This window comes from Roseburia sp. AF22-2LB (assembly GCF_003461125.1).
GTDB lineage: Bacteria > Bacillota > Clostridia > Lachnospirales > Lachnospiraceae > Roseburia_C > Roseburia_C amylophila.
The window spans coordinates 399,974-457,644 of record NZ_QTWM01000002.1; the positions used below are offsets into that span (position 1 = coordinate 399,974).

General features: G+C 40.9%; 55 protein-coding genes and 1 other RNA gene (2 of these 56 running past the window's edge). 3 read left to right on the top strand and 53 right to left on the bottom strand.

Annotated features, from left to right (window positions below):
- From lepB (DWX96_RS04675) to nifJ, 23 genes are all read right to left on the bottom strand, one after another.
- Positions 1-153, bottom strand: the 5' portion of a protein-coding gene (lepB, locus tag DWX96_RS04675) for a signal peptidase I (RefSeq protein ID WP_117840820.1). 411 nt of this gene lie to the left of the window's left edge; 153 of the gene's 564 nt are visible here — the first part of the coding sequence; it begins with the start codon at positions 151-153; its stop codon lies beyond the left edge, outside the window.
- Between the two features lie 48 nt (positions 154-201).
- Positions 202-1,053: a ribosome biogenesis GTPase YlqF gene (gene ylqF / locus DWX96_RS04680; RefSeq protein WP_117840819.1), complete on the bottom strand. Its 852-nt coding sequence runs from the start codon at positions 1,051-1,053 to the stop codon at positions 202-204.
- A 30-nt stretch (positions 1,054-1,083) separates the two neighbouring features.
- Positions 1,084-1,671 carry a signal peptidase I gene (lepB, locus tag DWX96_RS04685; protein WP_199534925.1) on the bottom strand — a complete coding sequence of 196 codons (588 nt, stop codon included), beginning with the start codon at positions 1,669-1,671 and terminating at the stop codon, positions 1,084-1,086.
- A 225-nt stretch (positions 1,672-1,896) separates the two neighbouring features.
- A complete protein-coding gene (rplS, locus tag DWX96_RS04690; RefSeq protein WP_022242453.1) occupies positions 1,897-2,250 on the bottom strand; it encodes a 50S ribosomal protein L19 in 354 nt (117 codons plus the stop codon).
- A 115-nt stretch (positions 2,251-2,365) separates the two neighbouring features.
- A complete protein-coding gene (locus DWX96_RS04695) occupies positions 2,366-3,421 on the bottom strand; it encodes a type IV pilus twitching motility protein PilT (protein ID WP_118056880.1) in 1,056 nt (351 codons plus the stop codon).
- Between the two features lie 19 nt (positions 3,422-3,440).
- Entirely contained in the window at positions 3,441-3,932 is a 492-nt protein-coding gene (locus tag DWX96_RS04700) for a hypothetical protein (RefSeq protein ID WP_117840816.1), read from the bottom strand.
- On the bottom strand, positions 3,925-4,380 hold the full coding sequence (locus tag DWX96_RS04705) for a hypothetical protein (RefSeq protein WP_117698197.1): 456 nt from the start codon (positions 4,378-4,380) through the stop codon (positions 3,925-3,927). Before DWX96_RS04705 ends, DWX96_RS04700 begins: the two co-directional genes overlap by 8 nt.
- 10 nt (positions 4,381-4,390) lie before the next feature.
- Positions 4,391-4,879 carry a DUF4860 domain-containing protein gene (locus DWX96_RS04710; protein ID WP_158552059.1) on the bottom strand — a complete coding sequence of 163 codons (489 nt, stop codon included), beginning with the start codon at positions 4,877-4,879 and terminating at the stop codon, positions 4,391-4,393.
- 17 nt (positions 4,880-4,896) lie between these two features.
- Complete coding sequence (locus tag DWX96_RS04715; RefSeq protein WP_117840813.1) at positions 4,897-5,244, bottom strand: hypothetical protein; 348 nt, start codon at positions 5,242-5,244, stop codon at positions 4,897-4,899.
- A 13-nt stretch (positions 5,245-5,257) separates the two neighbouring features.
- Entirely contained in the window at positions 5,258-6,310 is a 1,053-nt protein-coding gene (locus tag DWX96_RS04720; RefSeq protein ID WP_117840812.1) for a type II secretion system F family protein, read from the bottom strand.
- Between the two features lie 15 nt (positions 6,311-6,325).
- Positions 6,326-7,297 carry a transglutaminase-like domain-containing protein gene (locus DWX96_RS04725; RefSeq protein WP_242988735.1) on the bottom strand — a complete coding sequence of 324 codons (972 nt, stop codon included), beginning with the start codon at positions 7,295-7,297 and terminating at the stop codon, positions 6,326-6,328.
- A 10-nt stretch (positions 7,298-7,307) separates the two neighbouring features.
- On the bottom strand, positions 7,308-7,784 hold the full coding sequence (locus DWX96_RS04730; RefSeq protein WP_242986144.1) for a signal peptidase I: 477 nt from the start codon (positions 7,782-7,784) through the stop codon (positions 7,308-7,310).
- Position 7,785: 1 nt separating this feature from the next.
- Complete coding sequence (locus DWX96_RS04735) at positions 7,786-8,865, bottom strand: MucBP domain-containing protein (protein WP_199535171.1); 1,080 nt, start codon at positions 8,863-8,865, stop codon at positions 7,786-7,788.
- A gap of 3 nt (positions 8,866-8,868) precedes the next feature.
- Entirely contained in the window at positions 8,869-9,627 is a 759-nt protein-coding gene (locus DWX96_RS04740) for a hypothetical protein (RefSeq protein ID WP_118056881.1), read from the bottom strand.
- Positions 9,628-9,640: 13 nt separating this feature from the next.
- Positions 9,641-10,420, bottom strand: a complete 780-nt coding sequence (locus tag DWX96_RS04745; RefSeq protein WP_118056882.1) for a hypothetical protein — start codon at positions 10,418-10,420, stop codon at positions 9,641-9,643.
- Positions 10,417-10,941, bottom strand: coding sequence for a hypothetical protein (locus DWX96_RS04750; RefSeq protein WP_118056883.1), 525 nt, complete (start codon positions 10,939-10,941; stop codon positions 10,417-10,419). Before DWX96_RS04750 ends, DWX96_RS04745 begins: the two co-directional genes overlap by 4 nt.
- 18 nt (positions 10,942-10,959) lie before the next feature.
- Positions 10,960-11,934, bottom strand: a complete 975-nt coding sequence (locus tag DWX96_RS04755; RefSeq protein ID WP_118056884.1) for a DUF5979 domain-containing protein — start codon at positions 11,932-11,934, stop codon at positions 10,960-10,962.
- The gene (locus DWX96_RS04760; protein WP_118056885.1) at positions 11,931-12,827 is read right to left on the bottom strand and encodes a class C sortase; all 897 of its coding nucleotides are present in this window, start codon (positions 12,825-12,827) and stop codon (positions 11,931-11,933) included. The genes DWX96_RS04755 and DWX96_RS04760 overlap by 4 nt, the downstream gene beginning before the upstream one ends.
- Before the next feature lie 3 nt (positions 12,828-12,830).
- Positions 12,831-13,679 (bottom strand): class C sortase, encoded by an 849-nt coding sequence (locus tag DWX96_RS04765; RefSeq protein WP_118056886.1) that lies wholly within the window; start codon positions 13,677-13,679, stop codon positions 12,831-12,833.
- Between the two features lie 121 nt (positions 13,680-13,800).
- Complete coding sequence (locus tag DWX96_RS04770) at positions 13,801-15,267, bottom strand: isopeptide-forming domain-containing fimbrial protein (RefSeq protein ID WP_118056951.1); 1,467 nt, start codon at positions 15,265-15,267, stop codon at positions 13,801-13,803.
- 67 nt (positions 15,268-15,334) lie between these two features.
- Positions 15,335-20,353, bottom strand: coding sequence for an LPXTG cell wall anchor domain-containing protein (locus DWX96_RS04775; protein WP_118056887.1), 5,019 nt, complete (start codon positions 20,351-20,353; stop codon positions 15,335-15,337).
- 14 nt (positions 20,354-20,367) lie between these two features.
- Positions 20,368-21,042: a signal peptidase I gene (lepB, locus tag DWX96_RS04780; RefSeq protein ID WP_118056888.1), complete on the bottom strand. Its 675-nt coding sequence runs from the start codon at positions 21,040-21,042 to the stop codon at positions 20,368-20,370.
- A gap of 284 nt (positions 21,043-21,326) precedes the next feature.
- Positions 21,327-24,872: a pyruvate:ferredoxin (flavodoxin) oxidoreductase gene (gene nifJ, locus DWX96_RS04785; protein ID WP_118056889.1), complete on the bottom strand. Its 3,546-nt coding sequence runs from the start codon at positions 24,870-24,872 to the stop codon at positions 21,327-21,329.
- Between the two features lie 228 nt (positions 24,873-25,100).
- On the opposite strand from nifJ, the gene DWX96_RS04790 reads away from it, so the two are divergent.
- Complete coding sequence (locus DWX96_RS04790) at positions 25,101-26,741, top strand: ABC-F family ATP-binding cassette domain-containing protein (RefSeq protein ID WP_022242433.1); 1,641 nt, start codon at positions 25,101-25,103, stop codon at positions 26,739-26,741.
- Positions 26,742-26,905: 164 nt separating this feature from the next.
- On the opposite strand, the gene DWX96_RS04795 is transcribed toward DWX96_RS04790, so the two are convergent.
- The 27 genes from DWX96_RS04795 to eno all read right to left on the bottom strand — a co-directional run bounded on the left by DWX96_RS04795 (position 26,906) and on the right by eno (position 54,747).
- Positions 26,906-27,676, bottom strand: a complete 771-nt coding sequence (locus DWX96_RS04795) for a flagellar filament capping protein FliD (RefSeq protein ID WP_117946706.1) — start codon at positions 27,674-27,676, stop codon at positions 26,906-26,908.
- An 823-nt stretch (positions 27,677-28,499) separates the two neighbouring features.
- Positions 28,500-29,177: a uracil-DNA glycosylase gene (locus tag DWX96_RS04800; RefSeq protein WP_022242431.1), complete on the bottom strand. Its 678-nt coding sequence runs from the start codon at positions 29,175-29,177 to the stop codon at positions 28,500-28,502.
- Between the two features lie 4 nt (positions 29,178-29,181).
- A complete protein-coding gene (hisF, locus tag DWX96_RS04805) occupies positions 29,182-29,943 on the bottom strand; it encodes an imidazole glycerol phosphate synthase subunit HisF (protein ID WP_022242430.1) in 762 nt (253 codons plus the stop codon).
- Positions 29,943-30,563: an imidazole glycerol phosphate synthase subunit HisH gene (gene hisH / locus DWX96_RS04810; RefSeq protein WP_118056890.1), complete on the bottom strand. Its 621-nt coding sequence runs from the start codon at positions 30,561-30,563 to the stop codon at positions 29,943-29,945. The genes hisF and hisH overlap by 1 nt, the downstream gene beginning before the upstream one ends.
- Before the next feature lie 9 nt (positions 30,564-30,572).
- Positions 30,573-32,159: a hypothetical protein gene (locus DWX96_RS04815; RefSeq protein ID WP_118056891.1), complete on the bottom strand. Its 1,587-nt coding sequence runs from the start codon at positions 32,157-32,159 to the stop codon at positions 30,573-30,575.
- A gap of 135 nt (positions 32,160-32,294) precedes the next feature.
- A complete protein-coding gene (locus tag DWX96_RS04820; RefSeq protein ID WP_117698212.1) occupies positions 32,295-33,200 on the bottom strand; it encodes a chemotaxis protein in 906 nt (301 codons plus the stop codon).
- Between the two features lie 111 nt (positions 33,201-33,311).
- The gene (locus DWX96_RS04825; protein WP_117946714.1) at positions 33,312-34,025 is read right to left on the bottom strand and encodes a DUF4352 domain-containing protein; all 714 of its coding nucleotides are present in this window, start codon (positions 34,023-34,025) and stop codon (positions 33,312-33,314) included.
- A 51-nt stretch (positions 34,026-34,076) separates the two neighbouring features.
- Positions 34,077-35,615 (bottom strand): sensor histidine kinase, encoded by a 1,539-nt coding sequence (locus DWX96_RS04830; protein WP_118056892.1) that lies wholly within the window; start codon positions 35,613-35,615, stop codon positions 34,077-34,079.
- Positions 35,616-35,637: 22 nt separating this feature from the next.
- Positions 35,638-36,324 (bottom strand): response regulator transcription factor, encoded by a 687-nt coding sequence (locus DWX96_RS04835; protein ID WP_118056893.1) that lies wholly within the window; start codon positions 36,322-36,324, stop codon positions 35,638-35,640.
- 68 nt (positions 36,325-36,392) lie between these two features.
- Positions 36,393-36,980, bottom strand: coding sequence for a hypothetical protein (locus DWX96_RS04840; protein ID WP_022242423.1), 588 nt, complete (start codon positions 36,978-36,980; stop codon positions 36,393-36,395).
- A gap of 15 nt (positions 36,981-36,995) precedes the next feature.
- Complete coding sequence (locus DWX96_RS04845; protein WP_117946718.1) at positions 36,996-38,321, bottom strand: enhanced serine sensitivity protein SseB; 1,326 nt, start codon at positions 38,319-38,321, stop codon at positions 36,996-36,998.
- A 111-nt stretch (positions 38,322-38,432) separates the two neighbouring features.
- The gene (nrdG, locus tag DWX96_RS04850) at positions 38,433-38,951 is read right to left on the bottom strand and encodes an anaerobic ribonucleoside-triphosphate reductase activating protein (protein ID WP_117698216.1); all 519 of its coding nucleotides are present in this window, start codon (positions 38,949-38,951) and stop codon (positions 38,433-38,435) included.
- A gap of 18 nt (positions 38,952-38,969) precedes the next feature.
- On the bottom strand, positions 38,970-41,132 hold the full coding sequence (gene nrdD, locus DWX96_RS04855; RefSeq protein WP_022242420.1) for an anaerobic ribonucleoside-triphosphate reductase: 2,163 nt from the start codon (positions 41,130-41,132) through the stop codon (positions 38,970-38,972).
- A 434-nt stretch (positions 41,133-41,566) separates the two neighbouring features.
- The gene (locus DWX96_RS04860; RefSeq protein ID WP_118056894.1) at positions 41,567-42,784 is read right to left on the bottom strand and encodes an iron-containing alcohol dehydrogenase; all 1,218 of its coding nucleotides are present in this window, start codon (positions 42,782-42,784) and stop codon (positions 41,567-41,569) included.
- A gap of 131 nt (positions 42,785-42,915) precedes the next feature.
- Positions 42,916-44,058, bottom strand: a complete 1,143-nt coding sequence (locus DWX96_RS04865; protein WP_242988736.1) for an LCP family protein — start codon at positions 44,056-44,058, stop codon at positions 42,916-42,918.
- 164 nt (positions 44,059-44,222) lie between these two features.
- Positions 44,223-45,548 carry an RNA polymerase sigma factor gene (locus DWX96_RS04870; RefSeq protein ID WP_118056896.1) on the bottom strand — a complete coding sequence of 442 codons (1,326 nt, stop codon included), beginning with the start codon at positions 45,546-45,548 and terminating at the stop codon, positions 44,223-44,225.
- A 227-nt stretch (positions 45,549-45,775) separates the two neighbouring features.
- Positions 45,776-46,591: a CAP domain-containing protein gene (locus DWX96_RS04875; RefSeq protein WP_118056897.1), complete on the bottom strand. Its 816-nt coding sequence runs from the start codon at positions 46,589-46,591 to the stop codon at positions 45,776-45,778.
- Entirely contained in the window at positions 46,588-46,728 is a 141-nt protein-coding gene (locus DWX96_RS14235; RefSeq protein WP_156454685.1) for a hypothetical protein, read from the bottom strand. The genes DWX96_RS04875 and DWX96_RS14235 overlap by 4 nt, the downstream gene beginning before the upstream one ends.
- A gap of 109 nt (positions 46,729-46,837) precedes the next feature.
- On the bottom strand, positions 46,838-47,248 hold the full coding sequence (locus tag DWX96_RS04880) for an L-2-amino-thiazoline-4-carboxylic acid hydrolase (RefSeq protein WP_118056898.1): 411 nt from the start codon (positions 47,246-47,248) through the stop codon (positions 46,838-46,840).
- Between the two features lie 222 nt (positions 47,249-47,470).
- Positions 47,471-47,995 (bottom strand): flavodoxin family protein, encoded by a 525-nt coding sequence (locus DWX96_RS04885; protein ID WP_117840792.1) that lies wholly within the window; start codon positions 47,993-47,995, stop codon positions 47,471-47,473.
- Positions 47,996-48,135: 140 nt separating this feature from the next.
- Positions 48,136-48,882, bottom strand: coding sequence for an alpha/beta hydrolase (locus tag DWX96_RS04890; protein ID WP_118056899.1), 747 nt, complete (start codon positions 48,880-48,882; stop codon positions 48,136-48,138).
- A gap of 125 nt (positions 48,883-49,007) precedes the next feature.
- Entirely contained in the window at positions 49,008-49,664 is a 657-nt protein-coding gene (locus DWX96_RS04895; RefSeq protein ID WP_118056900.1) for a hypothetical protein, read from the bottom strand.
- 180 nt (positions 49,665-49,844) lie between these two features.
- Positions 49,845-50,188: a transfer-messenger RNA gene (ssrA, locus tag DWX96_RS04900) on the bottom strand.
- A gap of 102 nt (positions 50,189-50,290) precedes the next feature.
- The gene (smpB, locus tag DWX96_RS04905) at positions 50,291-50,758 is read right to left on the bottom strand and encodes an SsrA-binding protein SmpB (protein WP_022242388.1); all 468 of its coding nucleotides are present in this window, start codon (positions 50,756-50,758) and stop codon (positions 50,291-50,293) included.
- Positions 50,739-52,904: a ribonuclease R gene (gene rnr / locus DWX96_RS04910; RefSeq protein WP_118056901.1), complete on the bottom strand. Its 2,166-nt coding sequence runs from the start codon at positions 52,902-52,904 to the stop codon at positions 50,739-50,741. Before rnr ends, smpB begins: the two co-directional genes overlap by 20 nt.
- Positions 52,905-53,115: 211 nt before the next feature.
- Positions 53,116-53,355, bottom strand: coding sequence for a preprotein translocase subunit SecG (secG, locus tag DWX96_RS04915; RefSeq protein WP_117696942.1), 240 nt, complete (start codon positions 53,353-53,355; stop codon positions 53,116-53,118).
- A gap of 126 nt (positions 53,356-53,481) precedes the next feature.
- The gene (gene eno / locus DWX96_RS04920; RefSeq protein WP_118056902.1) at positions 53,482-54,747 is read right to left on the bottom strand and encodes a phosphopyruvate hydratase; all 1,266 of its coding nucleotides are present in this window, start codon (positions 54,745-54,747) and stop codon (positions 53,482-53,484) included.
- Between the two features lie 476 nt (positions 54,748-55,223).
- Between eno and DWX96_RS14730 the strand changes: the two genes are divergently transcribed.
- Together DWX96_RS14730 and DWX96_RS04935 are read left to right on the top strand one after the other, a co-directional pair.
- Positions 55,224-55,349 (top strand): hypothetical protein, encoded by a 126-nt coding sequence (locus DWX96_RS14730; protein WP_278336405.1) that lies wholly within the window; start codon positions 55,224-55,226, stop codon positions 55,347-55,349.
- Between the two features lie 215 nt (positions 55,350-55,564).
- Positions 55,565-56,470 carry an IS3 family transposase gene (locus tag DWX96_RS04935; protein ID WP_118056904.1) on the top strand — a complete coding sequence of 302 codons (906 nt, stop codon included), beginning with the start codon at positions 55,565-55,567 and terminating at the stop codon, positions 56,468-56,470.
- Positions 56,471-56,621: 151 nt separating this feature from the next.
- On the opposite strand, the gene DWX96_RS04940 is transcribed toward DWX96_RS04935, so the two are convergent.
- The 3 genes in view from DWX96_RS04940 to DWX96_RS04945 are tightly spaced (each overlapping or abutting the next) and all read right to left on the bottom strand, a layout consistent with a single transcriptional unit that may run on beyond the window.
- A complete protein-coding gene (locus DWX96_RS04940) occupies positions 56,622-56,975 on the bottom strand; it encodes a hypothetical protein (RefSeq protein ID WP_118056905.1) in 354 nt (117 codons plus the stop codon).
- On the bottom strand, positions 56,968-57,123 hold the full coding sequence (locus tag DWX96_RS14405; protein WP_197420854.1) for a hypothetical protein: 156 nt from the start codon (positions 57,121-57,123) through the stop codon (positions 56,968-56,970). Before DWX96_RS14405 ends, DWX96_RS04940 begins: the two co-directional genes overlap by 8 nt.
- Positions 57,116-57,671: the 3' portion of a DNA-methyltransferase gene (locus DWX96_RS04945; RefSeq protein WP_118056906.1), read on the bottom strand. It continues 347 nt past the right edge of the window; the window shows 556 of its 903 coding nt (coding positions 348-903); its start codon lies off the right edge, out of view; it ends in the stop codon at positions 57,116-57,118. The genes DWX96_RS14405 and DWX96_RS04945 overlap by 8 nt, the downstream gene beginning before the upstream one ends.

A 57,671-nucleotide genomic window follows, 5' to 3' on the forward strand; every position in this document is an offset into this window, starting at 1 on the left:
GGTATTTTCCATGGACGAACCATCCACTCTGGTCCGCTGTCCAACATAACGTATCATCAAAAATGTCAGTACCACAATCACAATGAGATATAGTATGAAACTGACACTTTCCCTTACCGCCTTTCCTCTTTTGCCGTGTTCTTCTTCCTTCATATCTCCGTCTTGCTCCAACTCTTTTTGATTCCTGTTCTTATTTTTATCTTATGCTTCCACTTCCGGTTTTTCAAGTGAAATTTTACCGAGCTTTCCAGTACGGAATTCATCCAGCACCAGTGCAGCGGCTTTAGCATAATCTACTTCATTTCCTTTTTTGATACAGCCACGGTTTAAGGCAATTTTCTCCAACATCTCTGCCGGTGTTCCCTCTTCTTCCATTCCATATCTTTCCTTTAATACACCCGGATACTCTTCCCGCAGAATCTGAATCAGTTCCAGTGAAAGTTCATCAATATTTAAAATATCATCTTTGATAGAACCTATCAGTGCCAGTCTTAACCCAACGCTCTGGTCTTCAAACTTTGGCCATAAAATACCCGGTGTATCCAAAAGTTCTACATTCTTATTCAGGCGAATCCACTGCTTGCCCTTGGTTACACCCGGCTTATTTCCGGTCTTGGCGCAGGCTTTTCCTGCAAAAGTATTGATAAAGGTGGATTTTCCCACATTCGGGATTCCCACTACCATAGCCCGCACCGGACGGTTCTTGATTCCTCTTCGTAAATCACGCTCCGTCTTTTCCTTGCAGGCTTCTGCTATAATTGCAGACACCTGCTTCATGCTTCCTTTATTTCTGGCATCCATGCGTACTACATAATAGCCCTTTTTCTTAAAAAACTCTGTCCAGCCTTCATTTTTTCTTTCATCTGCAAGGTCAGATTTGTTCAACAAAATCAGACGGGCTTTTCCTTTTCCCAGGGTATCTATATCCGGATTTCTGCTGCTCACCGGAATTCTTGCATCCACCAGCTCTATTACTAAATCTACCAGTTTTATATCTTCCTGCATCTGACGTTTTGCTTTCGTCATATGTCCCGGATACCATTGAAACTGCATCTTATTTTCCTCTCTTCCCTTACTGTTCTTCTATTTGATAAAACCGATTTTCCGGAGCGGAGAAATCCGGAACCATGCTTTTCCTACAATATATTCCCGTTTTATATTTCCAATATTGGCATAACGGCTGTCCTCACTACTGTTGCGGTTATCTCCCAATACAAAATACTCATCTTCCCCTACCGTAATCTCTTCGGATGCCAGTCCTGCATCTTCAATGGCAGCTGTATCTACTTTTTCATCAAACAGCTCTCCATTTACATAGACTGCTCCATTCTTTATCTGTATCTTATCTCCCGGCACCCCAATGACACGTTTTACATAATAATGCGACTTTTCATTTCCATTTGGAAGAAATACAATAACATCATTTGCTTTTGGTTTCTTCAGTTTATAAACAAAACGATTAACCAGAATCTCTTCTCCGTTCTCTATCGTAGGGTTCATGGACTGTCCTACCACAGTGGTCCGAAGTCCGATAAAATATACAAATACAAATGAAATCACCAGGACAATTGCAATCTCAATGACCCAGGTGCCGATTTCCTTCAGCAGTGGTACATTTATTTTCTTTCTGCGTCTGCCAAAATTCAGACCACGAACGCTGCCTCTACGCATAATCTTATGTTCTCCTTCTTACCTAAATATCATTCGATCTATCTACAGAAACTGCCACCGGCAGCTTCTTACGAATACGTGGTAACTACGAGAAACACGCTTTGCGAGTTTCTCGAGTTATCGCGGTGCTCGCCAAATCTGCATGCAAGCATGCGATTTCTCTCGCTACTCGCGCAAATACAACAAGAGGGACGATACACATTGGCACGTCCCTCTGACAGATTCTTATTTTACTAACTCTTTTACTTTTGCTTTCTTACCGATACGACCTCTTAAGTAATTCAGCTTAGCTCTTCTTACTTTACCAGCTCTTACTACTTCAACCTTCTCTACGTTAGGAGAATGTAATGGCCAGGTCTTCTCTACGCCAACACCATTAGAGAATTTACGAACGGTAAATGTCTCACGGTTGCTTCCGCCCTGTTTCTTTAATACAACACCTTCGAAAACCTGAATTCTTTCACGGTTTCCCTCTTTGATTTTCGCATAAACCTTAACGGTATCTCCTACACGAAACTCTGGTGCATCTGCCTTTAACTGCTCTGCTTCAATGTTCTTAATAATTTCACTTGCGTTCATTTTGTGACCTCCTGTATATTTTGATGTTCTTAATGCATTCATTTGCAACAGAGGACCATCGCCTATTCACAACTGTTGTATTGTATCATGTTCTCTATGCCTCGTCAAGCTATTTTTATAAGCGTTTCTGTAACATTTCCGGATTGGATGCATAAACCAGTGCTGTCTCTTTTGTAATCTTTCCTTCCTGATACAATTTCAAAAGACTGCTGTCCATGGATATCATATCTTCCCGGTTCGAGGAATATACAACGCCGTCAATCTGTGGCACTTTATTCTCACGAATCATATTGCGGATTGCCGGTGTCACAGTCATAATTTCAAATGCCGGGATCACATTGCCATTCACATCCGGCACAAGCTGCTGGGAAACAATCGCCTGCAGCACCATGGAAAGCTGTACTGCAATCTGCCGCTGCTGATTTGCCGGGAACACATCAATGATACGGTCAATGGTATTAGCCGCTCCTATGGTATGTAAGGTGGATATAATAAGATGACCTGTCTCTGCTGCCGTCATAGCAACACCAATCGTCTCGTAATCACGCATTTCTCCAAGAAGGATCACATCCGGACTCTGCCGCAGGGATGCACGCAATGCCGTTACATAATTTTCAGTATCTACATTTATTTCACGCTGGCTGATAATTCCATGCTGATGGCTGTGCAGATATTCAATCGGATCCTCTAACGTAATAATATGCTTGGCACACCGGCGGTTCAGTGCATCTACCATGCAGGCTAACGTGGTAGACTTACCACTTCCTGCCGGTCCTGTTACTAATACCATTCCCTTTGGCTGCAGACCAAGGTCAATGATATTCTGTGGAATTCCAATGTCCTCCGGCTTCGGCAAATCAAAGGTAATCACACGAACCACTGCTGATAAAGCACCTCTTTGCTTATAAGCACTGACACGGAATCTTGACAGTCCCTGCACCGCAAAAGAGAAATCATCATCCCCATGCTTTAACAACCGGTCAATATCACGATGATCCGCCAGTTCATATATCTGCTCTAAATAATTTTCTGTCTCAGGAGGCATCAACCGCTCTCCCTCTTCTTTTATAATTACATTATTCGAACGATATGATATCGGAAGTCCGGCTACAATAAATATATCCGATGCGTGTTCCTCTACTGCTTTTCGTAATACTTCTTTTACATCCATAATTTTCCCACCAATCTCTTTATTTCTGCTGCTCCATCAACGGAAGCCTTGTTTCCTCCTGTCTTACATCAGTAGCAGTTTCTTTCCATTCTAATATGCTCCATTCCAGCATTTCTCCTGTCTCTCCATCCGTCTCTTCCGTAATAGAAAGCTTTACACGTAACTCCTGTGTGTCTGTCTCCGGCACACAAAAGCTTATGGTATCAGCTGCATCCTTCACCTCCGGCAATCCGGAAATTTCCTGCAACGCCATTTCTTTATTTTCGGATTCTTCCAGAATAGCATCTATCTCTGCTAAGACATCATTTGCCTTGTTACATGCTTCATAATAGGCACTCATCTTATCTGCCGCCCGTTTACTGTATTTATAATCCCGCAGGGACGAAGATAATGACAACACTGCGAATAATAAAAAAGTCAGAATCAATACTACCACTAACAAAAAAGAGTATCCAAAAGGACTGGCTATACGCGGTCTGCGTTTTTCTTCGTATAATGCACTCTTACTCATCTTCTGCCGCCTCTCTCTGACTGATTACTCTCTTTAGTTCCACTTCATAAATAATCTTATCTTTCTCCCCGTCCTTCTGCTTTACTGCAAAATGACCGACCATCCGCTGCTTCGCTTCACCCAGTGTAATCCACAGGGTATATTCCGCATCTTTCGTCTTACAGTTCTCCCAGTCAGCAGCAAAGGATACCAAAAATGTATTATCCTCTTTCTCATAATAAGAATACTCTTCCTTCAGATAATCTTCCATATCTGTTCCGGAGCGGAATACTTCTGCTGCCGCTGCAGCCTTATGTACTGCCATATTCATATTTCCTGCATCTTCACTGATGCAATGGGATTTTACAAATAGCTGCAATCCCACCGCTGCAGCAATACAGAAAAATAAAATCGATATCATAAGTTCCAGTAAAAATACCCCGGAACGTCTTGCCTGCCCTTCTATCATATGCCTTCCTCTATTCCTGCCTTCTGCCGACAACAGCCACCACAGTATCCATTTTTCTCCCATCTTCCGACGTACAGGAAAAATGCAATAATCCATTTTCCAAAGCTTCCATCTTAAAATCTTCAACCGGAATGACTGCCTTTCCATCCGCTGTACTTACAGCAGTTCCGGACCGGACAAAAAGCTCTTTCAACATGCCATCCTCTTCAAAAATATAGGTGCAATATTCTTCTCCATCATAATCCTGACGGATAATAAGACTGTCTGTTCCATCTACCGAACCAATAGTAACTGTCCCATTATCATTCTGATGAATCTTCTCCGTAAGATAAGACAATACTGTTCTGCTTTCATAATTTTCATCTGCCATAGTCGTCGTATCCTGATAAATATCTGCTGCCAGGATAAGCACCAGAAGTCCGCAGATTGCCAGCAGCCCAAACAATGCCCATGGAAATAATATATCAATTGTATGTTTTCTGGCGGTACTCTCTGCCATATTCATCCCTCTTCACTCTAATTCTTGCGCTCAATTACTGTCACATCCGGCATAATGTTTGCTCCAAGCAGCTGGTAGTCCACAAAAAACTGCTCCTTATCATAGGAAAAACCATACTGTTCTTCCAGATACGAAAGACTGTCCGGGTAATGTCCTTCCAGCACATAACACTGCACGATTTCCCTCTGCAGAGCCTCTTCTAAAGAACGTTTTTCCTCCTCTTTACTATCCGCCATCAATCGGTTCAATCCATGGCAGGTCAATAAAATAATACAACAGGAAATGGCCACCGTAAATAATATCTTTGCCCAGACAGAATGCCTTTTTTCATGAAAAAAAAGCCTCTTTCGACGAAATCCTTCCATATGCATCTCCTTCTTACAGTCCTGCCATAATTCCCATCAACGGAAGAATCACGGATAACAGTATCATTCCGACAATAACAGACAAAATAATTACAAGTGTCGGTTCTAATATTGCAATATAAGAAGACATTCTCTGATCAATTTCTCTTTCATACTGTCTTGCTATCGTCTCTAATGTTTCATCGGTCTCTCCGGTTTTCCCGGAAATCACCAGCATCCTCTCATACAAGCCCTCAAATATTCCGGCACCGCCTACTGCTGCTGCAAAATCCTCGCCCTCTTCCATTTTCTGGCTGCATTTCTTAATCTTCTTCGAAAAATTCTTATCTGCAATCAATTCGTCTGCAAATTCCAGTCCCTTTTGCGGATTTTGTCCACTCTTTAAAGTCAGATACAGGCTGTCTGCGAAACGGCATGCTGCGATTTTATCGTATAAGCCATGAAACAAGTGCATTTTTCTGCTAAAACCAGCAAACGCTCTTCGTCCTCTGCTGCTCTTTACAAAATAAACAAATACTCCAACGATTACCGCCGCTATTGCAATGAATACAATTGCATAATTCGAAATTGTTTTTCCCAATGCCAGCATACCACCGGAAAATCCGGTCATCTGTCTGCCTAACTGGTGAAATACCTGTTCAAATACCGGCATTACTTTTGTCAAAAGTATCACAATTACAGCTATCATCATAGCAACCATAATCAAAGGATATGTAAGTGCACTTTTAATACTCTTCTCGATCTCATCCTCACGCTCGTAATGGTGAGTCAGCCCATTCATAACATCATCCAGTGTACCTGTTTCTTCTCCTATCTTAACCATCTGAAGAAGATAATCCGGAAATACACCGGTCTTTTCCAGTGCCGGATATAACAGTCCTGTATTTATCATTTCATCATACATTACCTGAAGTATTGCCTTTTCCTGCACATCCTTTGCATCTTCCAGTAATAATGACACCCCCTCAACTGCCGGAAAGCCTGCATGCAGAACCATTGTCATCTGGCTGCAAAAAGATGCACATTCAAGATTTGACAGCTTTTGCTGTTTTTTACTTTTTCCCATACTTTTCTTCCTCTCTTAATATGTGTACTTTATAATATAACGGCTTCCATCGCCAATATAATCTTTTACGGTATCATCATCATTATTGGCTGCCAGGGTCGGATCCATAAGAGACCAGTCCTTTCCATCAAAAGATATTATATTATCTACCCAGCCTATCTCATCCACATAACAGCTGATCCACGCATGATAAGCCTCACCCGCATATCCTACCTGAAGTTTGGTTGGAATTCTCTGCGAACGAAGCATCGCTGCCATCAATGCTGCATAATCAAAACAGATTCCTTTTCCGGACGAAAGTGTTTCATCTACATCCGGCACATATCCATATGCAACATTCTCTGCTTTTTCTTCATCATATGTAATATTTTCAATTACATAATGATAAATGTTGGTTACTACATCAAGGTCACTGCCGCAGCCTGCTGCCAGTTCTTCCCCTTTCTTTACCGCCTTGGAATTCTCATCAAAATCCACATAGCAGTTAGGTGCCAGAAATGGGACAAATTCATCCGTAATGGTAACATCAATACTCTGGGTAAATGCTGTTGCATACAAATTTTCTTCTACTGATGCAGCTTCATATAAAGTCAACTGGTAAGTACCGCTTCCCTGTGTCAGCGGATATACAATATACGTTCCATTCTTTGTCACCAGATAGGTATATGCTTCCCCTTCCGGTGTCTCTATCTGGAATTTCACTTTTTCATTGGTTCCGGTATAATTAAGCATCACATAACCATCGGATGCATGCGATGCATCAATAGCAATCTGATCTGTCCCATAAGTCACTTCTCCGGAAGCCTCCGGATGTAATACTTTTGCTGTCGCATCGCGATTTCCCTTTGCGATATCATTGCTGCTTTGATCCGGAGAATTCTTCTCTCCGCCACAGCCTCCCAATGCACCGCTCATCAACAATATCCCTGCGGCCATCCATATTATCAGGTAATATTTCTTACTGTGCCGGCTCTTCTGCCTCTGCATGACAACACACCTATTCCTTTTCCTGTATATTCCTGCTATCTGTACCTATATATAATAAAATTGCCGCCAGTAATACAACTGAGACGATTACAATTTTACCGTAAAAGGTTACCATAGCTGCAAATATCCCTCCTAATACCGGAATGGTCAGGGTTACTTTTCCAATTACCTGTGCATAGGAAACCGGGGAAATATCCTCCGCTTCATTTGCATCTCCTTTGGTAATCAGCTGACCGGACACCACCTGATTCTTCACCACACGATGGGTAATGATAATTCCCGCATCTGTATCGCTCCGATATGCCACAACTTCACCTTCCATAAGTTCTGCCGGTGCTTCTTCCCTGACATAAATAAGACTTCCTACCGGAATCGCCGGTTCCATGCTTCCGGTTACAACTGTATAAATATCAAACCCTGTAAGCCTTGGTAATGTCAATGGTATGCAAATCAGAATCACCAATATCAGAAGAGATACTCCTATCATACTACAGATTCTGGCTATTGTCCTCTTTTTTCTTTTTGTTTTTCCCATTCGTTAATGCCTCTGCTCTGACATTCATTTTCTTTCTTCGTAATGCAAAAGCAGTAAGAGCCACAAGTCCTGCAACTGCCACTGATGCTACACCAATCAGCAATGGCATATTTCCTGCCGGTCTTTTGGTCTTCTCAACCTTTTGCTGCATATCTGCTAACGGAGTTTCCTCATCATCAAGATTTACCAGTTCCTGCGGAGTCTCTTCATCCGGAATATTTACATTTCCATCTGCCCCTTGATTATTATCCGCATTGGCATCATCTGCTGCATTCGCATTGTTTGCTGCATTTGCATTGTTTGCTGCATTTGCATTGTTTGCTGCATTTGCATTGTTTGCCGCATTTGCATCATTTCCGGCATTTGCACTGTTTGCCGCACTCTGTGTATCCGCCGTGTATACAAACGTAAAAATGTTTTCCGCTTCATTGCTGTTTAAGGTTTTCGTCAGATTATATGCCTGCGGACGATAATTTTCAAAATATTTAAACGCCACCACCGGCTGGTCACCCACTGCACCATAGAAGGTTTCACTGTCTGAAAGTGCATTTCCATTGGCATCCTGATAATTCACAGTATATGCTACCATATTTCCCGCAATTGCATATGCTGCTACATACTCCTGATCAGATTCTACCACAAAGGCAGATTTTCCAACAGTATTATTATCCCTTCCGCTCTCCCGGATTCCACCAATATAATATTTTCCATCTTCCTTTAGCTGAATACAGGACTGTGCCCGAACCATAACCCGGTCACCATATTTCAGTCCACTGATTTTTATTTTTTCTCCCTGGCTTTCCTTTTCAATCTGATAAGAAGAACCTGTTATATGATTGTCTACTGTAATTCCATTCGTATCTGAAAAATATCCCTGATTTCCAGAGCATAACGTTACTGTATAGGTATATTCTGTTTCATTTCCACCAACTTTTGCCCATGCCTGTACCGGAAATGCCAGTGTAAGTAATGTTGTAAATAAAATACTTCCGCGAAGAATACGTTCCATTCTTTCTTTTATTTTATTCTTCATCCCTTACTCCTCCTTTTCCAACCGATTTTCAGCTGCCTCATCTTCTTTTCGTGTCCTCTTCACTCTCACAACAAAAAAGACGACTAAAACAAGTCCTGCCGCCAGAGCAAGTGCCGAAAAAAGAAGCACCTGATTATTGTCACCCGTTTTAATAACCACATGATTCGACAATGGTGTTGAACCACTGGATAATAATTCTACCGCAAAATTCATCTGCAATTTTGCCAGGGTATCCTGATAGGTATTTCCCTGTGTCTCACCTTCCAGCTTTACGGTTAGTGCAATCTCTGCTTTTTCACCTTTCGCAAGCTCATCCAGATAGAAATAATCTTTCATTGCATTGGTTGCCTGGTGAAGACCTTCACCACTTTCTCCTACCGTATCTCCACCTACATTTTCACTGCTGTATAAAATACGGTTACTTCCATCCGGAGCCGTAAAAGAAAGTATGTACGAATACGCTCCTCCGGAAGCCACACTCTGTGAATCCTCAAGGCTCTGTAATACCTGATTTGTCATATACCACTGCGTATCCCCATCATAGGTATTCTTTAACTCCAGTCTGATATTTACCGTATCTCCCGGCTGAAGCTGATATATCGCATCATCAATATCTGCATTTTTAAATGTGCTGTTTAATTTTTCTCCATCAAACGTTACGTTCCAGTCATCACCGCCGGAGAACTCTTCTGCCTGTACCTGAACAGGGGCTGCTGCAACCAGAGCCAGAGCTGCCATGATACCAATCCATTTTCTCTTCATCTCAGTCTCCTCCTTACTGCAGTAATGTCAGATTTCCATTGGAATCAACAGAAACATCAACTCCCCAGGCACTCTTAATCGCATCCTGCGCATTGTGTGTCTGTACGGCATCCACTTCTGCCTCTACATGAAAGGAAACCCCATTATAATTAAATGTTGTAGTAGTGGTCTTAAGTCCATTTTCCTCCGTTGTATGCTCCGTTACCTTTGACGTAATAGAATTATCAATCTTTAAAGTATCAGAAAATGCCGGTGTACTCTCACCCACCTTCAATACCGATGGCCAGTAAAGAACAGTTCTCTCCTCCGTAGATGCATTTTCATCCACAATCCAGCCATTCTGGGTCAGGTTTAATTCAATCAAACTCGGAGCAAGTGTTGTTTCCTTGCTTCCATCCTCATTCTTCCAGCTCTTATAAATTCTCACACGGACATATTCATCAATATTGCCACTGTTTTTTACGGAAAGTGCTTCCTTATAATTTCTTCCGGCTACCAGCTTTCCATCGGTCTCATCCAGCATATCTGTAAGAAGTGCTCCCTGATTTTGCTTCCAGGCATCATCACTTCCTGCATAATCACGGCTGCTGATATTCTTAGAACCCTTGGCAGATTCTTCCACCAGAGTCACTCCGATATCATACATTTCCATCTGTGCGGTATAATTCTCACTATAGTAAGTAAGTGCTGCTCTCGCACTTCCAACTGCACTTCCTGCCAGAAGAAGTACTGCAGCACCCAATAATAAAAAGGTTCCTTTTCTTCCCTTCATTACTTTTTTCAATCGGCTCATTCTTCACCAGCCTCCCTTGCATCTGCAGTTCCTATATCTGTCCTGGTATCTGCAATCCGGTTCCAGTCTGCATATGGTGTTCCATCCTCTTCATAGAGAACTGGTGTACACTCCTGAACGACCACTACATTAAAACTCTCTTTATATTCCTCCGGTATTGCTATTTTGGCTAAAAGTTCTTCTGTATTGCCACTTACCGGAACAATATCACTATAATACCAATAGCCATCTTCGCCCTGAATCCAGGACGATCCGGACATAGTTAATGTAATCTGACTTCCTGCGAATACTTTTACTCTGACAAAGCAATCACTTTCTCCTGTATTTGTAAGTACGATATGCTTCTCCATATTTTCAACTTTTTCTTCTATTGTAGTTTCATTACCAAGTGTAATCGGATATCCTCCTTCCGCTTCCACATAAGTTGTAAAATACGCCATTGCCGGTGGCACTGCTGCCCCTGCAAGGAATACCAATGCTGCTGCAGTCAGCCAGAACACTTTTGTTTTTTTCTTCATCATCTTATATTCCAGCCTCCTTTATTCTTCCTTTACACTATTATCCGGTAATTGTGTCCACTGCCATCCCTCATCTTCATCATAATCGAAATGATTGGTCACTCCGTAGCCCGGATTCAATCCGTGGTCATATGTATTATCAAACTCCACTGTTACGATTTCATCCGCACTGATTTCTGCTGTCTGCTGTGGCTCACTTACCAGTCTATAACCAGCCCCACTATATACCTCTGTCACAGTAACTTTTGCACCTGCCGGAATATGATCTGCAATTGCCGCTTTCGTTCCTGCCGATGAATGTGTGGTCGATACTACATTACTGTATACCGTATTACCATTTTCATCTACTGCTTCTATCGAAAATACAAAGGTTACCTCTTTCATTGTCTCATTATAGTTATCAAGATTTTTCTGTATAAGAAGACTTCCATACCGTGGAGAACGTTCCGGTTTTAGATTTGCTGTAACCTCATAAATCCATTTGTTTTCTGCGCCTGCAGAATGAAATGCCTGATTATCCGGCAACGCAATCAGACCTGGATTAAAATTATACTCATAAAAACCGGTTGACGCAGTTTCAACCACAACAAGATATATCCCAGAATTCAGTTCTTTCTCTCCTGTTCCATCCGTAATCGTGCATTCTGTATCCGGGGTTTTATCCGAAGCGAGCTCCGCTGCCTTCGCTGTCATCTCTTCCCATGTAACATCTCCATTTACCGCATCTTTTAAAGAGAGGGATTTAAATTCTGATGTTTCGCTGTACTCTCCTGCTGCATCCATAGTCGCTACCTGATATATTTTAGCATGCAGTTCCATCCCATTCAGTTCTTCCGTATATTCTTCGCCCTTCGGCACAGATAAAGTCAAAGTACAAGGTTCTGCCGGATCTATTACATTGGTGGCATATGCAGATGCCACATGTAATCCTGCTGCTGCCAAAAACAACGTCAGTAATCCCGCAATATACCCTTTCTTTATTTTTAACTTTTTCATTTTCCACCCTCCTTAGAACCTCTTGAAACTTTTCTATCTCGAATAATCTTTATCAAAACTGTAATCAGAATTGCTGTTGCAACTGCCAGTATTGCATATAACATATAATAATCTTTCACCGTCTGAAGCATAGATTCATTGGCTATTGCCTTCTCATCATCCTCTCCATTATACGGGACACTGTGACCACGCACCAGCAGTCTATGGCTGTTTACACCATATGGGGTGCAGGTGAAAAGTGTTACATAATCTTCCCCTTCGACATTCTTCATTGCCTCTGTCAAAGTATCCGTATCATCCTTTTCTACCATCGGCAGAATCTGATCCACTTCATATGCAAGCACCTTATCCAGTACATGCACATAGAATTTATCACCTTCTACAAGCTGGTCAATATCGGTAAAAAGTTTCGCACTTGGCAGTCCGCGGTGTGCTGCCAGTACACTATGTTTTCCCTCACCACCAACCGGAAGACTGGTTCCGGACATATGACCTGCGCCAATCTGTAATACTGCCTCCGAAGTTCCATGATAAATCGGAAGTCTCTGTTCTATTTTCGGGATGGAAATATATCCCATAATCCCATTATCTCCCGGATTTAATACGGACCAGTATTTACTTCCTCTCATATTCTGTTCTTCCTGCGAAAATGCATCCCCATCGAAGGTATTATTACCTATCTGGGAATTATATTCCTCTGCCATCTCCCAGAGCTTCTGATAGTCTATTTCATCCATATCTGCAACAGTTTCTTCATAACTGGCAATTGCCCTGCTCTGATGGTATTTATTCCATTGTTCTGCCACAGTCGGATATGCAAAGATTCCCAGTCCGACCAGGAAAACCAGTCCAAGCAGAATTCCAGGTAATTTCTGCTTCCATTTCTGTTTCATTCCCTACTCCTTTTTCCTCTTCCAGCTAAACCGCTGCCAAATCAAAAGTCCCAGTAAAATCCAGAACAGTAATATAATCGCAACTACAATTGCAACTGCAGAAGTATTGACAAGATATCCATCTGCCGTCACAAAGTTACCGCTTTCCTCCTGTGAAATCCGCTCACCCCTTACCAGCAGCCGATGAGAATTGATTCCATATGGAGTGCAGGTCATTAATGTACAATAATCTTTTCCCTCTTCAATTATAAGATTATTAATTTCCTGTGGTTCTACAATTTTAATCTGATCCACCTGATAAGTCAGTTTGCGATCCAATACGGTAACGGTAAAGGTATCTCCTGCTTCCATTTTATCCAGATTTGTAAAAAGTCTTGCAGACGGAAGTCCTCTGTGTGCAGAAAGAACACTATGTGTGCCTTCTCCTCCAACCGGCAAACTACTGCCCTCTAAATGGCCTGCTGCAACCTGTAATACTCCTTCCGAAGTTCCATGATAAATCGGGAGTTCCACACCTAACTTTTCAATTGTAACATAACCCATGATGCCGGTGCCGGAAATATCAAGAATGCTGTTATAATCGCCAGCCTCTGCATAATTCAGAAATGGCCGGTTCACATCCTTTAATTTTTCATTGTAGGTATCAGCTTTTTTTAACATTGTGTCTTTTTCTTCTTCTGTCAGTGATTTTACGGCATTACTATAAGACGCAACGGCTCTTGACTGGACTTTTGAATTCCAGTAAGAACTAATTGGCGGATACAGCATCACGGAGAGACCTATGATAAAAACAAACACTAACATTACATTCCGTTTATCTTTCTTAAATAATTTCTTTAATGTCCTCTTCATAGATTTCTCCCTAATGCTGTCAAAGTCCCAGCGAGCGGGAATTTTCTTCCAGTCTCGTTCGTGTATAAACCGGCGGTTCACCGGAAATTCCCGGTGAATTACCGCCGTTCATCTTAAAATTCTAGTTTTTTGCAGTACGTTTTCTTGCGATTAACAATACAGCTGCTACAATCATGATAATCGCACCTACGGTATAGAAAATCTTAGTACCGATACCACCGGTTGCAGGAAGTTCAGTTCCACTTAAGTTCTGTACATCCGTGGATACAGCACCTGTTCTTAAAGTTGCTGTAAAGATTGCTTCTGTTCCTTCTGAAACAACCTTTCCAGAAGTATCCTTTACTACTAATGTCTTTAATTCCGGATTATCTGATGTTGTATCATAGGTTGCTTCTACTGAAAATACAAGATCATCTGCTTTATTGTATCCTGCCGGAACAGTTGTCTCAACCAATTTATACTGGCCTGCATCTACACCTTTGAAATAGAAGGTTGTTACTCCTGTAATCTCATTTCCAACTGCAACATAATCACCTGTAGTGCTGTCTAATTTGTAAAGGGTAAATCCTGCACCCTCAAGAGGAGCATTGTTACCGTCTACCTTATTTGCAATTAAATTATATGTAAATACAATAACTTTATCTTCCGGAGTTACACCTGTGCCATCCCCATAAGGATTGTTGCTGTATTCCAGTTTGGATACGTTGGTGTTTCCACCTTCACCGATTACTGCATTTTCATTCAGTTTTGCGGTGTAATTTACAACTACTTTACTTCCAGCTTTTACTGCTTTGATATTCTTTAAATCTGCAAAACGAACTTCAAAAGTGCAGCTATCATCTAAATCTTCTGTAACTACTTCATAGCCGGTTGTTACTGCTGTTCCGTCCACTGTTACAGTTACAGAATCTGCATTGAAAGTAAGTCCGTCAGACATGGTATCATGGAATGCATAATAATAGCTTCCATAGTTATCGTATTTTGCATCTACAGTACCGGTTAACTGGAACGGTACATCATCTCCGATATCGTAATCTGCTGCATCCTGCCAGTCACTTTCTGCACCGGTAGAGTCATTTTTCTCTTTTACTTTCTTTTCAAGTTCCGGTCTGTCTTCCTTTGTTGTTACAGTTACGCTGTCATTTCCAGCTGTGTCTAACATAACAAGGGAATAGGTATCACCTTCATCACCTGTTTTTGTTTCTGCAATCAGGTAATAACCCTGATCAACACCGCTAAATTTATCATTGGATGTTTTTGCTTCCGGCTCTAATGTCTTGATTTTTGCAAATACTGCATCTGCAAATGCACGAATACCATCTGCATCTAATCCTGAAATGTAATTAATTACATCCTTATCTTCTGTTTTTCCTGTTACTTCTTTCAATGCTGCTGCATACTTATCATTTAATGTGTATGCAAATTTTCCTTCACCACCATCTGTAGCATTCAGCAATCTGTATGCCGCATATTCAGAACCTGCTGCGCCATTTGTAATTGTAATGTCTGCTGCATAAACAGTAACACCCATTGCAAATGCCATAACCATTGCAACCATTGCTGCAAAAAGTTTTTTCAATTTTTTCATCTTCTTTCTCCTTCTTTGACCTTTTAATATATTTGATACCTGAAACGGATTTCCTCAAAAGGGGGCTTTATATGCCTGCCCCCCTTTCTCTTTTCCGTCTCATCCGGTATCCATACAACAGGGATGACATAAGCATAATTGCTGCACCACCTATAGTATAAACAGTAGTACCTGTTCCTCCTGTTGCCGGAAGTTCATAACCGTATTCCTGATTCTTAACCTGAATCGAAATACTATCAAGATTATCATAATAGGTAAAGGTATATTTATTTTCTTTGCTTAATTCTGTACCCTTCTGACCTATTCCAACTAACTCATAACCATTTACCAGTTTTTCTTTCACCGTGTAGACCTGACCATCTTCCAACGCTTTATTACCATTCTGGTCTGTAATGGTCTTCAATGCAACCGATCCACCCTGGCATACGGCAAATTCTGTAATATAATCAGCTTCCTCCATTGAATCACCCTTATATAATACAAAAGTAAAGGTTTTCATCTGATCATATGGAAGTTCATTTCCATATGCATCCAGAACGTCTTTCTCAATTACCGGTTTCTTATAAATCTTTACTCCGACCTTCGGAGGCTCTGCCCGCAGTGTTTTTTCATTTCCGTTTACTTCTGCCGTATACTGGTATGCGAAGCTGTTCCATGCAGTCTCACCCGGGTTTGCATTCTCTCCTACTACTCCATTATATTTCATGGTAAGAATACAGCCCTTCTTTAATGCAAAGGTATCTGCCATCTTTATACGGAAGGACACATCATCTGACTGCCAGAAGGAATGCCACTGTTCTGTTGAAGTACCCGACATATCAGCTTCAGTAAAGCTTACCAGATTTGAAAATTCCACAAAATAATCCACGCCTTCTTCCAGCTGCCGTTTTGTGCCGCTCTCCTCAGTTACCCAGAGTTCCAGTCCTTCGGCATATGCAACAGAGAATTCACTGCCTCGTTTTTCTTTCTGGTTCAGTACTCCGGTATCATTTATATGTGGCATACTGTCTACAATAACCATCTGTGTAAAGGAGTTATTGCTGACATTTTCAATATTGTTGGTGTAAATCACATCTTTTCCATCTTCATCCAGATAAATGTAATTCTTTCCTTCCAGTCCAAGATAGCCGCTTCCCCGGTTATCTGAATTACCGGTTTCCTCTACCGTTTTCCATGAGAATGAACCGTAATCACCCAATGCATAAACACAATCAGAAGCTTTTACTCCAATATATTTTCCACTGTCATCCGTCACCAGTTCTCCCGTTTTTACACTGTTATCATCAAACGGATCATCCGGCAGGAGATATGCAGTATTTTCATAAATCCTGTTCTCATATACTGTATTTCTGGTATATACCGTAAACTCCGCTTTTCCACCTGCAGGAATCTGATATTCTTTTCCCTCCAGATACAGTGAAAACTCGTGGGCCGCATTATCCGGTATCAGCTTCCATACTTCTTCCGACAAATCATACTTATGAAGTACATTATCATCCTCATCATAAATGGTCAGTACAAAAGCATTTTTGTCAAGTCCCAGGTGAAGGGTTTTATTAGTTGCCTCTTCTTTCGACAATATATGGAACGGAGACTGAACAGAATCTTTAATTGTATAATCGCAGATCGGAATGGTTCCATCGTTGCGTAACTCCAACAGCCACTTTGTCGTTACATTCGGCTGTATATTGTCCTTCTCTTCCAATTCAACAGCATCTTCCACATTTTTACCAGATGGTATATAGGACGCTGCTTTCTTGGTAATTCCCGGAACAATTACATCCTTTGGTGTTATTGTTACAGATGACGAAATAACCCTCTTTTCTCCTACAATTCCTTTATCTTCCGATGTGCCGTTATTCTGTCTGGAATCATCCCTTGTTCCTTTCATTGTAATGTCATTCGGATTCTCACGATATTCCACATCCTTATCTACCAGTAAATCCACGGTATTGGTAATTGGAACATCTAATTCCACGTCTTTACTTACCTTGCACATCACAAAGAATGAAAGATTCTTTCCTGCCGGCAAATCATAACCTTTGCCATCGTCTCCAATCGTAAAGGTAACCATATGATTTTCCTTATCATCATTGGTCATTGCAATGGTAACATCCCTTACCAGACTTCTGCCATCGATATTGGTTACCTGCGCCATGTTCCAGTCGTTTGACTTAATTGGTTCACTATAACTCTTTTCAATCTGAACCGGAAGCGTATATCCCAGGCCCGGACGTATTCCAACATATTCCAGACCATCCGCCATATGATCTTCCAATGTATCAATATGAACCGGATCTTCTCCTGTATTTGTTACTGTAATATTGTAAATCACATAATTTCCGAGATAATTTCCTTCATTTACACTCTTAGAGAATATGGACTTATCTTTTAACTGGCTGGTCTTCCACTGATGGAACTGATCCAGAATTGCCCACACACTCTTCTGCACATCTACCGCCTGATCCAGCTCCTTTTTTCCTTCCGGTTCCCCTTTTACCGTTACTGTATCCTTCATTCCGTTTACGGTTGCACTATTGGTATAAGTAAAGGTTCCCGTCTGTTCATTCTCTTTATCATCCATATAAATGTAAGCATTGAATTCCTTTTCAATTACCTCACCCGGTGACATGGTGCCAATCCTCCAGATTAAACGGATCCCTTTATGTGCACTGATATTCGTTCCATTGCTCTTGCCAATCCAGTATCTCCTTATCTGCACATATTCACCATTTATTTTTGTATAATAAGTTCCCCAGTCAGATGTATTTTCTACATACTCTTTCCAGCTGATACCAGCCTCTACCAGTTCCTCATCATTTTTAGGATATCTGGAATTTAACGTTCCTGCCTGCTTTGCCTTATAAATCTTGTATTCATCCGAAGGAAAGACATGATATGGCATATCATCTGTCAATGACAGTCCGCCTTTCTTATATGCGGCATCTCCATCAGCATTTGTAATCGTTATGCTGTATTTAAATAATTCCTCTGCTTTAAAGGTTTCTCCACCTTCCCCGCCATTAACCTTCTTATCTACTGTAATCGGATTTTCAGTCTCAATTACAATTTCAGAATCCTCACCGGTTGAAGTACTCTTTACATAATTCTTAAAATGATAATCAGAAGCCTCCGGCAGTTCATTAACATCAACCTTACATACATACTTAATGGTCACCTTCTCCTTTGCATTCAGCCTGCCAAGAGAAAATGTCAGTGTTTTATCATTTATCTTTAAGCCAACCTTGCGGCATCCACCGGTCGCATTGGTTGACTCTGCCACAAAATCCGTCTCGCCCTCCGGAACCTGTGCTCCATTCTTATCTATAACATACTGGAAAATAAGTCCTTTTGGCAGAGTATCTTCTAACGTCTGCTCAATGGTTTTATAATCTTCCATATTTTCAATCGTTATCGTATAAGTAACTAAATCACCATTTTTTACATTCTTCTTATCACCGCTCTTTTCAATAATGAGTTCCGGCTTTTTATAAATAACCGTTATTGTTGAACTCTTATCTTTATAAGAAGCTTTATTATGAATGGAAGTATTATTTTTATACTTTGCCATTTCTTCCTGGCTTTTTACATTAGCTGCAAAAGTAAATGAGACCTTTTCACCGGCTTTTAATGTACCAGGTGTAAAACTTATTGTTCTGGCTGCTTCGTCATACTCTGCTCCTTTATCACGGATTTCCTGTATCTGCTCCGATGTCAACGTCAGATGCTCTGGTAATTTATCTGTCACCTTATAAACGCTTCCATCTGAAGCTTCTCCCTTAATCGGATTGTTTCCCGTATTTTCTAGCGTAATCGTATAATTAATGGTATCTCCGGCAATTACTTCTTTCTTATCCGCCGTCTTAACAATTCTAAAGTCCTCTTTTATTTCCGGTCTTGACTTTACATCTGCAGACAATTTTGTGTGTTCATATTCTTTATAGGGAACAGATTCAAAATCAACATGATTTGTAATTACATCTTCCTTAACTTTTTCTGCGGCTGTTGTAATATAATTATCTGTTAATACTAATTTTGATACATCCAGACTTGCGCTTACATTCAGATGCTCCTGTTCTCTTGTTGGCACACCATCTGTCATATGCTGGTTCGGCACACTAATCTTATATATAACTGTTTTTCCATCCAATGTCAGACTTGTAACGGTTCCTCCCTGAAGATCAGTAAACTGGAAAATCACATTTCCATTGCTATCCACAATGGAAGCTCCATCTTCACTGACCCTGGTTTCTTCCGGAAAACTGATTCCATCCGGTAATGTCAATACATCACTCAGCTCTACATGATCTGTCCAGATTGCTCCTGTATCACCAACTCCGCATGGATTCATACTATTTGCAGTGATTCTATAATCTAATGTTCCTTCCAGCTTATTGGTCTTTCCATTCACCGGAATAATTTCCTTGCTGACAGTTTTTTTCAAATCCTGCCAGAGATTCGTTCCATGCCAGATTAATTCTGCCGGTTCAGAAATCACATCATTGTCTTTCTGATCTGGAATCTCCGGTGTCAATGTGACCTTGGAATCTTTTTCCATAATTCCATTTAAAGAATTAAACTGCAAGTCGAAGGAAACAGTTGAACCTGCAGGTGGCTCAAACTCTATGTAAGTCTCATCATCTTCTTCTACCAGTTTTACTTCCAGTGTTTCTTCTGTTGTTTCACTGACCGCTTTATAGGTAACCTGCATAACATCACTTTCTTCAAAACCGGTCAATGTAACTCCTTCCGGTAAATCACTAATCCGGATACGAACCGGTACCAGCTCTGTATCTGTCGGATTTGAGTTGGTTGCACTCACGGTTGCATACAGAATCTGTCCATTTTTCCCATCATCCGGACTCTTCTGTGAAACGCTCAAGTTAATACGCTCACTAATCGTGCCTCCGGCTGACGTCTGCTCTGTTTCCTTATTTCCTGTTGCTGCAAGTCCCGGAAGAATCAGTCCCCAGACTACACCCACTGCCACAAGAACGCAGCATATCCCCAGTAAAATTTTTGTTCTTCTGCGGATTTTTCTCTTTTCTTCTGCTTTCTTTACATGTTTTCTTACATTTTCCTGCATATCCCTATCTCTCCCTATTTAAGGAATCCCATTTTACTCAATGGCCAGAATCGAAAAGCCACCTTTCCAATTATCTGTTCTTCTGCCACACACCCAATGGCTGAACTCCGGCTGTCAACCGATACTGAACGATGGTCTCCCATCACAAAATATTTGCCTTCCGGCACCTGATAAGGAAAATCAATATCACATTCCCCTAAATCTTTCTTTATTGCATATGGTTCATCTAATTTTTCACCATTTACATATACATTGCCGTCTTCGTCTATATCTATGTAATCACCTGGTGTTCCTATGACTCTTTTCACAAGTATCTTACTCTGATAGTAAAAGCTTATGATATCTCCCTGTTTGATTTTTGTGGTTTTCTTTATTACTACCAGCTCACCATTCTCTAATGCCGGTTCCATGCTCTTACCAGAAACCTGCAATACCGGTACTAATCTTGTTGCAATCAATACTGAAATTGCTGCCACCACAAGCAGTATTCCAATCGCACTGAAAAGATGTCTCTTCTTCTCTCTGCAGGCCTGTTCCGCCTGTATACATTGAAGTGCCGCATCTAATTCTATTTTCTTGTCCTTATTCCCGTCATTTTCTTCTGTAGTTTCCTGCAAATCCTTCTGGAGTCCCTCTATAATTTCAATCAACTCCCAGCGTTTCAGCTTGCGGAAATCCTTATCTGCCACAAACTGCACCCCCTGTTATTCTTTTGCTGCCTTTATTATGACCTTCCCCTGTCTTTTCATGCATGTGATTTTTCTTTTGTGTTGAATGTAAGTATATATATTTTTTGTATAGAATTATGTCATATTCTGGCATATAGATTTGATTTTTTCTAACGAAATAATCAGACTAATTTAATTTGATATCGTTCTTATAAAGTAAAAAAAGAGACGTAACTTACATTTCTGTAAATTACGTCTCTTTTATTTTACTTAATCGTCAGATTCTTCTGTCCAATCAGCTAATCTTATTTGTAAAGTTCAACTAATCTTAACAGATGTTCATAACGAGCCTTTGCAGCTTCCTCAGATGCTTTGAACAGTTTTTCTGCTCTGTCTGGGAAGGAACGTGTTAATCTGCTGTAACGTGTCTCGTTATTTAAGAAATCCTGGTAAGATCCATCACCTGGCTTAGAAGTCAATGTGAATGGGTTCTTTCCTTCTGCTTTCAATGCCGGGTTGTATGAGAATAAGTTCCAGTAACCTGCTGCTACTGCTTTCTTCATCTCATCCTGGCAGTGGTTCATTCCACCCTTAACACCGTGTAACTCACATGGAGCATATCCGATGATAAGTGAAGGTCCGTTGTATGCTTCTGCTTCAGCAATTACCTTAACAGCATTTGCCATATTTGCACCAAGAGCGATCTGTGCTACATATACATAGCCGTAGCTCATAGCGATTTCTGCAAGGCTCTTCTTGCCAACTTCTTTACCAGAAGCAGCGAACTGACAAACCTCACCGATGTTAGAAGCTTTAGAAGCCTGTCCACCTGTATTAGAGTACATCTCTGTATCGAATACCATTACGTTTACGTTCTCACCGGAAGCAAGTACATGGTCTAATCCGCCGAAGCCGATATCGTAAGCCCATCCATCACCACCGAAGATCCATACAGACTTCTTAGCAAGGTAATTCTTCTTATCTAATGCATCCTTAGCATCCGGGCATCCTGCTGCTGCAGCTTTCTCTAACTCAGCAACTAATGCTTCTGTTGCAGGTGTATTAGCTTTTGTATCATTCTTAGTCTCTTCGAACTTGTCAAATGCAGCCTTTAATTCTGCGCTTGCTTTATCAGACTCAGCACATTTCTTAGCGCTTGCAATTGCCTGCTCACGAAGAACTTTCTGTCCGATTTCCATACCAAAACCATGCTCAGCGTTATCCTCGAATAAGGAGTTTGCCCAAGCCGGACCTTTCTTGGAATCTTTGTTTACTGTATATGGTGATGTTGCTGCAGGACCGCCCCAGATAGAAGAACATCCTGTTGCATTGGAAATATACATATGCTCACCAAATAACTGAGTAATCAAACGAGCGTAAGATGTCTCTGCACAACCTGCACAAGAGCCTGAGAACTCAAGCAATGGCTGATTGAACTGGGAACCTTTAACGGTATTGTCTGCCGGCATACCAGGTTTCTTTCCAACGTTTGCTACTAAGTAATCGAATACTGGCTGCTGATCTGCCTGTGATTCCTGAGGAACCATTTCGATTGCGCCTACTGGACATACCGTAATACACTCGCCACATCCCATACAGTCTAATGGGGATACGCTCATTGTATATTTGTACTCGCCAGCCTTTGGCTTTGTATCAGCAAGTTTTGTCTGCTCTGGAGCAGCTTTTACTTCTGCTTCGTCTAACATGAATGGACGAATGGTTGCATGTGAACATACGAATGCACACTGATTACACTGAATACATTTCTCAGCATCCCATGTAGGAACGGTTACGGCTGTACCACGTTTCTCATATGCTGCCGCACCATGTTCGAACTGTCCATCCGGATTCTTTGCAAATGCAGATACCGGAAGGCTGTCTCCGTCCATCTTGGAGATTGGCTCCATTAAGTCTCTTACCATCTTAACAGTCTCAGGACGTCCGGTTAATTCCTTCGGAGTTGGATCTGCTTCTGGGTTAGACCAGGATGCTGGAACTTCAACCTTATGTACTGCGTCTACACCAGCGTCGATAGCTTTGTAGTTCATTTCTACGACAGCATCACCCTTCTTACCGTAGGATTTCTTAGCTGCTGCTTTCATGAATTCTACTGCATCGTCGATAGGCATAACGTTTGCAAGTTTGAAGAATGCAGACTGTAAAATTGTGTTGGTACGTTTACCCATACCAATTTCAATTGCTTTATCAATTGCATTGATTGTATATAACTGAATGTTGTTATCAGCAATATATTTCTTTGCTTCAGCATTCAGATGATGAGCTAACTCTTCGTCTGACCACTGGCAGTTAATCATGAATACTCCGCCTGGTTTAACATCCTGGGCCATCTTGAATCCTTTGGTTACATAAGATGGGTTGTGGCATGCTACGAAGTCAGCCTGATTGATGTAATATGGGCTCTTGATTGGCTTGTCACCGAATCTTAAGTGAGAAATTGTTACACCACCGGTCTTCTTAGAGTCATACTGGAAGTATGCCTGGATGTATTTATCTGTGTGGTCACCGATAATCTTAGTAGAGTTCTTGTTAGCACCTACAGTACCGTCTCCACCAAGACCCCAGAACTTACACTCTACAGTTCCTTCTGCAGATGTGATAGGTGCTGGCTTAACCTCTGGTAAGCTTAAGTTTGTAACGTCATCTACGATACCTACTGTAAATCTGCTCTTTGGAGCATCTTTTTCCAGTTCTTTATAGATAGCGAATACAGATGAAGGAGGAGTATCCTTAGATCCTAATCCGTAACGGCCGCCGCATAATACAACGTCGTTTAATCCTGCTTCACGTAATGTTGTAGCTACGTCTAAGTATAATGGGTCTCCTAATGCTCCTGGCTCTTTTGTTCTGTCAAGAACAGCAACTTTCTTTGCAGTCTTTGGAAGAACTTTTAATAAGGAAGCAGATACCCAAGGACGATACAGACGAACTTTGATTAATCCGACTTTCTCTCCTGCTGCTGTTAAGTAGTCGATTACTTCTTCTGCTACGTCACAGATAGATCCCATTGCTACGATAACACGGTCTGCATCTGCTGCTCCATAGTAGTTGAATAAGTCATAATCTGTACCAAGTTTTTCATTGATTTTGCCCATGTATTTCTCAACGATAGCCGGTAACTCATTGTAAGCTGTATTACAAGCTTCACGATGCTGGAAGAAAACGTCTCCGTTTTCATGGGAACCACGCATTGCTGGATGCTCTGGGTTTAATGCATGCTCACGGAATGCTTTTACAGCGTCCATGTTGCACATTTCTTTCAAATCTGCGTAATCCCATTTCTCGATTTTCTGAATCTCATGAGATGTACGGAATCCATCAAAGAAGTTGATGAATGGAACTTTTCCTTCAATTGTTGCAAGATGAGCAACTGGGCTTAAGTCCATAACTTCCTGTGGGTTTGTCTCACATAACATAGCAAAACCTGTCTGACGACAAGCATATACGTCACTGTGATCACCGAAAATATTTAAGGACTGGGTTGCAACGGTACGTGCTGATACATCAAATACACATGGAAGCTGCTCTCCAGCGATTTTGTACATATTAGGGATCATTAATAAAAGACCCTGGGATGCGGTAAATGTAGTGGTTAAAGCACCTGCTGCAAGAGAACCATGTACGGCACCTGCTGCTCCTGCCTCTGATTCCATTTCTACGACTTTAACCTGATTTCCAAAGATATTCTCCTGACCTGCTGCGGACCACTGGTCTACGGAGTCAGCCATTGGACTGGACGGGGTAATAGGATAAATAGCTGCAACGTCTGTGTATGCATAAGCTACATGAGCTGCTGCTGTATTACCGTCCATTGATTGTTTTGCTCTGGACATTATTTATTCCTCCTTATTTAAATAAAAAACTTATGTCTTATCGACCTAAATCACATTTTAGCATTTTATTTGTCGATTATCAAGATTATGGACTGTACGAAATGAAGAACAATCACGAATTTTTTCTATAAGAAGTTTTAGTTGCTTTTCCGCTGTTTTTCTAGTATGATACGAATTGGTGCATAAGCATGAAAGCACCGTAAATTCAAAGAGTCAGGAGATTTGATTATGATAAGTGCAAACAATGTAACTTTACGAATCGGGAAGAAAGCCTTGTTTGAAGATGTAAATATTAAATTCACGGAAGGCAACTGCTACGGTCTGATTGGTGCCAATGGTGCCGGTAAATCTACTTTCTTAAAGATTTTATCCGGACAATTAGACTCCACCAGCGGCGATGTGGTTATTACACCGGGACAGCGTCTTTCCTTCCTGCAGCAGGATCACTTCAAATATGATGAGTACTCCGTTTTAGATACCGTTATCATGGGAAATAAACGTCTCTATGATATCATGAAGGAGAAGGATGCTATCTATGCAAAAGAGGATTTTTCCGATGAAGATGGTATCCGTGCCAGTGAACTGGAAGGCGAATTTGCTGAAATGGACGGCTGGAATGCAGAATCCGATGCTGCCATGTTATTAAATGGTCTTGGCATCCCGACAGAAGACCACTACACCACTATGCGTGACCTTCCGGGTGCTACCAAGGTTAAGGTGCTCTTAGCCCAGGCATTATTCGGTAATCCAGACATTCTGCTCTTAGACGAGCCGACCAACCACTTAGACTTAGATGCCATTGCATGGCTGGAAGAATTCTTAATTAACTTTAACAACACTGTAATCGTCGTATCCCATGACCGTTACTTCTTAAATAAGGTATGTACTCATATTGCCGATATCGATTATGGCAAGATTCAGTTATATGCCGGTAACTACGATTTCTGGTATGAGTCCAGCCAGCTTCTTGTTAAGCAGATGAAAGAAGCCAATAAAAAGAAGGAAGAAAAGATTAAAGAGTTACAGGAGTTCATTTCCCGTTTCTCTGCGAATGCTTCCAAATCCAAACAGGCAACTTCCAGAAAACGTGCCCTTGAAAAAATCGAGCTGGATGAAATCAAACCTTCCAGCCGTAAATATCCTTACATTGATTTCCGCCCACAGCGTGAAATCGGTAATGAGGTTCTTACCGTAGAGGGGCTAAGCAAAACTATCGATGGCGTAAAAGTATTAGACAATGTATCCTTTATCTTAGGACATGATGATAAAGTAGCTTTTGTCGGAAGCAACGAGCTTGCCAAGACTACCCTCTTTAAGATTCTTGCCGGTGAAATGGAGCCGGACGAAGGAACTTACAAATGGGGTGTTACGACTTCCCAGTCCTATTTTCCGAAGGACAATACCGAAATCTTTGATACTGACCTTGTTATCACAGACTGGCTGACCCAGTATTCCGAGATCAAAGATGCTACTTATGTACGTGGTTTCTTAGGAAGAATGCTTTTCGCCGGTGAAGACGGCATGAAGAAAATGAGAGTCCTTTCCGGAGGAGAAAAAGTGCGTGTACTGCTCTCCCGTATGATGATTCAGGCTTCCAATGTCTTAATCTTAGATGAGCCTACCGACCACTTAGACATGGAGTCCATTACCGCATTAAACAACGGTCTGATTAAATTCCCGGGTGTTGTACTCTTCGCTTCCCGTGACCACCAGTTCACACAGACCACTGCCAACCGCATTATGGAGCTTCTTCCAAATGGCGGACTCATTGATAAGATTACCACTTACGATGAATACTTAGAAAGTGATGAAATGGCAAGAAAACGTCAGGTTTACTCCATGAGTGAAGAAGACGAGAATGATAACTAAAAATAGCTTTTAAGATAGAAAGCAGGTGTTCCAATCAGAACACCTGCTTTTTTGCTTTACCGAAAATTGCTTTCCTGTAACACACATTTCTTGTTATTTGCATATATTATTTATACCTGACATTTACACCGTCATTATGCGAATCATAATTATTAACCGGTCACTTAGGTTGTCGTATTATAAATCTCTCCGGTATTATAATTGTAGGTATATGTACCTGTATTACCATATGTATTGCCCTTGGATGCTTCCCGTTCTGCATAATAATCTGCCAAAGATGCTTTTGCAGATACCTGATATCCATAGGAACCATTTCCATTGAACAAAGATTTTACCAAAGACATATCTGCCTTCTTAAAGGTATCCTCATCAATACTGAGTTTGTTATCTACACCAACGGTAATTCCAACCTTAGAAAGTAACTTTTCATTGGAATCTGTAGTCCGAACCATGGAAGAAACTGCATTGAGAATTCCATTGGTATTGGAATCTTCTGATTTCTTCAGCAGGTTATTGTAGCTGTCTACAAAAGCACTTACTTTCTTATAAATTGCGTCTTTATCATAATCTGTTGTGGTATTACCCTTTGCATCGGTTGTTGTTACTTTGTTAAATACAGACTTCTTGGTCTTATCCAGTAAAGCATCGGATGCACCCTTCAACTCTTCCGCAGCATCTTCAATTTTTGCTAATGTCTTAGTATCATCCTTTGCAGTAGACGTTGAAGTCTTCTTGTTTGTCTCTACAATCTTGCTGGCAGAATCATTTCCACCATAATATGCCTTCATCAGTTTAAAATAGGAACCGGTACGAATTGCAGAATAATCAGCAATATTAATTCCTAACAAACCGCTGTTTGAAGTTCTGCTTCCATTTGATAATCCGGAAAACAATGTGTTAATTGAATTCAAATCATAATTTGAAATGCCTATCATATAATCACTCCTTTGATATCTGATGTGTAACATCCTTGTCCCACGTCTGCCTATTGTTAAGTCTATTATAGCATTTTAGGCACAGGATTGCAATATTGTGTAAAATCCACAACTTTTTATGTGATTTTTTTCATCTATTGTAACTTTTCACAAAGTTTTTATGGTTTGTTCATAGTTTTGTCATATTTATAGCATACTATAGAACCATCAAAAGAAACTCATGTTTTTAGATATATTTTTTCATAATAGCCTCGGCATCCGAAAGATGTCGGGGCACTCCTCATTTTAGGAATAATTTTTTATGTTGGCTGGATACCAATATATTTGATAACATAAATTACAGGATTTAACAGGTTTCTATGTCAGGCATAAAATACCGCAGTTCTAGAACACATATTTTTCTTTTTACAATATAAAGTGTCTTTCCAATGTTTGACAAACTATCAGCACGGTTCGTCAAAAGGACGGATGTTTGACAAAATTTATTAGGGGCACTTAGAATTTCGTATAGCAACCGGCAACGCCGGCACAGGATGTGCCGGCGAGGTGCAATCTGAACATGGATGTGAATTTGCACCGGTTGCCGGGCAAAACACAATATGTTTCGAAATTCTTAGTGCCCCTTATAAACTTTTGTGTAACATCCGTCTTTGACGGACAGTGCGGATAGTCAGTCAAAGCAACGGAAAGACATTTTGTAATCAAGAAAAAATATGTGCTAAGAACTGCAGATATTCCATGCCAATTAACATAGAAACCTATTAAATCCTGCAATGCTTTGTTATTCAACATTATTGGTATCAAGTCAACATTAAAATCCATCCTACAAATTCTCAATCTGCCAGTCTATCGGTGCTACTCCATGCTCTTCTAAAAATGCATTCGCCTGTGAGAAATGTTTGCATCCGAAGAAACCACGGTATGCCGAAAGCGGGCTTGGATGAGGTGCTTTTAATATCAGATGCTTCGGATTGGTAAGCATCGGAATTTTGCTCTGTGCCGGTCTGCCCCACAGCATATAGACAACTGGTCGATCCTGGGCATTGACCGCCTGGATAATGGCATCCGTAAAATGCTCCCATCCTTTGCCCTGATGGGAGTTCGCCTGATGTGCACGGACGGTCAGAACCGTGTTCAATAATAATACACCCTGCTTTGCCCATTTTTCCAGATAACCATTGTCAGGGATATAGCAGCCAAGGTCATCCTGTAGTTCTTTATAGATGTTCTGTAAAGATGGTGGAATCTCTTTCTGATCCGGCAGTACGGAAAAACTAAGGCCATGTGCCTGATGTTCATTATGGTATGGATCCTGTCCCAAAATCAGCACCTTTACTTCTGAAAGCGGTGTTAAGTGCAAGGCATTAAAGATATCATCTGCCGGTGGATATACCACATGGGTGCTGTATTCTTTTTTTACAAAATCATATAAATCTCTGTAATATGGCTTTTTAAACTCGGCAGATACACTGTCCAGCCAGTCATTGGTAATCATTGCCATAGTTTTATCTCCTTACTGATACCCCGCGACCTGCAAGATAATTCTTAAGGTCCATAATTTCAAGTTCTTTATAATGGAATAATGATGCTGCCAGTGCTGCATCTGCTTTACCTTCTGTCAACGCTTCATAGAAATGTTCTTTCGTTCCGGCTCCACCGGAAGCAATGACCGGGATAGATACATTTTCTGCAATCTGTCTGGTCAGTTCCAAATCGTAACCGGCTTTCGTGCCATCACAGTCCATACTGGTCAAAAGAATTTCTCCGGCTCCAAGCTTCTCGACTTTCATTGCCCATTCTACCGCATCAATACCTACATCAATTCTTCCGCCATTTTTATAAATGTTCCAACCGCTGCCATCTTCTCTTCTTCTCGCATCAATGGCAACAACCACACACTGACTTCCGAATTTGTCTGCCGCATCACTGATTAACTGTGGTGTATTAATTGCAGAAGAATTAATAGAAATCTTGTCTGCACCTTCCCTAAGCAGCACTTTAAAATCTTCTACACAGCGGATTCCTCCGCCTACGGTAAATGGAATAAATACATTTTCCGCTACACGTCTTACCATATCTACTACTGTATTACGGTTATCCGAAGATGCTGTAATATCCAGAAATACCACTTCATCTGCTCCGGCTTTATCATAGGCTGCCGCAATTTCCACCGGGTCACCGGCATCTCTTAAATTCACAAAGTTCACACCTTTTACAACTCTTCCATCATTGACATCCAGACATGGAATAATTCTCTTGGTAAACATTATTTCACACCTCCCTGTAATGACGCAAAGTTCTTAAGTATCTTCAGTCCAACGGAGCTGCTCTTCTCCGGGTGGAACTGGCAGGCAAAGATGTTGTCCTGCTCCACAGATGCATGAATAGTGACTCCATATTCTGTAGTTGCTTTTACGATTTCTTCATGCTTTGCCTGTAAATAATAAGAATGCACGAAATATACATAGGCATCCATCGGCACATCCTGAAACAGTCTTCCATTATTCTGTAAATGCAGGGAATTCCAACCGATATGCGGAATTTTCAGCCCATAGGTATCTGGGATCCGCACAATTTTTCCCTCTAAAAGCCCAAGTCCCTCTACTCCTTCTGACTCTTCGCTTCCTTCAAACATTAACTGAAGTCCGAGGCAGATTCCAAGGAATGGCACTTTTCTTTCACAGACTTCATGGATGACCTTGTCCAGTTCATAGCGTTTCAGATTATCCATTGCCACACCAAAAGAACCAACGCCCGGTAAAATCACCTTATCTGCCTGTTCAATGGTATGAAAATCTCTTGTAATTACGCTTTCCTCACCCAGATATGCCAATGCTTTTTCCACACTCTTTAAGTTTCCTGCATCATAGTCAATAATTGCTATCATAATGTTCTCCTATTCCAGTCCTGCTGCTGCAAGTATCCCCTGAATTGCCTTTGTATAATCTGTTCTCTTTGTCATCGCATGCAATTCTGCTGCCTTTTCCTCTGATACACCAAAATGGTCTGATAACTGCTGCAAAATCTGATTCTTCAGTCCTGCCATTTCGTCTGTTATCTCATATTCCTGAGCCAGGTCTGCGCCATCTACGCATCTGCCATATCCACGAATCAACGCATCCAAAGCCATTTCATTTTCATTGATTCCGCTTAAGCTCTCATAAGACTGATATTCGCTCTGTATGGAAGCCAGCACCTGTGCCTTCTTATAGAAATTCTCGTCTTTTCCCTTTACATAAGAACCGGCTACGGTCTGGAATGCTGTTACATAGGAGCCGCTTGCAAAATCATCCTTTGCCTGCTGCATGTCCTGCCCATACTGTAAATTGGAGCTTCCCAGCAAAATCAAGATTAGAAGGGAAAGTGCCATAATAAAAATCAGAATAACCGGCTTCTTCGGAAGAGGTGGCGTACGGTCTATTTCTTTTGGAGGCTTCTCTTTCTTTACCTTTGGCGCCTTCTCCTTCTTCGCCTTTTCCTTCTTTTCTTTTTTCTCTTTCTTTTTCTTCTCTTTCTTGCCCTTCTTACCGGCTCCCTCGTCTGCATCCATCTCTTTTAAGATTTCTCTGTTCTCAGATGAAATGCTGCCAAGGCTGTCATCTTCTGCAATCTTTGTATCATCCTCTTCTTCATCCGGTCCAAATAAAACGGACATAATTTTACTGAAGAATCCCTGTTTTTTTCTCTTTTCCTTTGCTTCCTTTAAATCCTTTAATTCTTCGATACTTCCAAGGCGTTCAAATTCATCCTGGACCTCACTGTCCTCATCTTCTGAATGCTCTAATTCTTCTCCATTTTCATCTGCTTTCAGCAAATCGCCGATATCGGATAAGTCAGCATCTCCAGATAACATATCCATAAGATTAATGGCATCATCATCTTCTGAAAGAAGTGGTTCCTCTTCCTCAGATTCTGTCTTTGATGCTTCCGGTATCTCCGCCGCCGAATCTTCATCCGGCGTATCAAAGAAGCCCAGCGTCTCTTCTTCCCCGGAAGCATCATCTTCTGGTGTTTTCGACGTATCCGGGTGTTCTTCCTCTCCGGAATCTCCAACCTTCTTCCGGACCGCATCCATGATATCATTCACATCTTCCATCATATCTGATGCTGCAGACTCATCTGTTGCCATATCTGTGGTTCCTGATGAGATTGACTCCGAAGCTTCCTCGACATCGGATGTCTTGTCTTCATTGACATCAATATCTGCCTGATTTGATGCCTCTTCGTCTAATTCCATTTCGAATTCCTGCAGGAAATCATCTGCTGCTCCTGTTGCCAGCTCCTGTTCAAATTCACGCTGGAATCCTGTGCCGGAGTAGTCCTCGTGCTTCTTTTCCACCGGCTTTTTCTCCCGTTCTCTTGGCTTTGCAGCTTCTTCATTCATTGATTGAATCAGATTCTCGATATCCTTCTTATTATTTCTTCTGTTAGCATCTGAAACTGAATTCAGCAAATCGTCCAGATAATCTTCACTCTTACTCAAATTTATACCTCCATGTATCCAAGTTGCCTGTATATCTGCTTACAGGGTCTGCCACAACATCTCCCAGCAGATGCCGGACAGCGTAAAGGAAAGGGATGTGATGTAACATCACACCCCTTTGTCTGCGTTCTTTCCTTACTTTCCAGTCTGGTCAATCAGTCTGTCGATAGCCTGTACCAGACTTCCAATCTCCGGTTTAGTCAATTGGGCGTCTGCTCCGAGTGATTCACCTTTTCTTCTCATTTCATCATTTACCAGGGAAGAGAAAATGATTACCGGAATATCATGCATGTTATCGTTCTCTTTTACCAGTTTTGTTAACCGGTGTCCGTCCATCAATGGCATCTCGATATCTGTAATAATACAATGTACTTTATCTTTTACATTGCCGGCTTTCTCATAAGCACAAAGCTTGTCCCATGCTTCCTGTCCGTTCATATTGACATTCAGGTTGGTATAACCTGCTTTCTTCAGACAATCTGTAATCAATTTACTTAATAATGGGGAATCCTCTGCGATCATAATCGGGGAATCATTACGGTTACGATTTTCCAGATGCTCTACATCAGATACCTTAAGTCCTGTTTCCGGACTGATATCAGAAATAATTTTTTCAAAGTCAAGAATAACAATCAACTGTCCATCCAGTTTAATGACTCCGGTTGATACACCCTTGTCCTGGACATTAATTGTTGCATCCGGTTTGATAATCTCTGACCAGGAGACACGATGAATTCCAATAACCTGATCTACATGGAATGCAATATTTAATTTATTAAAGTTTGTGATAATAAACAAACCTTTTCCTTCTTCATCCTGCATACCAAGGCATCTTCTCAGGCTGATTACCGTCAGCATGGTATCTCGTGGCATAAAGATTCCTTCCACACTCGGATGTGCATTTGGTACCGGGGTTACCGGCTGATAGGATAAAATCTCACGAATCTTCGCTACGTTAATTCCGTAATGATTATCCCCTAAAGTAAACTCCAGCACTTCCAGTTCGTTCGTACCATTTTCTAACAGAATATTTGTCTCCATTTATGTTTTCCTCCCAAGGTCATTTCTTAGAATATTTCTATTTCGAATTATAACATAATATCACATAAAAATGCACCGTTTTTTTACAATTCTCTAGATATTTTTACCATTTTACAGATTACAGGTCTTATGTACCGTGTTTTCGACTACTTCCAGAGAGATTTTACTCAAATCTTCCGGTGTACTTTCCGGCACCTCAAAGAGTAAAACCGTATCTGTACCACTTCCTGCTTCAATAGTTCCCTGATATGTTCCAAAGTCATTTAACAGAATTGTGACCTGTGCAACAGCTTCCACGCTGTCATTTAACGTCACGCGGAATGACACCTTGCGGCTTAACATATCACAAGCTACTGCTTCCGTTCCAGCATTCTCTAAATGAAAATGTAAAACCAGGTATTTATTTCCGGCATCCGGCTCTACCATATAGGATGAATTCTGCTGATAAGCTGTTGCAAATTCCGCACCGGTGTACTGCGTATCAATACCCGGTATTGCTACTGCATCGTTTAAGGACACACTGTTGTCCGATGCCGCATTCTCCGGAGTTCCTGTTGCATCTCCACCTTCTGATGGCATCTGCTCAGTGGAATCCGGCTGTTCCACAGCCTCGGTATCTGCAGTCTCTGTTGTCTCTTCACTCTTCGATAGTCTTACAATTCCATCCTGCTGCTTTATATTATACTTTGATACTACATGTGCTGCATAATCTACAATTGTCTGTTCTTCCTGCTCCGTTAATTCAATCGGCTGCTCTCCGCATCCGCCTAATAATAACGCAGCCAACAGCACACATGCCGTTGTTTTTATCTTTCTGTCTCTCATAGGCACTCCTTAACTTATCAATCTATTCCCATGTTAGCATTTTTCCGGCTTTCAAGCAATAGTTATTTCACGTTCTTCCTCGTTATCATCGCGATTGCTGGTGTCTAATTCTATCCAGAATTCCACACCATCCTCATGGTTAATGACTCCGCACTGCTGATGCATGGAATCCATAATTGCTTTTACAATGGACAGACCAATTCCGCTGCCTCCATAAGCTCTGGTTCTTGCTTTATCTACCTTATAGAATTTAATCCAGATATTATCAATGTCTTCTTCCGGAATCGGCTTTCCTGTATTAAACACACTGACTCTTACTACATCCTGCTTACATTTATAAGAAATTTTAATCCGGTTTTCACCTTCCAAATGGTTGATTGCATTGCTCAGATAATTGGTTATAACTTCTTCTATCTTAAATTCATCCGCCCATACAAAAAGCGGCTGCTCGTTAAATTCCAGAATAGCTCCCTTCTGTTCTAAGATAATGGCATTACTGGCAGTTACTCCACGTATCAGTTCGGTGATATCAAACCGTTCCATCACAATAGCATCATTCCCAAATTCCAGCTGATTCAAAGTAAGAAGTTTCTTTACCATGCGGTTCATCTTCTCTGCTTCATCTGTAATGACCTCACAATAGAAATTTCTGCTCTCCGGATCGTCCTGCACACATTCCTGTAAGCCTTCTGCATAACCCTGAATCAGTGCCAGCGGTGTCTTTAGCTCATGGGAAACATTTGACAGGAAATCTTTTCTCATCTCGTCAATCTGTTCCTTCTTTTCGATATCTATCTTCAATTCATTATTGGCACTCTTTAATTCCGATATGGTCCGCTCTAAGATTTCCGATAGCTGATTCATATGCTCGCCCAACTGTTCAATCTCATTATCTCCCTTGACCTCATACTTCGCATCAAAGTCGAATTCTGCCATTTTCTTGGATATATCTGTAAGCCGCAGAATTGGGTTAGTAATACGGCGGGTAACAAAAAAAATGATAATACCACTCACTATTACCGCAACAACTCCTACATCCATCAGCAGACGATTAGACACCTGCGCACTTTCCTTGATACTTTCCAATGGAGTTCTCGCCAGCAAAAGATTACCATCTGCCAGGGTTCCCCAGAGAATCAGATAATCCGATTCCAGCCTGGTATCCTCTTTTTCTCCCATGACATAATTGTCGTTTGCTTTCAGTACTTTCATATTAAGATGCATATCATCATTCTGCACACTTGCCATGATAATTTCCATAAACTGCATCCTGAGATTTTCCACACCATTGGTAGAAGAACGCACTACTGTACCATCGGATGTAATAATTAAAATCGTCAGGTTACCATTGGAACAGATTTTTTCAAAATCTATATCATAATCTGATGTATTTAAGATTCCCTGTTCACTGGCCGCATTAATCTGCTGAAACCCATTTTCCAGCACTTCCTGCTTATAGCGGGTATAATAGCCTTCCAGCAGGGTAACATTAAGAAGCCAGCACAGTAATACCGTGCCGGCCACTAATCCAACGATAGTCAATGTAATCTGCGCTGTAATGGAATGCTGTTTTTTCTTATTCTTTGCCATATATCTTCCACCTTATCACATTTTATTGCGGTGCATCAATGTCCAGCTTATAGCCCATACCCCAGATTGTCTTGATATAATCACCTTTTTCGCCCATCTTGCTGCGCAGCTTTTTCACATGGGTATCGATGGTTCTGGCATCACCGAAATAATCATAATTCCATACATGATTCAGAATTTTCTCACGGGATAAAGCAATTCCCTTATTCTCCATGAAATATGCCAGAAGCTCAAATTCTTTATAGCTCAAATCAATATTTTTGCCGTCAATTGTTACCATATGGGCAGCCTTGTCCATTACAATGCCACCTACTTCCAGCACATCATCTTCTGTATAATTGCCGGTTCTCCGCAAAATTGCCTCTACCCTTGCCACCAGGATCTTCGGGCTGAATGGTTTACTGATATATTCATCCACACCAAGTTCAAATCCTAAAAGTTCATCACTTTCTTCACTCTTGGCTGTCAGCATGATAATCGGTGTCCTGGAACTTTCCCTGATTTCCCGGCATACATCCCAGCCGTTCATCTTCGGCATCATAACATCCAGAATAATCAATGCAATATCTTTATTTTTATAAAATACGTCTAAGGCTTCTTCTCCGTCTCCTGCCTCTAACACTTCAAAGTTCTGTTTTACCAGGAAATCCCTCACCAGCTTACGCATACGGCTTTCATCGTCTACCACCAGAATTTTACGTTTTTCCATATTTGCTTCCCTCTTCTTTTTTCTATAGTTTAACGGATAAATATGTCAAATTTGTGTTCTTCTGCGATTTAATTCTGCTTTTCCAAAGCATCCAGTGCCGCTTCTCTTTCATCCAGTTCCTGTTCCCACTCTTCATATTTATTAATGATTTTCGTCTCATAATTTAAGATTGTGGTACTGCCACTGGTAAGGCTGATGGCAAACATGGCAATAACAATGATAATCAGCACAATATTCACAGAAAGTAAGATGCGGCAGCGCTTCTGTAATTTCGTTTCCTGTTGTTCCTCTGAATTTTTATCAGCATTTTCATTCTGGTGCTCACCAGATTTTTCTTTGCCAGCTACATGGTCAAGGTCTAAGCCCATATCTTTCACCGGAATACCTGGTATTTCGGATGCATCCACCCCGGGCAGTCCTTTCAGATAATCCTGCAGTTCTTTTAGATAGGCATATCCTATCGGTGTATGGAACAATTCCTGAGCCATGATTCTCTGGTAGATTTCCTGTACCATCTGTGGATTATCCATGTTCATATTATCATGTATGTACTGGATTCCTTCCACTTCCTTTTTTGCCAATTTTGCCTGTTCTTCATTTTCAAATACGAATCCACTTACTTCCCAGACTTTGCCATCTAATTCTTTTTGTTCCATATTTCCTCCTGCAATTTACAATCCCAGAAAAGTCTTTTTATAAAATGGTGCAACCTCACCAATCAGCTCCATTGCCTTTTCGTCTGCTTCATGCATATCAAGACGCATATAGCCAAGGGACGGCTTTACAGCTTCAGCAATTCCTTCAAAGACGCTCTTTCTCTCACCCTTAAACTCTACAACCAGCAAATAACTAATGTCATCCTTACGTTCAATCTTCGTTACCAGATATGCTTTCTTGATATTCTTCTGTTTCTTCATATATTCACTGAGTATCTGTTTCAGTTCATCCGCCTCCGCAATTGGCTCACCAACAAATACACCCGTTTTCTTTTCAACAAGATTGCCAGATGCCATCTCAGCTTCCTGCCTCTTATAGCGTTTGAAATAACCTATAATAATTTTCTTCCGGTTCTCTTCTACCCGAAGTTCCATACTGCCCGGATTGATTACAAAATCTCGCTCTCCTGCAATCTTCATCAGCTGGTCAAAACTGACTTTCTGTCCCTTCCATTCCTTTACATTATAAATCTTCTGGAAACTCTGCCAGTCTGTATACACCGGCATCCACTGTGCTCCATTGCTATCCTGTAACAATGCAAACTGAAGGGCTGTTCCCTTTTTTCCGTCTGCATCCTTTTCTTCCTTCGGGTCCTCTACCACTTTTACCGGACATAAGAATTCCCCGCGGACTACCTCTTTTAACATACGGTCACATAAGAACTGCTCCGCACGTTTCCACTGTTCATCTTTCTTTTCTTCAAATAAAATCTGTCTGTGTCTTGCCATTGCAAGAATCAGAGCCGGATTTACAACCGGAATCTGCGCTTTGGAAAGCTCGGAAAAATCCGGTGGTGGAAGCAAGTCATCTCTTTTTAATCTGCAGGAATAGCTTCCCACATCCAGTATCAGATCTTCCATACCCCACCAGTGGAGGTTTGCCCAGAAGAACATCTGCTTGTCTCCTCTGATTCCTTTTAATTCCAGTTCTACATTCTGCTCTTTATAATGTTCTATTGCCTTTTGGGCAAATTCTTTCGTTGAAAAGATTAATACACTTCCATCCCCCATAACACGCGGGTAACCGGTATGCTTGTCCCATGCGCAGTAAAGCTCTTTGCATCCCTTTATTTTATCTGCCAGAATCTTGTTAAACACTTCTATCTTCTTTAAAAAGTTATCTGCCACAAAGGTTTTCTTCTTATGATGTACTTCTGCAGAACGAATCAGAAATTCCAGTTCCTCTAAAGTAAGCTTTGCAAGTTCCTGTTCATCCGGCATTTCATAATTCAAAAGATGGGTCTCTAATAATTCTTCTTTACGCTCTTTACTAATTTCCATGTTCTTCTCCTATATCTTTCCTTAAAACAATCACGTTATTTCTATTTTAATATAAAAATGCTATAAAGTAAAATAGAATCCTTCCGGATTCTACTTTATCTTTCACGCAGTTTACATCAGTTCTTCAATGACTCCTGTTTCATTGTATTTTCTGCAGTCAATGACACGCTGATTGGAAGAACCTTTGAATTTTAATGTAATATCATATAGCTCTGCCACATAAGGGCCATCCACCAGCACATCGATTAAGGATAATAATTCTTTCGTATCCTCGGTATATCTTCTTCCCTCCGGTACCAAATCCTTATCCAGTACATATCCGGTATATGCCCATATGTCTTTTTCCGGATGTTCCGTCCGCACCCGCTTGATAAATGGAAGCAGTGCATGCTGGTTTTCCGGTTCAAAAGGGTCTCCTCCCAAAAGAGTCAGTCCCTTGATATAGGGAGATTCCAAAGATGCAAGAATTTCATCTTCTACTTCTTTTGTAAATTCTTCTCCATTTTTAAAGTCCCATGTTTCCGGCTGAAAACACTCTTTACAGTGGTTCCGGCAGCCGGATACAAACAGCACCGTTCTTACACCGGTGCCGTTCGCAATATCATTATATTTAATCGCTGAATAATGCATTTTCTTTTCACTTTCTTTTTATAAGTGAAGTACACGCTCCTTGATTTCCTGGGTTCTTCCCTGATTCCAGAACTGGGAACCAATATAACCACAGGTACGTCTTGCCACGTTCATCTTATCCTGATCACGGTTGTGGCAATGCGGGCACTCCCATACTAATTTTCCATCATCATCTTTTACAATCTGAATCTCACCATCATAGCCACATACCTGGCAGTAATCGCTCTTGGTATTTAACTCTGCATACATGATATTCTCATAGATGAATTTCATTACAGATAAAACAGCATCCAGATTATCCTGCATGTTCGGAACTTCCACATAGCTGATTGCTCCACCCGGCGAAAGTGCCTGGAACTGGGATTCGAATTTCAGTTTGGTAAATGCATCGATATTTTCGGTTACATGCACATGATAGCTGTTGGTAATGTAATTCTTATCGGTAACACCCGGAATAACTCCGAAACGTTTCTGTAAACATTTTGCAAATTTATAGGTGGTAGACTCAAGCGGTGTTCCATATACGGAGAAATCAATATTTTCTTTCTCTTTCCACTCCTTGCAGGCATCATTTAACCGCTGCATTACCTTTAAGGCAAATGGTGTTGCTGCCGGGTCGGTATGTGGTTTTCCAGTCATATATCTGGTACATTCGCAAAGTCCTGCATAACCCAGTGAAATAGTAGAATATCCACCATATAAAAGCTTGTCTATGGTCTCGCCTTTTTTCAGACGGGCAAGTGCTCCATACTGCCAGAGAATCGGTGCCACATCAGAAGGTGTTCCCTTCAGGCGGTTATGACGTGCCATCAATGCACGGTAGCAAAGGTCCAAACGCTCATCAAATAGCTTCCAGAATTTTTCAAAATCTCCGCCGGAAGAGCATGCCAGATCTACCAGATTCAAGGTTACCACGCCTTGATTGAAACGACCATAGAACTTTGGCTTGCCATCTTCATCATGATATACGGTAAGGAAGGAACGGCAGCCCATACAGGTATAGCAGTTGCCATCTTTTAATTCCTTCATTTTCTTCTCAGAAATATAATCCGGAACCATACGCTTTGCAGTACATTTTGCTGCTTTCTTGGTCAGATAATAGTATTCCGAATCCTCATGGATATTATCCTCTTCCAATACATAAATCAACTTTGGAAATGCCGGTGTAATCCATACGCCATCCTCATTCTTAACACCCTGATAACGCTGGTCTAGCACTTCCTCTATAATCATGGCAAGGTCTTTTTTCTCCTGCTCATTCTTTGCTTCGTTCAGATACATGAACACGGTTACGAATGGGGACTGTCCGTTGGTAGTCATCAGGGTTACTACCTGATACTGGATAACCTGTACGCCCCGCTCGATTTCCGCATGAAGTCTTCTTTCCACAATGCTGTTAATCTTCTCTTCGCTCAGTTCCACATCGCTCTCTTTTAATGTCTGCACCAGCTCTGCATGAATTTTCTCGCGGCTGATCTGGACAAATGGTACTAAATGTGCCAGTGAAATACTCTGTCCGCCATACTGGGAGCTTGCCACCTGAGCAATAATCTGGGTTGCAATATTACATGCTGTAGAGAACGAATGTGGCTTGTCAATTCTGGTTCCGCTGATAACGGTTCCGTTCTGTAACATATCCTCTAAATTTACCAGATCACAGTTATGCATATGCTGTGCAAAATAATCTGCATCATGGAAATGGATAATTCCCTGTTCATGTGCCTCTACAATATCCTCCGGGAGAAGGAATCTTCTGGTAATATCCTTACTCACCTCACCAGCCATATAGTCACGCTGCACGCTGTTTACGGTTGAATCCTTATTGGAATTCTCCTGTTTTACTTCTTCATTATTACATTCAATCAGACTTAAAATCTGTTCATCCGTAGAGTTGGATTTACGTACCAGGGCACGTTTATAGCGGTAAGTAATGTATTTCCGGGCAACAGAAAAAGCCCTCTTGTCCATTAACTGATCCTCCACTAAGTCCTGAATATCTTCTACATTCAGGGCATGGTTGGCATCCTTACAGGAATCCTCTATATATTGTGCAATCTCCTTAATCTGGTCTGCAGTCAATCGTTCCGCTTCCACCACCTCATGGTTCGCTTTATTGATTGCAATAATAATTTTTGAAATGTCAAAAACAGCCTCTGCGCCGCTTCTTTTAATGATTTTCATTGAAATCCTCTCCCATAAAAAAATAGTCTATTCGCATAAAATCGGCACAAAACTGTACTAGATTTTGTGTCGAATCTCTTCAACGCATATACAGTATACCATATCTTGTGTTTTACGCAAGGGGGATATACAAGATTCGTGAATTTTTTTCAGAAAAATTTTTTTAGAATTTAACGCTTTTTTCATAATCTGGACAATTATTTTTCACAAAATCCGGGTATACTACAAATATCAATAGAGAACAGGTTCATCCCCCAATGTCTTGTCTCTCTATTTGATAAAACTTTTTTCATAAATTTTCATAACTCCCCTTTGTACCCCCGCAGTGCTGTGGGGGTATTACCTTTGTAAAACCATTTTTCAGACTGTAAAAACCCCGTCTCAAATATCAATGCGATATCGAAACGGGGCTTACTTCATTTTTAATCTATTTTTTAGAAATCTACTTCTGTGTCATAGTAACAGCATTTCAGCAGTTTTTCCATTTCTTCCTGACTTGGCTGTCTTGGGTTGGAGCCGGTGCAGGCATCCAAAATTGCATTGGCTGCAATCTCAGGCAGTCTCTCTAAGAATACTTCTTCCGGTACAAAGCCCTGCTCAGCCGGATAGCTGTCCGGTCCGTAGTTCTTAATACAGTGCGGAATATTCAAGTCATCATTCATCTTACGCAGGTACTGGATTAAAAGTGCGACTTTCTCGTCCAGTGTCTCTCCGCCAAGCTTCATAAAGTCTGCAATCACGCCATAACGTTTCTTTGCAGTCTCATCCTTTGCATTAAATGCAATAACCTTCGGCAGATACATGGCATTAGCTGCGCCATGAATAATATGTGCACCGTAGTCGGCAAATGCGGCACCGGTCTTATGTGCCATAGAATGTACGATTCCAAGCAGTGCATTGGAAAATGCCATTCCAGCCAGACACTGGGCATTGTGCATGGCATCACGTTTTGCCATATCTCCGTTATAGGAATCAATCAGATCATGCTGAATCATCTCAATGGCATGGAGTGCCAGCGGGTCTGTAAAATCACTGTTGGCAGTTGAAACATACGCTTCAATGGCATGTGTCATCGCATCCATTCCAGTATGGGCTACCAGTTTCTGCGGCATGGTCTCTGCCAGTTCCGGGTCAACGATTGCTACGTCCGGTGTAATCTCAAAATCCGCAATCGGATATTTGATTCCCTTCTCATAATCCGTAATAATGGAAAATGCAGTTACTTCTGTTGCTGTTCCTGAGGTAGAAGAAATTGCACAAAAATGTGCTTTCTTTCTTAATTTCGGAATTCCAAATACCTTACACATATCTTCAAAGGTAATATCCGGATATTCATATTTAATCCACATTGCTTTCGCAGCATCAATTGGAGAACCACCACCGATTGCTACAATCCAGTCCGGCTGAAACTTCTCCATAGCGGCAGCACCCTTCATCACGGTCTCAACAGATGGATCCGGTTCAATTCCTTCAAACAGTTCCACTTCCATACCTGCTTCTTTCAGATATGCCTCTGCTTTATCCAGGAAACCAAACCGTTTCATGGAGCCTCCACCAACACAGATCATTGCGCGCTTTCCTTCGAAGTTCTTCAGTGCCTCCAATGCACCTTTGCCGTGGTATAAATCTCTTGGTAATGTAAATCTCTGCATTCGTAATACCTCCTTGATAATCATTGTATGTTTACTGATATATTTTTATCATAACATAATAATATACAAAAGGTAACTGGATTTTTCTTATTTTTTGTGAAATTTTTATAAAATTTGGTTGGATTTTCCTCTTACTCTGTTGTTTCAGCAGCAGCTGCATCCTGCACCAGCGGATTCGTATCCCGGGTGGTATCTGCTGCCGTCTTTCCTGTCCTGTTGCTTACTGCCTTGCTGATTTCTTTCACCTTATCTGTCGTTTCATAATCCTCTACATCAAATAAATAGCGGTGCAGCAAATCTACATTAGTCTCCAAATCCGTTGGTACAACTACTGCTCCGATGGATTTTTCCATCATCTTGGTGTCTAACTGGAATGGCCAGCCCTGGGTATCTGCAAGCTCATACTCTTTGACATGGGCTGCAAGTCCCAATATTTCTGTGGTAGAAAGGCTGGTAGAAATGTCCGGAAACAGCTTGTCTACCAAATCATTTAAAGTAAGGATGTCTGCCTGCTTTGCTTTTTCTACAATCTTTCCTACTACAATACGCTGGCGCTCGGTCCGGCGGAAATCGTCTCCGCCACTCATTCGGTCACGGCAATAGGCAAGTGCCTGTATTCCATTGACCTGCTGCACGCCCGGTCCGGAAACCGGCTTGCCATGGGTTCCCATGACTTCATTCATTTCATCAATCCAGATGTGCATATTGCTGGCTTCTTCCCTGGTAATATCCAACTCTATTCCACCTAATGCATCCACAACTTCCATTACCGCATTGAAGTCTACGGATACATATTCGGTAATATTCAAATCCAGATTCTTATTTAACGCCGCTACTGCACCGGTCGGTCCTCCCTTGGCATAAGCTGCATTCAGTTTCCGCAGGCTGTCTTTATCATCTACTGCCAGAAAGGAATCCCGGTATACGGATACAAGCTTCACTTCCTTGGTATCATCATTGATACTGGCAATCATGATACAGTCGCTGTTTCCGCTTTCATAATTTCCACTGCTCCGGTTGTCAATTCCAAAGATAGCTATATTGGTATAATTATCTAACACTTCCTGGGTCTCGCTGTCTATATTAATATTCAGCTTCTTCGCATCTAAGGAACCGGTATTATTGATTTTATTCAGCTTACTCATTACATAAAATACTACCAGCAAAATGAGTATCACTAATACTTCTACAATAAAAAGTATCAGTTTTCTCTTTCTTCTCTGCTTTTTTCCAACCTTCTTTTTCGGACCAGTCTTCGCCTTCTGCTTTTCCATGCCCATAGTTCCTCCTTACTTTGATATACTTATACTCCTTAATCCGGACTGTTTTTCCGCAGCCTATTAATTCAAATATATCTTACTGGAATTGGTTGGTCAATGTCTCACAGACAACCTTAAGAATCAGTTCCATAAATTTAACGAAATCTTAAGTTTTCGTATTAATCAAAAGCAGAACTCTTTCCATTATACCAATGATCCCACATGGCATCATTTACCACAACATACTGTCCGTTATAAATTGCAATGGCATGGGTACCGCCATCCAGTGTAGAGCCAATGATAAGAAGCTCATCCTCATAACCATCTACATCATAGGTAACTTCTTTAATAATCTGTGTCATATCCCAGTCTGCATAAATCGTTCCCTTGACACCGTCAATCCAGCAGGTTGCCTTTACCGGCTCGTCCCAGAATTCAAAATAGTCTTTATCATTACGCACGGAACTTGGAAGCACAGATTCCGGAATATCAGCATATTTTTCACTTCCATTTTCATCCTCTGGTGCATCCGTTGTCTCTGTATCCTCACCCACGCCATCTATTGGCTGGTCTGCATTTACCGGAACTTCTTCTACTGCCGGAACATTTTCCTGTGCGGTCGTATTTTTATCATTTGATTTATTGTAGCTGATGACACCAACTGTCACTGCACTTGCTATAGATGCCGTTGCCACGATTCCAATTACCGCTTTTCCAGCTGCAGTTGACAAAAATGATATCTTTCTTGCTGTGCCTGCGGCTTTTACCGCTGTTGAGGCTGCAGTTTTTCCTGCACCATATGTACTCTTTGCTATACTTTTTCTACATTCACTTAATAAAAGCTGGGTGGATGGCTCCGCCGCAGATACAACCATTTCCTTTTTCAACAGATACAGCAGTAACGGCATTGGTGCAATACTGTAAAGCTTGTATCCCTTCTTCTGCAGTTCCTCTGCCTTTGTCTTGATATTATTCCTGCCATAACGCAGTCTTGATTTCACTGTAGCTTCCGGGCAGCCCAGCTGTTCTGCAATTTCTTTTGTGGTAAGTCCCTCTAATTCAAAGGCAATTACCACCAGACGCTGCTCGTCAGACAATGCATCGATCAGCTCATGCACCAGCTGTCTGGTCTCTTCTTTCGTATATTCTAATTCCGGCTCATTTTCCCAGACGCTTACTGCCTGATCCATGATTTCTGCATCTTCTTCCTCACCACTTTCCATGCGTAAATCAAGCGGTGTATGATTGCGTTTTTCCAGTTCATTTTTTGCTGTATTTACCACAATCTGTGCTAACCAGGAATCAAATTTTTCCGGTTCTTTTAGTTTATCCAGATTTTTCCACGCCCGTATGTATGCTTCCTGCAGAACATCTTTTGCTGCCTCTTCATCTTTCACATATTTTAAAGCCAGATAATATTTATTATTTTTTGTTGTATCATAAAGAAATTCAAATCCCGTCGAATCTCCATTACATGCTTTTTCAACTGCCTGTGTATATGTCATTTTCTTTTCCTTCTTTCTTCCTTATTTCTCATGTGTTTTTCCTATAACGCCTGATTTCTTAAAATTTTAACAGAAACAGTTCTTCCACCGCAAGCACATTTCCATCTTCTATTCTCACCAGTCATGGCTGTCAATATACTCATTTAAAGCTGCTTCTGCCTCCGGTCCATAGGCATTGCAGGATAACGTTCCATCGCTGTGTTCATAAATGATGATGCCGTTGCCCGCTATCCATATATTTCCATTATCAAAAGCTTCTGCCTGCGCCTGTGTAAGGTCAAGTGTCTGTCCGTTGAATTCTCTTGTTGTGTTTCCACCACTGTTTTCACTTTCTTCCAGTGCAAAATTTTCCACTGCATGTGGATTCTATATGCGCTTCCCGCAGAATTTAATGCTATGTTTTCTCCATAATTGCCACAGCCATTATGGGAAAAATCTGATACAATTGCTTGTGCTCTCTGACATGCAAAATTGTATATGTCCTCATCCCAGGTAAGTGCATTGAGGCCTGCTGCTGTTCTCTCTGCATTCACATAAGACCACACCTCTTCGGCCGCACTTCTGTCAAAACCATCCGGATGAACCTCCGGCATATCAATCCATGTTCCTTCATTGACATCATATATCATTCCGTCATGTGGCGGCTTATTTGAATCGGTTGTATCTGCTACTGTTGTATTCTTTTTCTTACCGCTTTTATTTTTATCTGACTGGTCTGTCTCCTCTGTCTTTCCTTGCTTTGTTCCCGTCTCATTTTCTCCCTCTGTATTTTCTCCCGCTGTATCTTCTTCTGCCCCAGGTTCCGGTTCTAAATTTTCAGTTCCTTCTGTTTTCTGCGCCAATCTGACTGTTTCAATAGCTGTTTCTGCAGCATTTTCTACTATAACTTTCACCCTCTTCTGTGGTGTTTTCTCTGCTACTTTTTCTTTTTCCGTAGTCGGACTTCCCTTTGCTTCTGTTACATTGCTACATCCTGTTAAAGCGATTGTTGCTACCATCAGGACAGCAAGTGCAATATATCCAGGTTTTCTCATTTTCATCATAATCTTTCACCTTCCTTTTTGCGATTTGTTCTGTTCATAATCTGTTTGCGAACCGAGCAATCCGTATCCTCGTTCATTTCAAAATTCTGCATGTCCTTATGCATCAGCAGCACAAACCATTTTATTATATTTTTCATCTGTCCTTCCTCCCTTCTATTAAGTAAGACAGGAGGGATTGGAAAAAAGATTTAAATTTTTCAAAAAAATAAGAGCAGTCTGTGAAACTACTCTTATTTCTATAACATTTTATTTTGCACTTCTTTTCGTATAACCGCAGTCGCAATACGGTCCACCCGAAGCGATTGTATATTCCTTGGCAAAATTACTGACACAATCTGCTTCACTCATTGTATAGTCAAGGCGGCACATTGCAGGTATCAGCTTAGTCAGTCCCAGTTCATTCATCAGTGTGCAGATTCCACAAGTTGTAAATCTCGCTTCGTATCCGCTGCCATCCTCATACTCATAAAATTCCATATTCCAGGAATAAGGATTTCTGTCACCTGCTTTGAATTTTGCAATCTCTTTCTTTGCTTCGATATCTGATTCTGAGAATTTTTTCTTTCCACCTGTCCGGCAAAACCACTGCATAAATCCCGTCATCATGGATTGCTTGTAATATTCCGTTGCAGATTCAACCTCCGGCAGTTCCGGCATACTTCATATTAATTCGCCCTCCACTTTTCCAGCACCGATGATGATTTCTCACAATCCGGATATTGCGAATACGCTTTCGTATTCTGCAAATATTTCTACTTGTACATTTGTCGAATATACCGACAGAATTCTCATCTAATATTAGCTTTCCTTAACACATTATAAATTAACACTTCTCAGCACAAATTCTCTATCTCTGCAAATCCGAATCTGGAACGTGCTTTATAAATTTTTTCCGATCCCCTCAAGTTCGTTCATGGAATCCTTGTTTTTTTCAAGTTCATCTCTGGCTGTTGCGTAATATGATTTTTTGAAAAGCATATCCCATGAAAGATATTTTGCCATACAGTCAAACTGCTTATCAATCAGCTCATACTGGATACTGTCTACGGGAGAACCGCCTACAATAATCGTGCCAACTTTTTTATTTTTTAACTGCAATCCACGACAGTAGCACTTATCAATGATAAGTTTCAATTGTGCTGACATTCCCCACCAATAAACTGGTGTAGCAAAAAGAATCATATCTGCGGCAGCAATTTTATCAATTGTAGGATTTGTATCATCCTTATCGACGCATCCCTTAGAGCATTGACAGACACCACATCCCTTGCATGGTGCAATGTTGAGTTTGTCAGGTTCAATGATTTCAATTTCATTCTTTTCTGATGCTCCTTTTATAAATGCATTGATTGCTGTCAGCGTGTTTCCTTTTCTGGCACTTCCATTAATGATTACAATTTTCATACGTGTATCCTCCAACTTCCAATTGTTTTAATTCTTCTCAGTTCCACCTTCTTGCCCTTCGGACAAGAAGTATCCCCCGCTCAAAGAGCTCGGTCAATTCAAATCTTCTATTGCTTTCAGCCTCTGCTGAAGACTGAAAGTTACCTTCGCTTTACTATTTCTAATAGTTTTCTCACATAATCATCTGCGTGGTTTATTGAAAACTCTCCATGATACATATTAGGAAGAACTTGTATAAAACTATCCTGCAATTTTTCATGAATGATTTTAGCAGATTTTTTCATTAATTGCTTTTCTTTTTCTCCAACATAAATTTGAACGGTTGCTTCACACTCTCCAATGCCATCTTTTAGTGAATATACTGAGTTTTCCTGTAAAAAGGCAATCATATCACTCTTTCTAATAGCACAAGTATCTTTGTAATATTCATCAAACAAATTCGACTTTATTCGTAGTGATTTGAATTGCAATTTTGAAAACCACTTATACTTTATTAAGCCATAGCAACTTCCAAACGCCGGTTTAATCATAGAATATGTAAATTTTGAAGGTATCACAAGTACACTTTCCACTATTGCATACTTACATATATCTTTGCGTTGAGATAAAATTTCAAGCAAAATCTGCCCTCCAAGCGATAGTCCTCCCATCATTAAAACAGAACCGCCCAATTTGCTATTTACAAATTCTATAATATCCAAAGCATTATTCTCTATCGTTGTAAACTGCTTATCACATCCTGCATGACCATCTAATATAGGCAAAACCACATGATAATCTGTTTGAAGTCTTTCAGCAACCTCTTTGTAATTCCACCATGATAAACCGCCTCCGTGTAAGAGGATAATTACATCGCTGTTTTCTTTTCCATATTCTACATAATTCAACCTCTTTCACCTCGCTGTAAACTTCCGATTCTAATGTCTCTATTATACCATAATGATACTATTATAAAAAAGGAAAAAGAGCTCCTTCGAGCTCTTTTGAGTCAGTTCTGCAAACTTGAAGTTGTTTATCCAAAATGAAATGGAATAACCATATCAAGTAAAACTGCAAGAACTATACTAATCGTTCCCATTAGCGCAGAACTCCTCAATGTGTCTCTCCTCAAAACAATAAGTCCAATAATAAAGACTATCACTTCCAAAACAGATTTTGCATTAAAATACCAGCATCCATATACAAAGCACATATTGAACAATACTGCCAAAATCAGCGCCGATAGTATAAGTGCCAGTTTGCTTTCCCCCCTTGCATACCAGCAGGCAAAAGACAATAATGGAGAAACAGCTGTAAATCCAAACCAAATCACCGCATAACTTCTTGGAAAAAATCCTGCAATATAGTTTGAATACAAATAGTAACTTGCAACCATACCAATAAAGAATGCAAAAACATTAATGCTTGCTCTTATTGCAGAATTGCTATAAATAGAAATACACAGTGCAATCAATACCCAGATTGCAAAACGTCCAAGGAAATTATGAACATCTAATGCTCCATCTATTGCCATAAGCACACTGGGAAGTTCAGCTTGACGAAAATCCAAAAATTTTGAAAAAGTCCCCAAAGCTATTCCAAGGAACAATACAGCTATAGTATTTATAATTTTTCTATTATTAGATATTGGTTTTTCTGCATTCCTGATATCATTCAAAAACTTTATCATAATTACCCTCACAAATCCCGATTTGTCAAATTCAAATCCGCATTATATCTTAAAAATAACGGCATTATATATCACTTTCGCAACCATACAATGCCGTTACTTTTATTTCCTTCGATACACCAAACCAAACATATTCCTGTATACGATAATATCATATACAGAATTCGACTTGTTCAGCTTTAGTGGACTAGACGGGAGTCGAACCCGTGTCCAAAAACCAATCCCCTGTCCTTCTACGAGCGTAGTTCATAATTTGACATTCCCTCTGCAATTCCGGTATGAACACCGTAACTGTTTCAGTAGCTTCATCATACGCCCACGGGTTCAAAGCTTTGCCCGTGTCGTTTCTCACATAGTCGAAGCCTGGGTCCTAAAGTGTGAGTGCTCTAGGTCAGACTGCTGCCATTAGGCAGCGTAAGCTAATTTATTATCGTTAGCGTTTAATTTTAAGTTTGGAATTTAACGCATCACCCTGCGGCTCGCTTCTCCAGCTTCATAATCCCTGTCGAAACCTTTACTAGCCCTTATATATTTATTCTATTATAACCTGCCTCCGCTATTCCTGCAAGAGGCAAAGATAGAACCACTGTTTGTATTGCCATTAACTGACAATTTTTATCCGCCTATTAACCAAGATTTCTTACTTTGAAATCCCGCTCTGCTTCACGGCGCATATCTTTCTTTGCAATATCATTCCGCTTATCATAAAGCTTCTTACCTTTTGCAAGCGCAATCTGGACTTTTACCAGACTTCCCTTGAAATATACTTCCACCGGAACAATGGTATAACCTTTTTCCTTAATCTTCTGCTCTAATTTACGAATCTCGTTTTTGTGCATCAGAAGCTTCTTCGGACGAAGCGGATCACGGTTAAAAATGTTTCCCTTTTCATATGGGCTGATATGCATACCATATATGATGACTTCCCCATGTTCAATGTGTATGAAAGACTCCTTGATACTGCATTTTCCCATACGGAGTGATTTTACTTCTGTTCCATGCAGGCTGATTCCTGCCTCATAAAGTTCTTCCAAGAAATAATCATGTCTTGCCTTCTTATTATTGGCAATCATCTTAATCGATTCTTTTCCCATTCTTCATTTCTCCTGTTCCTGTTGCCTCTGCCAATTCAAAATCGATGGTTCTTACAATTTCATCTACACCGATTACCCGGATATATACCTTCTGTCCCAGCTTATAATGGCGGTTCGTTACTTCGCCCACCAGTTCAAAAGTGTCTTCAAAATACTGATAGTAATCATCGGTAAGACTGGTTACATGCACAAGACCCTCTACCGTATTTGGCAGCTCGACATACATGCCATAAGATGCCACACCGGAAATAACGCCTTCATAAACTTCTCCAATATGCTCTGCCATATACTGTGCTTTTTTCAGTTTCTCCGTCTCGCGCTCTGCCTCATCTGCCCGGCGTTCTGTCTCGCTGGAATGTTTGGCTACTTCCGGCAGAATCGTTTCGTAATGTGTCATCCGCTTATGATTCATCCTGCCCCGCAAGGTTTCTTTGATAATGCGGTGTATCTGCAAATCCGGATAACGACGGATTGGTGAAGTAAAATGGCAATAACAGCTTGCTGCCAGTCCGAAATGTCCGGTGTTTTCTGTGGTATATTTTGCCTGTTTCATGGAACGGAGGGTCAGCCGGCTGATTAATGCTTCCTCCGGTGTTCCTTCGATTTTTCCTAACAGCTTCTGCAATTCCTTCGGGTGAATTTCCTCCTGGCTGATATGCAGTGTATATCCGAAATTTCCAATTAGTGTTGCAAGTTTTCGGATTTTTTCTTCGTCCGGTGTCTCATGGGTACGATAGAGAAATGGTATCTCCTGCCAGAAAAATTCCTGCGCCACCGTCTCATTGGCAATCAGCATGAAATCTTCAATTAATTTTGTAGCTGTATTTCTGTCGTATGGCTTGATTTCCAATGGTCTTCCATTTTTATCCAAAAGGATTTTCGTTTCCGGGAAATCAAAATCAATCGAGCCGCGTTTCATACGATTTCCTCGAAGCAGTGCTGCCAGCTCTCCCATTTTTTCAAACATCGGAACCAGTTCCCGATACTCTGCAATTGTTTCTTCGTTATGGTCTTCTAAAATTTCTTTTACCGCTGTATAAGTCATTCTGCGGTCAATTTTTACCACAGACTCTACAATTTTATGGTCAATGACCTTGCCCTTCGGGTTAATGGTCATGATGCAGCTCAATGCCAGCCGGTTCTCTCCTGCATTCAGGGAACAGATTCCATTGGACAATGCATGGGGCAGCATAGGAATCACGCGGTCAACGAGATATACACTGGTTCCGCGGTTCAATGCCTCCACATCCAGTGCACTGTGCTCCTGCACATAGTTGGACACATCTGCAATATGCACACCCAGAATATAATTTTCTCCATCCATAGTAAGGGATACCGCATCATCCAAATCTTTGGAGTCTTCTCCGTCGATTGTCACCATCTGCCAGTCCCGCAAATCTTCCCTGCCTGCCATATCAGCCTCACTGACTTCTTTGGCTACATTTTCCACCTGTTTCATAATCTTCGGTGCAAATTCTGTCGGCAGGTCAAAGCCTCTTACAATGGATAAAATATCTGTTCCCGGGTCATTGATATGACCAAGTATTTCAACAATTTTTCCTTCCGGTTTCTTACCGTTTTTACCATAATCAGTAATCTCAACGACAACTTTGTGTCCATCTACTGCTCCTTTGGAGCGTTCGATTGGAATAAAAATATCCTGCGCCAGCTTCTGATTATCCGGCACCACAAATCCGAAGTTCTTACTGCTCTGATAAGTTCCGACAATCTGATGCAGACCTCTGGATATAATTTTTATAATTCTGCCTTCCCGGCGTTTTCCGGTCTTCTGCGGATTTACTGCAACAGATACAGTGTCCATATGCATGGCTCCGTTGGTATTCTCCTCCGGGATATAGATATCTTCCTCTTCACCCTCTACCGTCACAAAGCCAAAGCCTCTGCTGTTTCCGGTATAAACACCGGTTAAGAATCTTCCGGAAGCCTTTACATATTTGCCCTTCTGGGTCAGCTCTACCTTGCCTTCTTCCAGCAAAGCATCCAAAACCGCATGCAACTCTTCCCGCTGCTCTTTGGATACCTGCAGAATCATTGCAATCTCTTTGGCTTTCATCGGGACATATAAGTCATCACAGATAAACTCATATACAATTTTCTTTCTTTTTTCCAGTGCTTCTCTATCCATTCTTTTCTTTCCTATTTTTTCTTGCTGCTCACATAACTTCAAGAAACTGCTTTACACTTTTCTTGCGCCTGCGGCGGTCACTTGCGGCGGTCGCCTGCGGCATCTACCTTATACACCGCAGTGTGCATCCTCGCGGAGCTTTTTTACTTTACAGGAAAGCAATTCCTGTAAAGTAAAAAAAGCTGTCGTTCACACGACAGCTCTTTGGTTCTTAGAAACTTCCAATATTCAGTACGATGGAAATTAACAGGAATAAGATTACCAGTACTCTGGTTACCTTTACCAACATTCCTTCCATAGAACGACCTTTATTCTTGCCCCAATAAGTATCAGCTGCTCCGCTGATTGCTCCAAGTCCTGCAGACTTACCTTCCTGAAGAAGAATAATTACTGTCAATGCGATAGATATAATAATAAATACAACTGTTAAAACCGTTTTTAAAACTGCCACGAATGACACCTCCTGTGGATTTATAATACTCGTAACTTTGACAGTATATCATACACCGGGATAAATTACAACCACTTATTTTGTATTTATATTGAAATTTTGGGTAGGTAATTTTGCTAAAATCTATTACGATTCTTCGATCCGAATCAGACGATTATATTTTGCCGTCCGCTCGCCACGGCACGGTGCTCCGGTTTTAATCAGGTCACTGCCAAGCCCTACTGACAAATCCGCTATGGTCGTATCCTCGGTCTCGCCGCTCCGGTGGGACATGATGGTCTCATAACCATGTTCTTTTGCCATGCGGATGGCTTCCATAGTTTCTGAGAGCGTTCCAATCTGGTTTGGCTTAATCAGAATCGCATTACCGCATCCCATGGAAATTCCTTTATTCAGGCGCACCGGATTCGTGGCAAATAAATCATCGCCTACCAGAATCACTTTATCTCCCACTTTTTCTGTCAGACGTTTCCAGCCATCCCAATCCTCTTCGTCCAGCGGGTCTTCAATGGAATAAATCGGAAAACGGCGAAGCATCTTTTCCCAGTGCACAATCAGTTCATCCGTGGTATAACGTTTGCCGGATTTTGGCAGATAATATTCTCCCGGTGCATTACCTTTCCATTCGCTGGCAGCCGCATCCAGAGAAATCATAAACTGTTTGCCTCTGCCACAGCTGTACCCTGCTTTGGTAATGGCTTCCATGATAAGCTGGATGGCTTCTTCCTCATTTGCAATGTTTGGGGCAAAACCGCCTTCATCTCCCACTGCCACAGACAACCCACGGTTCTTTAATAATTTTTTCAAATGATGATAGACTTCTGCACACCAGCGGATTCCTTCGGTAATGCTGTCAGCACCAATTGGAAGTATCATAAATTCCTGAACATCCAGATTGTTATCGGAATGTGCACCGCCATTTAAAATATTCATCATCGGCACCGGAATTGTTACTGCATTTACGCCGCCCACATAGCGGTAAAGCGGCATCTGCAATGCTTTTGCTGCTGCTTTGGCACAAGCTAAGGACACACTTAAGATTGCATTGGCACCAAGCTTTCCTTTATTTTCTGTTCCATCCAGTTCCAGCATCAGCGCATCTAAATTTTCCTGCCGCAATACGTTTCTGCCTAACAGTGCTTTTGCAATTCTTGTGTTTACATTTTCCACCGCCTGCTGCACACCATTTCCACCATAACGCTCGCCGCCGTCTCTTAATTCAATGGCTTCAAATTCTCCTGTACTGGCTCCGGAAGGTGCTGCCGCCCGGGCAGTCGACTTCTTTCCGGTTGTCTCTGTCTCCACAGTTACTTCTGTTTCTATTGTGGGATTTCCTCTGGAATCTAATATTTCTCTTGCATGAATTCGTGTAATCGTCATTTTTACAGCCATAAAAAAAATCTCCTTTTGAAAATATTCTGAATTAATAGTTCAGTATCTCCAAAAGAAGATTTTTTATTCTCTTTGAGAAGCAAAACTAACGTTTGCATATCTTGATAAAACATAGATTTTGGATTTTTGCTGAGTAATATTACATATCTGTTGTATGCATAGGACTGCCCACACATTTCAGGGTTGCTCATTACTCTATCAAAGAAAGGACTATCATTATGAAAAATATTTTGCTTACTATAACCAATACAAATGCGAAATCGACATTGCTTTGACGACAATGTGCTTTTGTTCCTCGCATGCGCTGATGCCGAAAAAGGGCTACCTACCACGCCTAACTAACTCTCAAAGGCTTATTCATAATCTTGCAATTGATGAACCACTCAAATACTGATGTTGTATCATAAAAGTTGACAGCCTATTCTCAAGGATTTGATATATAATCATAATCAATACGAGAACAGGAGAAACAACCTATGGCACAGAACCAAAAATCTTATGACAACGAATTTAAAGCACAGGCGGTAAAGCTTGCACAGGAAATTAGCGGGCATAAAGCAGCTAACGAATTAGGTATCCCTAAAGGTACTATGTACACATGAATCAAAGCATTTAAGGAAGGCCGCCTCAGTGCAAATGAAGCAGTTCATACCCCCAAGAATGCTTTATCCCTTAATGATGAGCTTATCGAACTCAGGAAACATGTTAAAGAGCAGGATAAGGAAATACGCCGTTTAAAGGAAGAAAACGAATTTCTTGAGGAAGCAAGTGCTTTTTTCGCAGCCAGCCGTCGTAAGTCAGCAAAAAACAGAGATTAATGTTTATTGCAATTAAAACGGATGACGGCAGGATTAAGGGCAAAATTTCTTTTTATTGTAAAGTGCTTCATGTTTCCAGACAGGCATTTAACAAATACCTAAAAACAAAAGATGCTCCTTGGAAATATCAGGCACTGGCAGATGCCATGATTGATATATATAGTGAGGATGAATGCAACGACACGTATGGAAGAATCCGTATGTATCAGGCATTACAGCTAAAACATCCTGAAGATGTACACATTCCCGGTGAAAGAACTGTTTATCGTGTCATGGAAGAACTTGGTCTTAATCATAAGCTGAAACGCAAGCCCAACGGCATTACAAAAGCTGATAAAGAAGCCCGTAAATCAGATAATTTAATCAAACAAGATTTCTCAGCCCAAAAACCTCTTGAAAAATGTATTACAGACATGACCGAAATAAAAGCTTCCGATGGAAAACTGTATGTTTCAGCTATCTTTGACTGCTACGATCTGGCAGTGCTGGGGCTTGCTATGGATACAAATATGAAGGCTACCCTTTGTGAGCAAACTTTAGATAATGCTTACAAGGCATATCCTATGCTTCGTGGAGCTGTTCTTCACAGTGACAGAGGCACACAGTACACAAGCGAGTTATATCGTAAAGCAATCAATAAATATGGTATTCTTCAGAGCATGAACAGTGCCGGTGGCAGATGCCATGACAATGCCAGATGTGAAAGCATGTGGGCACGCTTCAAAGAGGAATTACTTTATGGGCGTTATGACACCACCACAATGACTGTAGAACAGTTAAAAACCCTCAGCTGGAGATACTTCATCAGCTATTGGAATAACCGGAGGATTTGCTCTGCTAATGGAGGGGTACCTCCGATGGTTAAGCGACAGCAATACTATGCTTCACTACAGGAGGCTGCATAAGGTCGAACATTCTTGAGAATAAAGTGTAAACCAATATTGACAATATCATACGCTGCACTTGCTCTTGATTGCATATTGCAAGTGTGTGATGATGCAATGCAATGACTTCGTTTTTATAAGTCATTGCATAGTTGTCATCTGTAGGATATCATCAAGTGAATTTTCTGACCTTATATCTTGTCTTAACCAAATCATAAATTGCTTTTAATTTTTCATTCGGTTGCTTTTTCAACTGCTCAATTCTTTTAATTTTCAGAGCAATTAACGAGAAACTATAGATAGGTAAATACTGAGAAGATTGAATCATAATTTTATCAACAAACTCCAAAATCTGATTATTTTCTTCTATATCAGAATCTTTTCCATACTCTACCAACAAAAACTGTGACCAAACCTTTTCAGCAACATCTGATGAAGGATCCACATATATAAATATCGTCTTTAGTATTTGTTTTATATTATCGTCTCCAATATTATAACCAATAAATATAATAGGATTATCCACATATACAATCTTCAGATATGAAAACACATTTTCCAGGTATACCATTACTTCCGCAAATGTCAGGATTTGTATGTCTGCATCCTAATGTAGTATTTTCTGTATTTCCATCATTTAATGGTTCGGAAAACCCAACCTGCATTTTATTCATTATCATCCATCCTTAGTAATATATTGTTATAATATTCCTCATTTATCTCAAAACCGATATATTCTCTTTTTAGCCTTTTTGCAGCGACTAAAGTTGTACCACATCCACAAAACGGATCTAATACTGTCTGCCCTTCTTTAGTAACTAACGAAATAAGTATTTCCATTAATTCCACAGCTTTTTGTGTCGGATGCAATCCTCTATCAGTTTTTTGAGTCTTTACTTTTAAGATATTAGAACATACTTCAATACCTTCATTCAAAGTAGTTAATTCTTTTAACTTATTTTCATTAAAAGCACCGACTTCATATTTAGTGATGTTATCTGTCAAAGTAGTTCCCTGTGGATAAGGTTTCATAAACCAAAGTATTGGTTCAAATAGCGGACGAAGATTTCCTATCTTCCACCCTTCCCACGCCAAACTGTTCTGTTCATCATTTCTTCTATCAAAAACACAACTAACTCTCTGTGCTCTGTATGCCGCTGAGTCCTTCTCCCACGCAATCATGTCTTTAAAAATAAAACCCGCATCTTCCATTGCACAAATA

Coding starts and splice junctions, on each gene's coding strand:
- DWX96_RS04720 (WP_117840812.1), bottom strand. CDS start 6,310: ATGGGAAAAAGTAAAAAACAGCAAAAGCTGTCAAATCTTGAATGTGCA.
- DWX96_RS04835 (WP_118056893.1), bottom strand. CDS start 36,324: ATGGAAAAACGTAAAATTCTGGTGGTAGACGATGAAAGCCGTATGCGT.
- DWX96_RS04740 (WP_118056881.1), bottom strand. CDS start 9,627: ATGAAGAGAAAATGGATTGGTATCATGGCAGCTCTGGCTCTGGTTGCA.
- DWX96_RS04870 (WP_118056896.1), bottom strand. CDS start 45,548: ATGACATATACACAGGCAGTTGAAAAAGCATGTAATGGAGATTCGACG.
- DWX96_RS04860 (WP_118056894.1), bottom strand. CDS start 42,784: ATGCAGAGATTTACATTACCAAGAGATTTATACCACGGCAAAGGTGCA.
- DWX96_RS04760 (WP_118056885.1), bottom strand. CDS start 12,827: ATGAAACAGAAATGGAAGCAGAAATTACCTGGAATTCTGCTTGGACTG.
- DWX96_RS14405 (WP_197420854.1), bottom strand. CDS start 57,123: ATGAATAAAATGCAGGTTGGGTTTTCCGAACCATTAAATGATGGAAAT.
- hisH (WP_118056890.1), bottom strand. CDS start 30,563: ATGATAGCAATTATTGACTATGATGCAGGAAACTTAAAGAGTGTGGAA.
- lepB (WP_199534925.1), bottom strand. CDS start 1,671: ATGCGTAGAGGCAGCGTTCGTGGTCTGAATTTTGGCAGACGCAGAAAG.
- nrdD (WP_022242420.1), bottom strand. CDS start 41,132: ATGAAAATCATTAAAAGAAGCGGCGCAGAGGCTGTTTTTGACATTTCA.
- DWX96_RS04770 (WP_118056951.1), bottom strand. CDS start 15,267: ATGAAAAAATTGAAAAAACTTTTTGCAGCAATGGTTGCAATGGTTATG.
- DWX96_RS04710 (WP_158552059.1), bottom strand. CDS start 4,879: ATGGCAGAGAGTACCGCCAGAAAACATACAATTGATATATTATTTCCA.
- DWX96_RS04845 (WP_117946718.1), bottom strand. CDS start 38,321: ATGGAAATTAGTAAAGAGCGTAAAGAAGAATTATTAGAGACCCATCTT.
- DWX96_RS04735 (WP_199535171.1), bottom strand. CDS start 8,865: ATGAAGAATAAAATAAAAGAAAGAATGGAACGTATTCTTCGCGGAAGT.
- DWX96_RS04755 (WP_118056884.1), bottom strand. CDS start 11,934: ATGAAAAAGTTAAAAATAAAGAAAGGGTATATTGCGGGATTACTGACG.
- DWX96_RS04790 (WP_022242433.1), top strand. CDS start 25,101: ATGATAAGTGCAAACAATGTAACTTTACGAATCGGGAAGAAAGCCTTG.
- DWX96_RS04830 (WP_118056892.1), bottom strand. CDS start 35,615: ATGGCAAAGAATAAGAAAAAACAGCATTCCATTACAGCGCAGATTACA.
- DWX96_RS04935 (WP_118056904.1), top strand. CDS start 55,565: ATGTTTATTGCAATTAAAACGGATGACGGCAGGATTAAGGGCAAAATT.
- DWX96_RS04865 (WP_242988736.1), bottom strand. CDS start 44,058: ATGGAAAAGCAGAAGGCGAAGACTGGTCCGAAAAAGAAGGTTGGAAAA.
- DWX96_RS04695 (WP_118056880.1), bottom strand. CDS start 3,421: ATGGATGTAAAAGAAGTATTACGAAAAGCAGTAGAGGAACACGCATCG.
- DWX96_RS04750 (WP_118056883.1), bottom strand. CDS start 10,941: ATGATGAAGAAAAAAACAAAAGTGTTCTGGCTGACTGCAGCAGCATTG.
- DWX96_RS04795 (WP_117946706.1), bottom strand. CDS start 27,676: ATGATAGGCATTTCAAATTATGATTTGAATTCAATTAACACATTGTTT.
- DWX96_RS04840 (WP_022242423.1), bottom strand. CDS start 36,980: ATGGAACAAAAAGAATTAGATGGCAAAGTCTGGGAAGTAAGTGGATTC.
- DWX96_RS04895 (WP_118056900.1), bottom strand. CDS start 49,664: ATGATAAAGTTTTTGAATGATATCAGGAATGCAGAAAAACCAATATCT.
- DWX96_RS04885 (WP_117840792.1), bottom strand. CDS start 47,995: ATGAAAATTGTAATCATTAATGGAAGTGCCAGAAAAGGAAACACGCTG.
- DWX96_RS04730 (WP_242986144.1), bottom strand. CDS start 7,784: ATGATAGGAGTATCTCTTCTGATATTGGTGATTCTGATTTGCATACCA.
- DWX96_RS04875 (WP_118056897.1), bottom strand. CDS start 46,591: ATGATGAAAATGAGAAAACCTGGATATATTGCACTTGCTGTCCTGATG.
- DWX96_RS04775 (WP_118056887.1), bottom strand. CDS start 20,353: ATGCAGGAAAATGTAAGAAAACATGTAAAGAAAGCAGAAGAAAAGAGA.
- hisF (WP_022242430.1), bottom strand. CDS start 29,943: ATGTTTACCAAGAGAATTATTCCATGTCTGGATGTCAATGATGGAAGA.
- smpB (WP_022242388.1), bottom strand. CDS start 50,758: ATGGGAAAAGAATCGATTAAGATGATTGCCAATAATAAGAAGGCAAGA.
- DWX96_RS14235 (WP_156454685.1), bottom strand. CDS start 46,728: ATGAAAAATATAATAAAATGGTTTGTGCTGCTGATGCATAAGGACATG.
- DWX96_RS04825 (WP_117946714.1), bottom strand. CDS start 34,025: ATGAGAGACAGAAAGATAAAAACAACGGCATGTGTGCTGTTGGCTGCG.
- DWX96_RS04880 (WP_118056898.1), bottom strand. CDS start 47,248: ATGCCGGAACTGCCGGAGGTTGAATCTGCAACGGAATATTACAAGCAA.
- nrdG (WP_117698216.1), bottom strand. CDS start 38,951: ATGCATTATTCAGCGATTAAATATAATGATATTGCGAACGGCACCGGT.
- DWX96_RS04725 (WP_242988735.1), bottom strand. CDS start 7,297: ATGCAGAGGCAGAAGAGCCGGCACAGTAAGAAATATTACCTGATAATA.
- DWX96_RS04800 (WP_022242431.1), bottom strand. CDS start 29,177: ATGGCAATGATTACCAATGACTGGCTGGACAGTGTATCTGCCGAGTTT.
- nifJ (WP_118056889.1), bottom strand. CDS start 24,872: ATGTCCAGAGCAAAACAATCAATGGACGGTAATACAGCAGCAGCTCAT.
- DWX96_RS04705 (WP_117698197.1), bottom strand. CDS start 4,380: ATGATAGAAGGGCAGGCAAGACGTTCCGGGGTATTTTTACTGGAACTT.
- ylqF (WP_117840819.1), bottom strand. CDS start 1,053: ATGCAGTTTCAATGGTATCCGGGACATATGACGAAAGCAAAACGTCAG.
- rplS (WP_022242453.1), bottom strand. CDS start 2,250: ATGAACGCAAGTGAAATTATTAAGAACATTGAAGCAGAGCAGTTAAAG.
- DWX96_RS04715 (WP_117840813.1), bottom strand. CDS start 5,244: ATGGAAGGATTTCGTCGAAAGAGGCTTTTTTTTCATGAAAAAAGGCAT.
- DWX96_RS04700 (WP_117840816.1), bottom strand. CDS start 3,932: ATGAGTAAGAGTGCATTATACGAAGAAAAACGCAGACCGCGTATAGCC.
- eno (WP_118056902.1), bottom strand. CDS start 54,747: ATGGCTGTAAAAATGACGATTACACGAATTCATGCAAGAGAAATATTA.
- rnr (WP_118056901.1), bottom strand. CDS start 52,904: ATGGATAGAGAAGCACTGGAAAAAAGAAAGAAAATTGTATATGAGTTT.
- DWX96_RS04820 (WP_117698212.1), bottom strand. CDS start 33,200: ATGGAGACAAATATTCTGTTAGAAAATGGTACGAACGAACTGGAAGTG.
- DWX96_RS04745 (WP_118056882.1), bottom strand. CDS start 10,420: ATGAGCCGATTGAAAAAAGTAATGAAGGGAAGAAAAGGAACCTTTTTA.
- DWX96_RS14730 (WP_278336405.1), top strand. CDS start 55,224: ATGGCACAGAACCAAAAATCTTATGACAACGAATTTAAAGCACAGGCG.
- DWX96_RS04765 (WP_118056886.1), bottom strand. CDS start 13,679: ATGAAGAGGACATTAAAGAAATTATTTAAGAAAGATAAACGGAATGTA.